The sequence below is a fragment of the Xanthobacter autotrophicus genome (assembly GCF_005871085.1).
GTDB classification, from domain to species: Bacteria; Pseudomonadota; Alphaproteobacteria; order Rhizobiales; family Xanthobacteraceae; genus Xanthobacter; species Xanthobacter autotrophicus.
The window spans coordinates 167,197-214,017 of record NZ_VAUP01000002.1 but is presented as its reverse complement, the minus strand read 5'-3'; the positions used below and the strand labels follow the sequence as shown (position 1 = coordinate 214,017).

At 67.8% G+C, this 46,821-nt stretch carries 42 protein-coding genes and 1 pseudogene (1 of these 43 only partly in view); 24 read left to right on the top strand and 19 right to left on the bottom strand.

Translation table 11 applies throughout. From position 1 onward, the window contains the following. From FBQ73_RS23005 to FBQ73_RS00995, 6 genes are all read right to left on the bottom strand, one after another. A partial coding sequence (locus tag FBQ73_RS23005; RefSeq protein WP_246089499.1) for an FAD-binding protein occupies positions 1–145 on the bottom strand: 145 nt, incomplete at its 3' end. 94 nt (positions 146–239) lie between these two features. Then, positions 240–1,460, bottom strand: a complete 1,221-nt coding sequence (locus tag FBQ73_RS01015) for an ABC transporter substrate-binding protein (protein ID WP_138397660.1) — start codon at positions 1,458–1,460, stop codon at positions 240–242. A 90-nt stretch (positions 1,461–1,550) separates the two neighbouring features. Next, a complete protein-coding gene (locus FBQ73_RS01010; RefSeq protein ID WP_138397659.1) occupies positions 1,551–3,203 on the bottom strand; it encodes a long-chain-fatty-acid--CoA ligase in 1,653 nt (550 codons plus the stop codon). A gap of 56 nt (positions 3,204–3,259) precedes the next feature. Then, complete coding sequence (locus FBQ73_RS01005; RefSeq protein ID WP_138397658.1) at positions 3,260–5,017, bottom strand: acyl-CoA dehydrogenase C-terminal domain-containing protein; 1,758 nt, start codon at positions 5,015–5,017, stop codon at positions 3,260–3,262. A 34-nt stretch (positions 5,018–5,051) separates the two neighbouring features. Further along, the gene (locus tag FBQ73_RS01000) at positions 5,052–7,349 is read right to left on the bottom strand and encodes a 3-hydroxyacyl-CoA dehydrogenase/enoyl-CoA hydratase family protein (protein WP_138397657.1); all 2,298 of its coding nucleotides are present in this window, start codon (positions 7,347–7,349) and stop codon (positions 5,052–5,054) included. Then, entirely contained in the window at positions 7,349–8,485 is a 1,137-nt protein-coding gene (locus FBQ73_RS00995; RefSeq protein WP_138397656.1) for a thiolase family protein, read from the bottom strand. Before FBQ73_RS00995 ends, FBQ73_RS01000 begins: the two co-directional genes overlap by 1 nt. A 320-nt stretch (positions 8,486–8,805) precedes the next feature. Here FBQ73_RS00995 and FBQ73_RS00990 point away from each other — a divergent pair, with 320 nt between their 5' ends. The 8 genes and pseudogenes from FBQ73_RS00990 (at position 8,806) to FBQ73_RS23480 (ending at position 19,805) form a co-directional block, all read left to right on the top strand. Beyond that, a complete protein-coding gene (locus FBQ73_RS00990) occupies positions 8,806–9,456 on the top strand; it encodes a TetR/AcrR family transcriptional regulator (RefSeq protein WP_210236630.1) in 651 nt (216 codons plus the stop codon). Positions 9,457–9,520: 64 nt separating this feature from the next. After that, positions 9,521–9,855: pseudogene (locus FBQ73_RS23000) on the top strand (IS3 family transposase); the annotation flags it as partial. 145 nt (positions 9,856–10,000) lie between these two features. Continuing rightward, complete coding sequence (locus FBQ73_RS00985) at positions 10,001–10,180, top strand: Myb-like DNA-binding domain-containing protein (RefSeq protein ID WP_138397655.1); 180 nt, start codon at positions 10,001–10,003, stop codon at positions 10,178–10,180. Between the two features lie 704 nt (positions 10,181–10,884). After that, the gene (gene serA, locus FBQ73_RS00980) at positions 10,885–12,150 is read left to right on the top strand and encodes a phosphoglycerate dehydrogenase (protein ID WP_138397654.1); all 1,266 of its coding nucleotides are present in this window, start codon (positions 10,885–10,887) and stop codon (positions 12,148–12,150) included. Between the two features lie 1,094 nt (positions 12,151–13,244). Next, positions 13,245–14,726: a porin gene (locus FBQ73_RS00975; RefSeq protein WP_138397676.1), complete on the top strand. Its 1,482-nt coding sequence runs from the start codon at positions 13,245–13,247 to the stop codon at positions 14,724–14,726. A 452-nt stretch (positions 14,727–15,178) separates the two neighbouring features. Continuing rightward, positions 15,179–16,483, top strand: a complete 1,305-nt coding sequence (locus tag FBQ73_RS00970; protein ID WP_170218689.1) for a porin — start codon at positions 15,179–15,181, stop codon at positions 16,481–16,483. 324 nt (positions 16,484–16,807) lie between these two features. Continuing rightward, positions 16,808–18,949: an OmpA family protein gene (locus FBQ73_RS00965; RefSeq protein WP_170218688.1), complete on the top strand. Its 2,142-nt coding sequence runs from the start codon at positions 16,808–16,810 to the stop codon at positions 18,947–18,949. A 100-nt stretch (positions 18,950–19,049) separates the two neighbouring features. Further along, on the top strand, positions 19,050–19,805 hold the full coding sequence (locus FBQ73_RS23480) for a hypothetical protein (protein WP_392567209.1): 756 nt from the start codon (positions 19,050–19,052) through the stop codon (positions 19,803–19,805). A gap of 281 nt (positions 19,806–20,086) precedes the next feature. On the opposite strand, the gene FBQ73_RS00955 is transcribed toward FBQ73_RS23480, so the two are convergent. Next, positions 20,087–22,399 (bottom strand): lytic transglycosylase domain-containing protein, encoded by a 2,313-nt coding sequence (locus FBQ73_RS00955; protein ID WP_138397651.1) that lies wholly within the window; start codon positions 22,397–22,399, stop codon positions 20,087–20,089. Positions 22,400–22,861: 462 nt separating this feature from the next. Here FBQ73_RS00955 and dapA point away from each other — a divergent pair, with 462 nt between their 5' ends. Genes dapA through FBQ73_RS00925 form a run of 6 tightly spaced genes read left to right on the top strand, consistent with a single transcriptional unit; the run spans position 22,862 to position 25,841 of the window. After that, positions 22,862–23,761, top strand: coding sequence for a 4-hydroxy-tetrahydrodipicolinate synthase (dapA, locus tag FBQ73_RS00950; protein ID WP_138397650.1), 900 nt, complete (start codon positions 22,862–22,864; stop codon positions 23,759–23,761). A gap of 24 nt (positions 23,762–23,785) precedes the next feature. After that, entirely contained in the window at positions 23,786–24,034 is a 249-nt protein-coding gene (locus FBQ73_RS00945) for a hypothetical protein (RefSeq protein WP_138397649.1), read from the top strand. Next, positions 24,031–24,312, top strand: coding sequence for a type II toxin-antitoxin system RelE/ParE family toxin (locus tag FBQ73_RS00940; protein WP_170218687.1), 282 nt, complete (start codon positions 24,031–24,033; stop codon positions 24,310–24,312). Before FBQ73_RS00945 ends, FBQ73_RS00940 begins: the two co-directional genes overlap by 4 nt. A gap of 45 nt (positions 24,313–24,357) precedes the next feature. Then, on the top strand, positions 24,358–24,834 hold the full coding sequence (gene smpB / locus FBQ73_RS00935) for an SsrA-binding protein SmpB (RefSeq protein ID WP_138397647.1): 477 nt from the start codon (positions 24,358–24,360) through the stop codon (positions 24,832–24,834). Between the two features lie 30 nt (positions 24,835–24,864). Further along, the gene (locus FBQ73_RS00930; protein ID WP_138397646.1) at positions 24,865–25,269 is read left to right on the top strand and encodes a VOC family protein; all 405 of its coding nucleotides are present in this window, start codon (positions 24,865–24,867) and stop codon (positions 25,267–25,269) included. Further along, entirely contained in the window at positions 25,266–25,841 is a 576-nt protein-coding gene (locus tag FBQ73_RS00925; RefSeq protein WP_138397645.1) for a peroxiredoxin, read from the top strand. Before FBQ73_RS00930 ends, FBQ73_RS00925 begins: the two co-directional genes overlap by 4 nt. 6 nt (positions 25,842–25,847) lie before the next feature. Here FBQ73_RS00925 and FBQ73_RS00920 read toward each other — a convergent pair whose 3' ends face one another. Both FBQ73_RS00920 and FBQ73_RS00915 read right to left on the bottom strand, forming a co-directional pair. Then, on the bottom strand, positions 25,848–26,561 hold the full coding sequence (locus FBQ73_RS00920) for a uracil-DNA glycosylase (protein ID WP_246089493.1): 714 nt from the start codon (positions 26,559–26,561) through the stop codon (positions 25,848–25,850). A 16-nt stretch (positions 26,562–26,577) separates the two neighbouring features. Then, a complete protein-coding gene (locus FBQ73_RS00915; RefSeq protein ID WP_138397644.1) occupies positions 26,578–27,189 on the bottom strand; it encodes a LabA-like NYN domain-containing protein in 612 nt (203 codons plus the stop codon). 206 nt (positions 27,190–27,395) lie between these two features. On the opposite strand from FBQ73_RS00915, the gene rpoZ reads away from it, so the two are divergent. From rpoZ to FBQ73_RS00900, 3 genes are all read left to right on the top strand, one after another. Next, a complete protein-coding gene (rpoZ, locus tag FBQ73_RS00910) occupies positions 27,396–27,785 on the top strand; it encodes a DNA-directed RNA polymerase subunit omega (RefSeq protein WP_138397643.1) in 390 nt (129 codons plus the stop codon). 584 nt (positions 27,786–28,369) lie between these two features. Next, the gene (locus FBQ73_RS00905) at positions 28,370–28,702 is read left to right on the top strand and encodes a hypothetical protein (RefSeq protein ID WP_138397642.1); all 333 of its coding nucleotides are present in this window, start codon (positions 28,370–28,372) and stop codon (positions 28,700–28,702) included. A 10-nt stretch (positions 28,703–28,712) separates the two neighbouring features. Further along, positions 28,713–29,654: an AEC family transporter gene (locus tag FBQ73_RS00900; RefSeq protein ID WP_138397641.1), complete on the top strand. Its 942-nt coding sequence runs from the start codon at positions 28,713–28,715 to the stop codon at positions 29,652–29,654. Here FBQ73_RS00900 and gluQRS read toward each other — a convergent pair. Beyond that, entirely contained in the window at positions 29,633–30,550 is a 918-nt protein-coding gene (gene gluQRS, locus FBQ73_RS00895; RefSeq protein ID WP_392567208.1) for a tRNA glutamyl-Q(34) synthetase GluQRS, read from the bottom strand. The two genes, FBQ73_RS00900 and gluQRS, sit on opposite strands and share 22 nt — an antisense overlap. Before the next feature lie 162 nt (positions 30,551–30,712). On the opposite strand from gluQRS, the gene FBQ73_RS00890 reads away from it, so the two are divergent. The 3 genes from FBQ73_RS00890 to FBQ73_RS00880 all read left to right on the top strand — a co-directional run bounded on the left by FBQ73_RS00890 (position 30,713) and on the right by FBQ73_RS00880 (position 32,812). Next, positions 30,713–31,366 carry a DNA-3-methyladenine glycosylase family protein gene (locus tag FBQ73_RS00890; protein WP_138397639.1) on the top strand — a complete coding sequence of 218 codons (654 nt, stop codon included), beginning with the start codon at positions 30,713–30,715 and terminating at the stop codon, positions 31,364–31,366. Positions 31,367–31,391: 25 nt separating this feature from the next. Then, positions 31,392–32,102 (top strand): alpha/beta hydrolase, encoded by a 711-nt coding sequence (locus tag FBQ73_RS00885; RefSeq protein WP_138397638.1) that lies wholly within the window; start codon positions 31,392–31,394, stop codon positions 32,100–32,102. Between the two features lie 152 nt (positions 32,103–32,254). After that, the gene (locus FBQ73_RS00880; protein ID WP_210236628.1) at positions 32,255–32,812 is read left to right on the top strand and encodes an HNH endonuclease; all 558 of its coding nucleotides are present in this window, start codon (positions 32,255–32,257) and stop codon (positions 32,810–32,812) included. A 21-nt stretch (positions 32,813–32,833) separates the two neighbouring features. Here FBQ73_RS00880 and FBQ73_RS00875 read toward each other — a convergent pair whose 3' ends face one another. Next, on the bottom strand, positions 32,834–33,322 hold the full coding sequence (locus tag FBQ73_RS00875) for a disulfide bond formation protein B (protein ID WP_138397637.1): 489 nt from the start codon (positions 33,320–33,322) through the stop codon (positions 32,834–32,836). Between the two features lie 298 nt (positions 33,323–33,620). On the opposite strand from FBQ73_RS00875, the gene irrA reads away from it, so the two are divergent. Continuing rightward, a complete protein-coding gene (gene irrA / locus FBQ73_RS00870; protein ID WP_281278771.1) occupies positions 33,621–34,163 on the top strand; it encodes an iron response transcriptional regulator IrrA in 543 nt (180 codons plus the stop codon). 249 nt (positions 34,164–34,412) lie between these two features. On the opposite strand, the gene FBQ73_RS00865 is transcribed toward irrA, so the two are convergent. Next, the gene (locus tag FBQ73_RS00865) at positions 34,413–35,684 is read right to left on the bottom strand and encodes a lytic murein transglycosylase (protein WP_138397636.1); all 1,272 of its coding nucleotides are present in this window, start codon (positions 35,682–35,684) and stop codon (positions 34,413–34,415) included. 18 nt (positions 35,685–35,702) lie between these two features. Continuing rightward, the gene (murI, locus tag FBQ73_RS00860) at positions 35,703–36,593 is read right to left on the bottom strand and encodes a glutamate racemase (protein WP_246089498.1); all 891 of its coding nucleotides are present in this window, start codon (positions 36,591–36,593) and stop codon (positions 35,703–35,705) included. A 283-nt stretch (positions 36,594–36,876) separates the two neighbouring features. Here murI and purB point away from each other — a divergent pair, with 283 nt between their 5' ends. Continuing rightward, positions 36,877–38,184: an adenylosuccinate lyase gene (gene purB, locus FBQ73_RS00855; RefSeq protein ID WP_138397634.1), complete on the top strand. Its 1,308-nt coding sequence runs from the start codon at positions 36,877–36,879 to the stop codon at positions 38,182–38,184. 411 nt (positions 38,185–38,595) lie between these two features. On the opposite strand, the gene FBQ73_RS00850 is transcribed toward purB, so the two are convergent. The 3 genes from FBQ73_RS00850 to acnA form a co-directional block, all read right to left on the bottom strand. Further along, positions 38,596–38,967 (bottom strand): DUF2794 domain-containing protein, encoded by a 372-nt coding sequence (locus FBQ73_RS00850; RefSeq protein ID WP_210236627.1) that lies wholly within the window; start codon positions 38,965–38,967, stop codon positions 38,596–38,598. A 525-nt stretch (positions 38,968–39,492) separates the two neighbouring features. Continuing rightward, entirely contained in the window at positions 39,493–40,227 is a 735-nt protein-coding gene (locus FBQ73_RS00845) for a DUF1223 domain-containing protein (RefSeq protein ID WP_138397633.1), read from the bottom strand. A gap of 236 nt (positions 40,228–40,463) precedes the next feature. Further along, positions 40,464–43,160: an aconitate hydratase AcnA gene (gene acnA / locus FBQ73_RS00840; RefSeq protein ID WP_138397632.1), complete on the bottom strand. Its 2,697-nt coding sequence runs from the start codon at positions 43,158–43,160 to the stop codon at positions 40,464–40,466. Positions 43,161–43,179: 19 nt separating this feature from the next. On the opposite strand from acnA, the gene ccmA reads away from it, so the two are divergent. Beyond that, positions 43,180–43,947 (top strand): heme ABC exporter ATP-binding protein CcmA, encoded by a 768-nt coding sequence (ccmA, locus tag FBQ73_RS00835; RefSeq protein ID WP_449353872.1) that lies wholly within the window; start codon positions 43,180–43,182, stop codon positions 43,945–43,947. Positions 43,948–44,227: 280 nt separating this feature from the next. Next, positions 44,228–44,896: a heme exporter protein CcmB gene (gene ccmB / locus FBQ73_RS00830; protein WP_170218693.1), complete on the top strand. Its 669-nt coding sequence runs from the start codon at positions 44,228–44,230 to the stop codon at positions 44,894–44,896. Positions 44,897–44,919: 23 nt separating this feature from the next. On the opposite strand, the gene FBQ73_RS00825 is transcribed toward ccmB, so the two are convergent. The 3 genes from FBQ73_RS00825 to FBQ73_RS00815 form a co-directional block, all read right to left on the bottom strand. Next, a complete protein-coding gene (locus FBQ73_RS00825; protein ID WP_138397629.1) occupies positions 44,920–45,273 on the bottom strand; it encodes a winged helix-turn-helix domain-containing protein in 354 nt (117 codons plus the stop codon). A gap of 226 nt (positions 45,274–45,499) precedes the next feature. Continuing rightward, positions 45,500–45,904, bottom strand: coding sequence for a hypothetical protein (locus tag FBQ73_RS00820; protein ID WP_138397628.1), 405 nt, complete (start codon positions 45,902–45,904; stop codon positions 45,500–45,502). Positions 45,905–46,019: 115 nt separating this feature from the next. Then, positions 46,020–46,821, bottom strand: partial view of a DNA polymerase IV gene (locus FBQ73_RS00815; protein ID WP_138397627.1) — the 3' portion only. It continues 482 nt past the right edge of the window; 802 of the gene's 1,284 nt are visible here — the last part of the coding sequence; the start codon falls outside the window, past its right edge; it ends in the stop codon at positions 46,020–46,022.

The following is a 46,821-nucleotide window of genomic DNA, read 5'->3' as shown; positions in this document are numbered from 1 at the left end:
CCACCACCACCGAGATGTCGCTGCCGCGCTCGGCCGCCTGCTGCTTCAGGCGTATGGCGGTGGCAAGCCCGGCAGGCCCGGCGCCCACCACCACAACGTCATAATCCATGCCTTCGCGTTCAGGCAGCGCGTGTTCCATGAGCATCCAAGCCTTCTTCAACGTGCCAGCGCGACGGCGCCGTCGCGTGCGAAACCGAAAGGATGGGGCGCGAGAGGCGGCCGGCCCCTCGCGCCGATGATCACTTCACCAACGGGCAGCCGCCGTCCTTGAGCGGGCGGAAGGCCTCGTTGGCGGGGATGGTGGCGACCACCTCGTAGAGGTCCCACGGGCCCTTGGAGTCGGCCGGCTTCTTCACCTTGAAGAGGTACATGGGATGGGTGGCGCGGCCGTCGATGCGCACCTCGCCCTTGCCGAACAGCGGGTCGTCGATGGGGGTGGCGCGCATCTGCTCCATCACCTTGGGCGCGTCCTTGGTCTTGGCGTCCTTGATGGCGTTGAGATAGTGCAACGCGCTGGAATAGACGCCCGCCTGGGTGCTGGTGGGCATCTTGCCACCAAACTTCTCGGCGAAGCGCCGGGAGAAGGCGCGGGTATCGTCGTTGAGGTCCCAGTAGAAGGCCTCGGTGAGCAGAAGTCCCTGCGCGGCCGGCAGGCCCAGCGCCTTCACGTCGGAGGAGAAGATCAGCAGGCCGGTCAGCGACTGGCCGCCTTGCGTAAGGCCGAACTCGGCCGCCTGCTTGATGGCATTGATGGTGTCGCCGCCGGCATTGGCAAGGCCGATCACCTTGGCGCCCGAGGCCTGGGCCTGCAGCAGGAAGGAGGAGAAATCGGTGGCGCTCAGCGGGTGCTTCACGCCGCCGAGCACCTTGCCGCCGGCATTTTTCACCGCCGCCGCCGCGTCGCGCTCCAGCGCCGCGCCGAAGGCATAGTCCGCGGTGAGGAAGAACCATGTGGTTCCCTCGCGCCGGGTGGCGGCCGTGCCGGTGCCGTTGGCGAGCGCCCAGGTGTCGTAGGTCCACTGAACCGTGTTGGGCGAGCACTTGGCGCCGGTGAGGTCCGAGGAGCCGCCGCCGGAGACAAGGAAGACCTTGTTCTTCTCGCGCGTGATGTCGCTCACCACCAGCGCGACCGAGGAGGTGGGGACATCAAGGATGGCATCGACGCCGTCCTGGTCGTACCACTTGCGGGCGATGGAGGAGCCGACATCCGGCTTGTTCTGGTGGTCGGCGGAGACCACCTCGACCTTGAAGTCCTTGTGGCTCGCCACGAAGTCGTCGGCCGCCATCTGTGCCGCGACCACGGCGCCGGGTCCTGTGATGTCCGCGTACACGCCGGACATGTCGTTGAGCACACCGAGCTTGACCGCGGTGGTCTCAGCGCGGATCGGGGCGGCTGCAAGAGCCGAGACGGCAGTGGCAAGAAACAAGGCGCAGGATTTCCGCAACACACGACTTGTCATCAAACTTTCCTCCCTTTGTGAAGATGAAGGCGACGGGTAGCGTTCGGCGCCACCTCGTGCCGCAGATGTGAGGCGAGAGCGTCGGGTGCCTCAGGAGCCGATGCCGAGGTCGGGCGAGCGACGCTTGATCTCATCGAGGATGATCTCGCGGATCGCCTTCTTGGAAAGCTTTCCGGTGGCGGTGTGAGGCAGCTCCGTCACGATCACCACGTCATCGGGCATGCACCACTTGGAGATCTTGCCTTCATAATGGGCGCGCATGTCGGCGCGGGAGAAGGTGGCACCCGGCTTCAGCACCGCCACCAGCACCGGCCGCTCGCCCCAACGCGCATCGGGGCGCGCGACGATGGCGGCTTCCTGGATCGCCGGATGGGCCTGGGCGATGTTTTCGAGGTCGATGGAGGAGATCCATTCGCCGCCCGACTTCACCACGTCCTTGGTGCGGTCGACGATCTGTATGAAGCCCTCCTGGTCCATGGTCACCACGTCGCCGGTGTCGAACCAGCCGGGATTGTCCGCATGGGCCGCGCTCGTCGGCGTATTGAAATAGGCCTGCGCCACCCAGGGGCCGCGGACCAGCATGGAGCCGAAGCTCCTGCCGTCGTGTGCCACCTCGTCCCCGCCGGACCCGGCCACGCGGAACTCCATGCCGAACAACGGCCGGCCCTGCTTGCACTCAAGGGCGAGGCGCTCTTCCGGCGGCAGCGTCCTGTGCTTGGGCTTGAGCGCAGCGGAGAGGCCCACCGGGCTCGTCTCCGTCATGCCCCACGCCTGGCGCACCTCCACGCCCATGTTGTGGAACCGGCTGATCATGATGGGCGGAATGGCCGAGCCGCCGATCACCACCCGCTTCAGCGCCGAGAAGCTGCGGGCGTGGGTGTCCATCCAGTCGAGCAGGCCGAGCCACACGGTGGGCACCCCGGCAGTGAAGGAGACGCCCTCGCCCTCGAACAAAGCGTGCAGGCTGGCGCCGTCGAGATGGGCGCCGGGCAGCACCAGCTTCGCCCCCACCATGGGCGCGGCGAACGGCAGGCCCCAGGCGTTCACATGGAACATGGGCACGATGGGGCAGACCACGTCGCTGGCGGAGAGCCCCAGCGCGTCGGGCATGGCGATCGCCATGGCGTGCAGCACGCATGAGCGATGGGAATAGAGCACGCCCTTGGGGTCGCCCGTGGTGCCGGAGGTGTAGCACAGGCCCGAGGCGGTGTTCTCGCTGAAGGCCGGCCACTCGAACGTATCCGGCTCGCCGGCGATGAGCGTCTCGTAGCACTGCAGACCGGGAAGGACCGGGGAGGCGGGCATGTGCGCCTCGTCGGTCATGGCCACCAGGGCTTTGAGCCCTTTCAGCTGGTCCGCCAGCTCTTCCACGATGGGCAGGAAGGTCAGGTCGAAGAACAGCGCACTGTCTGCGGCATGCGCGATGATGTAGGTGATCTGCTCGCGGAACAGGCGCGGATTGATGGTATGGCACACGAAGCCGGAGCCGGAGACGCCGTAGTAAAGCTCCAGGTGGCGGTAGCCGTTCCAGGCCAGGGTGCCGACGCGGTCGCCGGTGTTCAGGCCAAGACGCGCCAGGGCGTTGGCGAGCTTGCGGCTGCGCTTCGACAGCTCACCGTAGGTGTAACGGTGAAGCCCGCCCTCAACCGTCGCCGAAACCACCTCGCCGTCGCTGTGGTAGGCCTCCGCATGCCGCAGGATCGAGGATAACAGCAGCGGGACATCCATCATCGTTCCGAGCATCGCTTCCCTCCGTCTTTGATCTTGTATTGGCCGTTGGTCGTGTGGCGTGTGGTGGGTCAAAAGGCGTCGGCGTGGAGCGCCATCAGCGAGGGCGCGCCGTGGGCGAGTGCGGCATCGAGGCCCAGCGTCTGGGGCAGCATGCGCTCGACGAAGAAGCGCGCGAGAACCGCCTTGCGCTGCAGCACCGGAGTGGCGGCCTCGCCCGTCGCGGCGGCGGCCATGCGGACCCACATCCAGCCGAGGGCGACGAGGGCGAACAGGCGCAGGTAGTCGGTCGCTGCCGCGCCGGCCTCGATGGCGCCTCCATTGGCGGCGAGACGCGCCGTCGCGCCCTCCAGCCGGGCCAGGGCCTCGGCCACTGGCGTCACCAGCGCGGCGCCGGCGGCGGGCAGGGCGGTATCGAGGTCGGCCTTGATGAGAGCGAAAAAGCGCTGCGGCAGCTTTCCGCCCTCCAGGCCGAGCTTGCGGCCCACAAGGTCCAGCGCCTGCACGCCGTTGGTGCCCTCGTAGATCTGGGCGATGCGCGCGTCGCGCACATATTGCTCCATGCCCCATTCACGGATGTAGCCGTGCCCACCCAGCACCTGCTGGGACGCCACCGCGGTCTCGAAGCCGAAATCGGTGAAGGCGGCCTTGACCACCGGGGTGAGCAGCGCCACCAGCGCGTCAGCCTCGCGGCGCACCGTTGCGTCGGGATGGCGGTCGGCGATGTCCATCTGGAGCGCCGTCCACACCGCGAGCGCCCGCGCTGCGTCTGCGAAAGCGCGTCCCGTGAGCAGCATCTTGCGCACGTCGGGATGATTGATGATCGCGACCGGGCCCGGCGTGCCGTCGGCACCGTGGCCCTGCAGGCGCTCCCTGGCGTAGGCCACGGCCTTCTGGTTGGCCGCTTCGGCGATGCCGAGGCCCTGGATGCCGACGAACAGGCGTTCCGCGTTCATCATGGTGAACATGGCGTTGAGTCCGCGACCCGGCTCGCCCACCAGCCAGCCGGTGGCGCCGTCATAGTTCATCACGCAGGTGGGCTGGGCGTGAATACCCATCTTGTGTTCCAGCGCGCCGACATTCACGCCGTTGCGGGCGCCGAGGCTGCCGTCCTCATGGACGAGGAACTTGGGGGCGAGGAAGAGGCTGATGCCCTTCACGCCCTTTGGCGCATCGGGCAGGCGCGCGAGCACCAGATGGATGACGTTGCCGCCGAAGTCCTGGTCGCCCGAGGAAATGAAGATCTTGGTGCCGGTGATGGCATAGCTGCCGTCGCCATTGGGCACGGCGCGGGTATTGAGCAGTCCGAGGTCGGTGCCGGCGGAGGCTTCGGTGAGGGCCATGGCGCCGGTCCACTCGCCGGAGATCATCTTCGGCAGGTAGGTGGCCTTCAGCTCCGCGCTGGCATGGTGGCCGATGGCCTCCACCGCGCCGCGGGTCAGGCCGGGGAAGAGGCCGAAGGAGAGATTGGCCGAGGACAGCATCTCGTCGAGGAGGATCTGCAGCACCCGAGGCAGGCCCTGCCCGCCATATTCGGGATCTCCGGAGAGGGAGCACCAGCCGGCCTCGGCGAAGGCGCGATAGGCCTCGGCGACGCCCTTGGGCGTGGTGACGAGGCCGTTCTCGAGGGTGCAGCCCTCCTCGTCGCCGGAGCGGTTGAGGGGCTCCAGCACGCCGGCCGCGAACTTGCCGGCCTCCTCGAGCACGCTCACCGCCAGCTCGGCATTCACCTCCTCGAAGCCGGGCAGGCCGGCCATGGTGGCATCGAAGTCGAACACCCGCGTCAGCAGGAAGGCGATGTCGTCGACGGGCGCGGTATAGGTGGCCATGAGTCGTACCTCGAAATGAGTCTTGCGTCGAAGATCAGTTGCGCAGGGGCTTGCCGGTGGCGAGCATGTGGCGGATGCGCTCCAGCGTGGCCGGCTCGCCGAGCAGGGCGATGAAGGCAGCGCGCTCCAGCGCGGTCACCGCGTCTTCGCCGACCGGCCGGACAGGATCGGCATCGGGGCCGCCGGTGAGCACGGTCACGAGGGCCTCGCCCACCACCCGGTCGTGGGCGGTGAGGCGGCCCGCCGTGGCCTCGGTCTCAAGCACGTTGCGCAGGGCCGAGGCTCCGGAGGGGCCGGACAGGGTGAGGCTCGGCGGGGCGGGCGGGACATAGCCCTCCGCCAGCGCCAGAGCCTTCGCCTTGGCATCGGCAAGCAGGCGGGCACGGTTCATGGTGATGCCGTCGGTGGGGCGCAGAAAGCCGAGGCGGCGGGCCTCGAAGGCACTGGTGGAGACCTTGCCCGGCGCGATCACGCCGAACGCGGCCAGCGCCGGCGCCACCGGCCCCTTCGCGCTCGCATGGCCTTCGGCGAAGCGCAGCAGCATCTCCTTGCAGCCACCCCAGCCGGGCACCACGCCGATGCGGGGCTCCACAAGGCCGATGGTCAATTCCGCATGGGCCTGGATGGCCCGGCAGTGCAGCAGCAGTTCGCAGCCGCCGCCGAAGGCGAGGCCCGCAGCCGCGCCAACCACCGGGAAGGGGGCATATTTCACCGCCTTGAACAGCCGGTGGCCGCGATCGATGGATGCGCCGAAGGCGGCAGGTCCGCTCGTCTCCACGGTTTCGAGGAACACGCGGATGTCCGCGCCGGCGCTGAACAGCGGCGCGTCGGAGCCGATGACGAGGCCCTTGAAGCCCTGCTGGACGCGGGCCAACGTCGCCTCCAGCGCGTCCAGCACGGGCGCGCCGAAGGTATTCATCTTGCTGCGGATCTCGAAGCAGGCGATGCCGTCGCCGAGATCCCACAGCCGGGCCGCGCCCCAGTCCTCGACCGCCTTGGAGGCAAGCTGGACCGCGGCCAGAGTGATGACGCCATCGGCCTGCGCGACCTTGCGGCGGGTACCGTCCGGCAGCAGGCAGCTGCGCGCGCCGTTCTCGATGGCGTAGAAGCCGCCCGCAGCCGCCGCCTTGGCGAGAAAGTCGGGCACCGGAACGCCGCGTTTCTCAAGGCGTGCGACAAGCCAGCCGGCCCCCAGCTGATCGATCAGCTCGAACGGCCCTTTCGCCCAGCCATAGCCGCCGCGCATGGCCGTATCCACCGCGTCCGGTCCGTCGGCGATCTCGGGCGTGATACGGGCGGCATAGGCCAGCGCCTTCTCCATCACCGCCGCGGCATAGCGCCCGGCGGCGCCGTCATGCTCCATCAGCGCGCGGGCGTCGCCTTTGGTGGCATCGAGGGCGTCGCTGTCCACCTTCTTCTGGGGACGATATTCGCCGGTGACGAGATCCGTCACCTCCCGGCTCTTGCGATCGGCCGAGAGCCTGACGAAGCCGGCGCCGCTTTTGCGGCCGAGGCGCTTCTCGCCGATCATCCGGGCGAGCAGCGCAGGCTCGACGGGATAGTCCTGCATGGGATCGGACGGCGGCAGCGCGCCGTGCAGGGAGCGCAGCACCATGGACATGAGGTCGATCCCCACCAGGTCCATGAGGCCGAAAATGCCGGTCTTCGGGATGCCGAAGGGTTTCGAGATGGCTGCGTCCGCCACCTCCACGTCGAGGCCGAGGGCGATGGCCTCGTTCACCGCGGCGGCCATCCAGTAATTGCCTATACGATTGGCGATGAAGCCGGGGGTGTCGCGGCAGACGACCACGCTCTTGCCGAGATCGCGGTCGCCGAAGTCGCGGATCGTCTCCAGCGCCTCGCGCCGGGTCCGGGGCCCCGCCACCAGCTCCAGCAGGGGCATGGTGCGCGGTGGGTTGAAGAAATGGGTGACGAGGAAGTCGGCGGCGAAACCTTCGGGCAGGCCATCCACCAGCGCCGACAGCGGGATGGTGGAGGTGTTCGAGCTGACGATGGAGCCCGGCTTGCGCACCGATTCGATGCGGGCATAAAGGCCCTGCTTCACGTCCAGCCGCTCGGCCACCGCCTCGATGATCAGGTCGGCGTCGGACAGTAGCAACATGTCGTCGCTCACCGAGCCGGTGACGACCCGCTCGGCGAAGGCGGCATCCATGAAGCCGCCGCTTTTCACCTGCTTCGCGACGGCCGACGCGGCGGTCGCCGCCTCCACGTCCAGCAACACCACATGGAGGCCGGCATTGGCGAGGTGCGCCGCGATGCCCGAGCCCATGACGCCGGCACCGATGACGCCGGCCTTGCGGATCTCGCCCATCACGCGGCCTCCAGCACGAGGGCGATGCCCTGTCCGCCGCCGATGCACTGGGTGGCGAGGCCGTAGCGCCCGCCGTCGCGCTTCAACAGCTGCGCCGCCTTGCCCACGAGCCGCGCGCCGGTGGCCCCCAGCGGATGGCCCAGCGCGATGGCGCCGCCGTCGCGGTTGAGACGGGCGGGATCGATGTCGAGGTCACGGCAGCAGGCCAGCACCTGCACCGCGAACGCCTCGTTCATCTCGATCACGTCGAGGTCGGCGGCCGTGATGCCGGCGCGGGCGAGCGCCTTGCGGGTGGCCTCCACGGGGCCGATGCCCATGATCTCTGGCGCGCAGCCGGACACCGCATAGCCGGCAACCCGCGCCAGCGGCGCGAGGTTGTGCCGGCGGGCGAAATCCTCGGAGACGATGAGGGTGGCCGAGGCGCCATCGGTGAGCGGAGAGGAATTGCCCGCCGTCACCGAGCCCCCCGCCTTGAACACCGCCTTGAGGGTCCCAAGCTTGTCGACGGTGGTGCCGCCGCGCACGCAGCCGTCCTTGTCCACGGTGCCGGCCGGCGTCGCCACTGGGGCGATCTCGGCGGCGAGGCGCCCATCGGCCTGCGCCGCGGCCGCCTTGTCCTGGCTCGCGGCCGCATAGGTGTCCTGGGCCTCGCGGGAAATGCCGTACTGGTCGGCGAGATTTTCCGCGGTGAGGCCCATGTTCATGAAGGCGGCGCGCAGGGCATCGTCCCAGCGCGGATTGGGCAGGGGGTTGAAGCCCATCATGGGCACCTTGGTCATGCTCTCGATGCCGCCGGCGATGAAGGCCTCACCCGCGCCCATGGCGATGGCGCCTGCGGCCATCTGCACCGCTTGCATGGAGGAGCCACACCAGCGGTTCACCGTGGAGCCGCCGACGCTCAGCGGCAGGCCGGCGATGAGGCTGGCGCAGCGCGCGATGTTGAGGCCTTGTTCCCCCTCCGCGAAGGCGCAGCCGAGGATGACGTCCTCAAGGGTCGCAGGATCGAGGCCCGAGCGGCCCACGACGGCGGAGATGACACCGGCGGCAAGGTCGTCCGGACGGACGCCGGAGAGGGCGCCCTTGTAGGCCGGGGTGAAGGGGCTGCGCGCATAATCGACGATGAAAGCGTGGGCCATGCTCGTTCCTTGGCCGGCCCGACGCCGGCACGGGTTCGCAGGAGGCAGTTCAGAACAGGAGGTCGTGTTGGCAGCGGAGAGGGTTGATCCGGTTCGACCGTCGCCGCGCCGGCTCACCCCCCAAGGCTTGCCCTGCCGGCTGGCTATGTATCAAACGATTGGTACAATACGCAACCCAGCAGCGGCTACCACACGCCGCGTCGACGTGCTTTCCTCGAGGCAGAGGTCGCACTAAGACAGGACAAAGCGAAATCAGGGGCGCGGACCGGATGTCCTCGGTCGCGACAGGGCGCCAGAACCGGGACCGCAGGACCACGTGAATGTCACGCAAGACCGCCGCCAGGAAGACCGTCGCGAAAGGCGAGGAGACGCGGCAGAACAAGTTCGCCAGCGAGCTGTTCCAGGGTGAGCTCAGCCCCCGCCACCGGGACGTGCTGGAAGCGGCCGCGAGCCTGTTCGCGGAGCGCGGCTACGCGGCCACCTCGGTGCGCGAGATCGGCGAACGGGTCGGACTGCTCGGGGGGTCGCTCTACCACTACATCAAGTCGAAGGAAGCGCTGTTCGTGCGCATCCACGACACCGCGCTTGAGGTCGCGGGTGACCGCATCCGAGCCGCTGTCGAGGCGCAGACCGACCCCTGGGACCGGCTGGAGGCGGCATGCGTGACCATGCTGGAGATCCAGCTCGATCCCCACTCCATCACGATGCCACTCATGAACGACCTTCAGGCCGTCCCCGCCGAGGTACGCGAGCAGCTTATCGCCCGACGTGACAGCTTTGAAAAGATCTTCTCGGATCTTGTGGGTGACCTACCCTTGAATCCGCAGATTGATCGCAGCGTATACAGGCTTCTCCTTCTAACGCTGCTCAATAACACAAGCTCTTGGTATCGTGAGGGGCGCCTGACGCCCAAGGATATCGCCAAGCAGATCATTTTCATATTCCATCAGCGCGCTGAATATAAAGAATAATTTTGATGAGCGCCGGCTGTAAACGGGCTGAGTCCTGATCCAGCTCGGAAATTTCGTAGACGATCGCACCAGCGTGCGTTACCGAAGCATCCGTTCCGACGATGCAAGTCTGCGGGAGGCCATGCGGGCCGTAGCGGGCGAGCGGCGTCCCATCCTGGTGCCGGATCGGACCAACATCCGCTGGAACCTCGACTTCGTGTCGGATGCCTTCACAGGCGGTCGGCGCTTCCGGGTGCTGACCGCGGTCGACGAAACAACATGCGGCGCCCCCACTTCAGCCGGGAGTGCCTGGTGCTCGTCGCCGATACCTCGCTCTCGGGCCTTCGGGTGACGCGCGAGCTCGACGCGCTGCTCGCCACCCGAGGCAAGCCGTCGACGATCGATTCCGATAACGGCACCGCTTCCTTGGACTTCGACGATCTCGGGGCGGCGTTGACGTGATCGTCGATTTCAGCGGCAGAGACTGTGTTCCGCCGTCCGAGCGCTTGCCGCCATCGCTGTTATAGATAGGGCGAATGCCGTCCCGGCAGAGTAGGAGCAAATCATGGCCGAGAGATTTGAACGGCACCGCCAGCCCTGGACTCATGAGGAACTCGAAAAGCTCAAATTGCTCGCCAAGAAGGGCATGGCGCTCAAGGCGATTTCGAAAGCAATGACGCGCAGCGAGGAATCCATCAAAGACCGAGCCAAACTCGATGGCATCGGGATCGCCAAGCTCCGTTAGGTCCGGCTCACGATACAGTGCGCCCCCCATGCCTCTCCAGGCATTGGCCCTCACGTGGCGCCAAACCAATTTCTGGATTTGCTGGATTTCCAGATATCCAGAAGTTGGCCCTCGCAAGACATTGAAAATACTCGGTTCCTGATTTTGCCCGACTGGGCGGCCGTCGGGATGGCGGACTCCAGCGCTCGCGCGGCCATGGCCTCCCGCGTCCGCAGCTCGGCGACGATGCGGCCCCGGAGGCGAGAGGCCGTCTCGTTCTTCTCCATCCACACCGGTTGCAGGACCGCGCTTCTCGCGGATCTTCGCGCAGTAGGCGGGGCCGGGGGGCGCTTTCCGTTGTGCCGCGTGCTTCTCATTCCTGAAGCCGGGCCTCAGCTTCTCGGCCATGGCATCGGCGAACTCCCCCTTAAGGAGGGTGTCTCCTCAGCCTCCTTCTTGCGGCGCCGAGCCTTGCAAGGCGAAGCGTCAAGCAGCCTGTCCAGGAGGCATCCAGGAGGCATCCAGGAGGCATCCAGGAGGCCGGTGCGCCCGCGGTGGCCGAAGTGTCGCACCGGCGGGGGCTCCGGCCGGCGCCGCAAAGCGTTTAAATACGCGCCAACCTCGAGGGCCCCTGCCGAATTTTACGGCAGCATTGAGCCACGCCGCGCCTCCTGTTACGCGGTCTGTGGCTCAGACCTCATTCATTGCCGAAGGACGCCGCGATCGTGCACGACAGCCATTCCCATCCGCACCTCTCCCTGTCCAAGGACAAGATCAAGGTGCTGCTCCTCGAAGGCGTGAACGACAGCGCCGTGGAGCTTCTGACCAATGCCGGCTACACCAACCTCGTCCGCCTGCCCAAGGCGCTGGACGGAGAGGCGCTGCACGAGGCCGTCAAGGGGGTCCACATCCTCGGCATCCGCTCGCGCACCCAGATCACCCCCGAGGTGCTGGAGGCGGCGGACCGGCTGATCGCCATTGGCTGCTTCAGCGTCGGCACCAACCAGGTGGACCTGGACGCCGCCCGCGTGCACGGCGTGCCGGTGTTCAACGCGCCCTTCTCCAACACCCGCAGTGTGGCGGAACTGGTGATCGGCGAGATCGTGATGCTGCTGCGCCGCATCCCCACCCGCTCCCACGCAGCACACGAGGGCCGCTGGGACAAGTCGGCCACCAACAGCGTGGAAGTGCGCGGCAAGACGCTGGGCATCGTCGGCTACGGCAATATCGGCTCGCAGCTCTCCATCCTCGCCGAGGCCATGGGCCTCAAGGTGATCTTCTACGATCACACCGACAAGCTGCGCCACGGCCAGGCCGAGCCGGTGCCCACCCTCAATGCGCTGCTGGCCCAGAGCGACATCGTCAGCCTGCACGTGCCCGAGACGCCGGCGACCCACGGCATGATCGGCCGCGACGAGATCGCCGCCATGAAGCCCGGCGCCTACCTCATCAACAACAGCCGCGGCACGGTGGTGGACCTCGACGCCCTCGCCGAGGCGCTGAAGGAGGGCCGCCTGCGTGGTGCGGCGATCGACGTGTTCCCGGTGGAGCCGGGCTCCAACAACGAGCGCTTCGTTTCCCCGCTCCAGGGCCTCGACAATGTGATTTTGACGCCGCACATCGGCGGCTCCACCGAGGAGGCGCAGGAGCGCATCGGCGCCGAGGTGGCGCGCAAGCTGGTGGACTATTCCGATACCGGTTCTACCATGGGGACGGTGAACTTTCCCGAGGTGCAGTTGCCGGCCCGCCCGCGCGGAACCCGCTTCATCCAGATCCACCGCAACCTGCCGGGCATGCTGCGGCGGCTCAACGAAGTGCTGGCGCGCCACTCGGTCAACATCGCCGCGCAGTATCTGGAGACCTACGCCGACGTGGGCTACGTGGTGCTGGACGCCGATGCCTCCACCGCCGACAGCCAGGCCGTGCTCGCCGACATCCGCGAGATCGAGGGCACCATCCGGGCCCGGCTGCTCTACGAACACAAGATCTAGGCGCTTGGGAGTGGAGGCTGCGGTGTCCGCGGCTGCCCGCTTCGGTTGATCGGGATGCCGACGGACTGTCGCGACACTCCGGTCCCACTGAGAGGTTGCTCGCTTCGGATTGCCCGGAGCGGGCAAATCCCATCCCACGCGTTCTGCCCGTCGATTCATGGCCTGCAAGTCGCGGATCCCGCCGCCGGATGAATTGGGCCCGGGCACGGGGTGGGCAAGGGGGAAGCGGCGGGCCGCTGCTGGCCCTTTTTCCGGCTTGGGGGAGACGCTCCGAGGGGGCGGATCGAGCCTTCCGCGGCGACCCGCCCTTCCGCCGGCGCGCGCAGCTTCCACCCCGCTGATCCAGCGCCGCCCGAATCCCTCACGTCCCGCCCCTCGTCCCGCAGGCGTGCGGCCGATCCGTTCGCGAGGCGGCCCGTGGCGGCGGCCGTTCAAGGCCGTTGGCCGACCTGGGCGGGGCCGCATCGAATCGACCACCGGCCGGATGCGGGGCACGGCGCGGTACTGGGCGGTATCTGCGACCGTCACGCCGAAGTCGTCTCCGGTAAATTGGTAATGAACATTCAGCGGGGCGGTTGCCTTCCGGCCGCGTGAAAGTCTGTCACCGCAGCGCTTGGCGACGAAAATGGCACACTTTTGCCGGTCTAGATTCCGCCACAGGTGAGACTGGGCCGCCGGTGTTCCGGTGATCGTCCGTCATGAGCCGGCTACCGCTCCGAGGATTTGACTCGGAACACCAGCCGCCGCGCCCCCCTCCAGGGAGAAAATAGATAAGGATCATAACGTTAAATGGGTTAAAGCGTGGCCGACCGCAGCGTGGGAAGTGGTATTATGGTGAGTCATCATGGGCGTGCCATTCCTGCAACACCCGGCGGAAAAGCGGCCCTAGGGTGACGTGAACGGTACCGTTCCGATTGATCAAGGTTTCGCCTTTTGTATGTTGGCTCTGCGACGAAGGGGGGCAGTCCCCGGTCGCCCACTGCGTGTTCGGGGGGTCTGAGGGCGCAGTGGGAAATCGGGGCAAGAACCCTCTCGGGGTGCAGCCGCACCGGCGAAGCGGAACTCGCTCCCTCGATCAAACTTGGAGGTCTAAAATGAAGATGGTGAAGAGCCTTCTCCTCGGTAGCGCGGCAGGTCTCGTCGCAGTCGTTGGAGCCCAGGCCGCCGATCTGCCTGTCAAGGCGAAGGCAGTCGAATACGTGAAGATCTGCTCCGCTTACGGCGCGGGCTACTACTACATCCCCGGCACTGACACCTGCATCAAGATCGGCGGCTACGCCCGCTTCGATACGTATGTGAACGCTGTCGGCACCTTCAATCCGGCGATCACCTCTGCCGCCGGCACCATCTTCAACGGTCCGGGCGTGGGCAACTTTGCCTATCCCTTCAAGGACTCTGACGATAACGACTACCTGACCCGCGTCCGCGGCGTCATCGACCTCGACGCCCGCACCCAGACCGACTACGGCACCCTGCGCTCCTACGTGCGCTTCGGCGCCGAGTGGAACTCGCAGACCGGCGCCGGCGCGGCTTCCGGCTCGGGCGTGTACTTCGAGCGCGCTTTCATCCAGTTCTCCGGCTTCACGTTCGGTTATACCCAGTCGTTCTTCGACACGGGTCTGAACTACATGCTGACCACCCCGCTGTCGGGCTCCAACACCTGGACCACCCTCGCGGCCTACACCGCCCAGTTCGGCAACGGCTTCTCCGCGACCCTGTCGCTTGAAGACGCCGCCAACCGCACCACTGGCGTGCAGATGGCTGGCGCCAGCACCGTTGCTTCCATCAGCAGCACGACCATCGGCACCGGCCTCGGCTACACCAACTACCAGGCTGGCCAGCAGGCTCCCGACATCGTCGCCAACCTGCGTATCGATCAGGCTTGGGGTTCGGCGCAGCTCTCCGGCGCTCTGCACCAGGTTCAGGTCACGCTTCCCCTCTACGGTGGCTTCTATCCGGGCCTCTCCTCCAGCGACTCCTGGGGCTGGGCTCTCGGTGGCACGGTGGAGTTCAAGCTCCCCTTCCTCGCCGCGGGTGACAGCATCTTCTTCCAGGCTGGTTATCAGGAAGGCGCCGCCAACTACCTCGGCCTCTCTGGCACTGCCCAGGGCCGTTCGGTGGGCGTCGGCTCCATCGACCTCAACCAGGTCGGCAGCTTCGTGACTGCCTCGGGCGCGTTCTACACCGTGGCTGACGCGGTGGCGGTCAACTCCTTCGGTGACACCAGCCTGACCAAGGGCTGGCAGATCCAGGGTCAGTTCCGCCACTACTGGACCCCCGGCCTGCGCTCGGCGCTCTATGCCGGCTACGTGTCCTACGAAGTTCCGGACAACGTCGTTGCCGCTCTCGACTTCAACCTGTGGCAGGTCGGTGTGAACACCGTGTGGTCGCCGGTGAAGAACCTCGATATCGCTGCGGAAGTGGTCTACAGCAAGGTCGATGGCTCGGCCCCGCTCGGCTACTACCAGGCCTACACGGGCGCTGGCACCAGCAGCAACCCCACGACGGGCTACACGCTCGCCGGCGGCTCCACCGACATCTGGTCGGGTGGCGTGCGCGTGCAGCGTAACTTCTGATCCTCGCTCTTAGCGAAGATTTCGAAAGAGGCCCCGGCGGGAAACCGCCGGGGCTTTTCTTTGTCTGAAGGGTTTTCTTCAGCACGCTTTTGAATTACGCTACGTAATATATGGCAAATACTAGAATTATAATAATCCAATAGTGTGCCCGAGGTATTTCAATCCTGGCCACAGTTTGCCATTGTAGTCAGCGGAAAGGTGCGGCGCGCAGAGCGGGCTGAAATCACTTTGCTGGATCGCAGACATCACATGCGCTTGGGGATGCGGCGCGGAACGTTGCCGCAAGTTTGGCTCCGGTGGCGGTCTAGGGATTTCACGACATCTCGTCCCGCGCTGTTTGGGAAGCCGCGCCCCGCGACAAAATCGTTCAGGCCGCTTCCGACCCTTGCAAGAGTCGGGCGGGGGCATTAAAGATACTTTGTATCGTTATGGGGGACTCAATGGCGCGTTCCATGGCTTTTGCTCGGCTCAGCCCCAGGATCGGCGGCGCCCGGGCACCGCTCGCGGCCGCAGCGCTGCTCGGGCTGGCTTCGACGGTCGGGACCGCGCAGGATTCGCGCGCGGCTGACCTTCTCACCGTCAAGGCCAAGGATGCCTATATGCGCGCCTGTACCGCGCAGGGCGAGGGCTTCTATTATATTCCGGGAACGGATACCTGTATTCGCGTGGGCGGCTATGCCTGGGCGGAAGGTTATTACAACACCTATACCCAGTATCCGGCCGAGAACGACAAGAGCTATTCGGTGGCCACCGGCGCTCTCATCCTCGATGCCCGCACCGAGACCGATTACGGCACCTTGCGCTCCTATTTCGAGACCCGGTTCCGGTGGCGCACGTCCGACCCGTGGTCCGATGGTCCGAACAAGGCCGAGCTTGAGGTCTGGAACATCTATGTCCAGTTCGCTGGCTTCACCTTCGGCCACGCGCAGTCCTTCTTCGATTTCTACGCCAACGCCAACGTGCTCGGCACCGATCCGGCCACCATCGGCGACGACACCCGCATCAATCTCTTGGCCTACACCTACGAGTTCACCAAGGGCCTCAGCGCTACGGTGTCGTTCGAGGATGCGGCCGATCGGCAGAGCGGCACCCTTGCCGCCGATCCCGCCAGCTTCTCCAGCGACGATTATCTCGCTGGCCAGGTGGCACCCGAGATCGTGGCGAACCTGAGGTATGAGGGCGACTGGGGTTCGGCGCAGATCTCCGGCGCCCTGCACCAAGTGAGGGCGGTTTCGCTGCTCAACACCATCTCGTCTACCGACTCGAACTGGGGCTATGCGCTCCAGGCCGGCATCATGTTCAAGCTGCCGGCACTCGGAGAGGAGGACACGCTCTATCTCCAGTCCGCTTACGCGGACGGCGCCACCTCTTATCTCGGCCTTCAGGACCCGTCGGGCAGCTATTCGCCGCCGGACGCCTTCTTGAGCCTCGGCGGGCTCACCCGGGTATCGGGTTGGAACATCACCGCCTCGCTCCTGCACAATTGGAACGAGAAGTGGAGCTCCGCCCTGTTCGGCGGCTATGCCTCCTACGATTTCAACAATGCCGAAGCGCAGGCCTTCTACGGCGCATCGGGCGGGAAGAACTACAATGTGGGCGGCTATCTCGCCTTCGCGCCGGTGAAGCATTTTTCCATCGCGCTTCAGTACGACTATACCTACAACTCGGCCGCCTCGTATCTGCCCACGGATTTCTCTCCGGAGCTGTCGTCGGTGGCCGCCAATCGTGTGCTGCTCTTCGTCTCGCGCGATTTCTGAAGACGCGCTGCCGGCGTCTGTCCGTCTGTCCGCCGCATTTGCGCCCCTCGACCTGGACGCGTCATCCTCTTGCCGGAGGGTGGCGCGTCTTGCGTTCCGGCGGTCGGTGCCCGCCGTTCGCCCCGCTTCCGGCGGGGAGGCTTCCGGTTCGTCGCGGAAGTGTGCTGAAGTCCCCCGTATGGTGACCGGTGGACCCGCTCAGGCACGGCCTGGGGCAGGGGGTGTGCGTAAGGGAGAGACGAGGGGATGGTCTCAGCGGATGGGTATGAACCCAAACCCGGGTCTGGATCGGATCCTGGACCGGAGCCCAGACCCGGGCGTGGCATGGCGTGGCCGAGCCTGTGGCCGCTGGTTCTGGGCCTCGCCACCTTCGCTCTGTTGTGCGCCTTCACCCTAGCCGCCGCCCGGGGACCAATCGAGGCTGATCTTGATTCGGCTGCGGCGGACATTCTCGCCCGCACCGGGGAAGGCTGGGCTTTCGCCCGGTTCGAAGGGCGCGATGCCACGCTGGAGGGCGAGGCGCTGGCCGAGGAGGCCCGCGCCAAGGTGCGCGGCTCCCTTGAGGGCCTGTTCGGCGTGCGGGTGGTGCACGACGCCACCACCATCCTGCCCGAGCGGCGCCCCTTCACCTTCGGCGCGGTGAAGGACGGCCGCGTCATTGCCCTCGACGGCTATGTTCCATCGGCGGATGCCCTCGGCCGCATTGTCGCGGCGGCCCGCTCCGGCGGTGATCAGGTGGCGGGCCAGGAGCGCCTGGTGCGGGCGCGGGGCGCGCCGCCCGGCGATTTCGCAGCTCTGGTCACGTTCGGCCTCGCGCAGCTGAAGAAGCTGCCGTCCGGCCGCATCACCCTTGCCGATGGCGCCATCGGCATCGAGGGCCGCGCCCGCGACCTCGCGAGCTACGATGCGCTCGCCCAGACCATGCTCGGTCCGCTGCCGGATGGCATGGTGCTGGCCCGCTTCGCAGTGCGCCCGCCGGTGGCCTCGCCGTTCTTCTGGTCGGCGGTGCGCGATGGCACGGTGCTGCGGCTGAGCGGCTTCGTGCCGTCTTCGGAGGCGCGGGGCGAGGTGGCGGCGGCCCTGTCTTCTGCCGTGCCAGGCATCGGCATCAAGGACGACACCCGGTTGGCCGACGGCGCGCCGGCTACCGAACTGTGGCTGAAGGCGGTGCGCTTTGCCGGCCAGGTGCTGTTCGAGCTTCCCGAGGGCCGGGTGACGCTTTCCGACAGCACCATCGCGGTGGAAGGGGCGGCACCCAGCTTCCCGGCCTTCGACCAGTTGCTGGCCCAGCGCCGCGCGCCACCCGATGGCTTCCAGATCGTCCGCTTCGCCGTGGAGCCGCCCCGTGCCGCCCCCTTCACCTGGCGCATCGAGCGGTTCCCCGAGTCGGTGCGCCTGTCGGGCTATGCGCCCTCGGACGAGGCACGACGGCTGCTCGTGGACGCTACCCGCGCCGCCTTCCCGGGGGTGCAGGTGGCCGACGACATGCAGCTGGCGTCCGGCGGGCCGGCGCCGGAATTGTGGGCGAGCGCGGCGAGTTTCGCTGTGGCGCAACTGGTCAAGCTGCGCACCGGGGCTGCCGACGTGGCGGGCACGCAGGTGACCCTTTCCGGCGAGGCGGCCGATTCCGTCACCTTCCTGAATGTGATGCAGGCGGTGCGGTCGCCCCCGGTGGGGGTGAGCGTGGTGGCGCAGGCGCTCAGCCCGCCCACCATCTCGCCCTATGTGTTCTCGGTTCGCCGGGAGGGCGACGAGCTGACCGTCTCCGGCTTTTATCCCGATGCTGCCGCCCACACTGCCATCCGCGCCGCGCTGGAACGGGACTTCCTGCGCGAAAAGGTCAATGATGTGTCCGCCGTGGGCGGCGGCGCGCCGGATGGCTTCCTGCCCGCGGTGCTGTCGGGGCTCACCCAGCTGTCCCGCGTTGGAGCAGGGGAGATCAGCATCGTCGACGGTCAATTGCGCCTCACCGGCACGGCCCTGACGCCCGCCGCCGCGAGCGAGATGGACGCCGAGCTGAAGCGGGCCGTGCGCCCGCCCTTCATGGTGGAGACCGCCATCGACGCGGCCCTCGCCCCGCCGCCAGCGGACACCGCCACCTGCAGCCGGCAGGTGGGCGAGCTTCTGGCGCGCGGCACCATCCGCTTCGCCAGCGGCAGCGCCGAGATCGACCGGCACAGCCGGGGCCTCATCGATCGCCTCGCGGTGGTGCTCAAGAGGTGTCCAAATGCCGTGGTGCGCATTCTGGGCCACACCGACGGGGTGGGCGACGCCGAGTTCAACAAGCGCCTGTCGGAGACGCGGGCCAATGCTGTGCTCACCTATCTCGTTACGGCTGGCGTCGCCACCGATCGCCTGAGCGCGGCGGGCTTTGGCGCCGGCCAACCGCTGGCGCCGAACGACACCGAGGCGGGCAAGGCGCTGAACCGCCGCATCGAGTTCGAGGTGAAGGAACGCGCACCGTGATCTATCTCACCCTCGCCTTGTGGCCTTATCTTCTGGGGGCGGTGGGAATCGGCCTCGCCACCGGCTATGCGCTCGGCCGGCTGAACCCGGGGAGGCGTGGATGACGGCCTTCACCATCGAAGTCCTGCTGCTTCTGACCCTGGCCTTCCTGCTGGGGCTTGCCCTTGGCTTCAAGCTCGGCCGCCGCAGCGCCGCGGCCGTGGCCGACAGCGAGGCGGCGTCCGTGGTGTCGTTCACGGGCCGGCTGCCGGTTCACGAGGCGGGGGATCCCGATGCGCGTCCAGACAGGAGCGGCCCGCCGGCGACGCCATCGGCCGTGCTTCCCTTTTCGGCCGCGCCCACCGGTGCGGGGACGGGCGTATCAGGGCCCGGTTCCCAGATGCCGGAGGCGCCGGCTTCTGGCGAGCCGCTTGCCCAGCCGTCGCGTCCGGTGCCGGCACCGCGCGAGCCGGACCTGTTTTCGCGGCTCGGCCTGAGCCCGGATCTCGCCTCCCTGCCGCCGGAACCGGAGGACGAGCCTCTGCCGTTGCCTCTGCCTCCGGCGCCTGTGGTGCGGGAGAAAGGACCGGACGGCCATCCCGGCGTGCGCCCGCCCACCCTCGACGCTCCGGAGGGGGAGGGAGCGGACGACCTCAAGCTGCTGAAGGGCATTGGCCCGCAGAACGAGCGCCGGCTCAATGCGCTCGGCATCTATCATGTCCGCCAGATCGCCGCCTGGACCCCGGACGAGGCGGCCTGGGTGGGCAGCTACCTCGCCTTTCCCGGCCGCATCGAGCGGGAGAACTGGATCGGTCAGGCCCGCGCCCTCGCTGCGGGTGAGCCGCCGCCGGAGCCGGGCAGCCGCCGGCGGGGGTGAGGGGAGGGGCGCATCGCAACTGGTGGAGAGGGCTGCTGTCATCCTGCGCCGCTGGAGAAACCTCTCCCGCTTGCGGGGGGGGCAGGGTGGGGGCAGTGCTTTCACTGCCGGCACGCCGAACGGGCATGAAGCGATGGTTCCCGCCTGCCCGATTGCTCCTGTTCCCGCGGGTCTTTCCCCCTCCCCAGCCCTCCCCCGCACGCGGGGGAGGGGGCGCATCGCAGGGAGAGGGCGCATCGTGACTGGTGGAGCGCGCCGGCGCCCCCTCTAGCCAGCCCCCCTCAGCGGCCGCCGCGCAGGTCGGCTTCCATCTGCAGCTTGGAGGGGATGTTGAAGCGCACCTTGTAGACTTGGTAGTTCTCCATCACCCGCTGCACATAGTTGCGGGTCTCGGAGAAGGGGATGGATTCCACCCAGTCCACCACGTCCACGTCCGGGTCGCGCGGGTCGCCGTAGCGCTGGATCCACTTGGCGACGCTGCCGCGTCCGGCATTGTAGGCGGCGAACACCAGCACGTAGTTGCCGCCGTAATTCTGCACCAGTTCGCCCAGCTCGGCGGCACCGAACTGCACGTTGTAGGACTGGTCACTCATGAGCCGGGATTCGCTGTAGGGCACCCCGGTCTTCTTGGTGACCTCGCGGCCGGCCTCCGGCGTCACCTGCATCAGGCCCATGGCCTTGGCGCTGGAGAGGGTGCGGGCGTTGAACTGGCTTTCCTGCCGCGCCACCGCATAGATCGAGGCCTTGTCCACCGGATTGCCGATGGGCGTGTAGCTGGGCAGGCCGAAGGTGGGGAAGGCTTCCGCCTCCAGCGGATGGCCTTCCGCGAGGCCCTCCTTGCCCACCACCAGCGCGCCGCGGGCGTCGCCATTGGCCTCGGCGAGGTCGGCCAGCATGGCAAGCTGGGCCGGGTCCTCCATGCGCCAGGCGAGGTCGTAATAGATGGTCAGGGGAATGTCGCGCTCGCCTACCGCATAGAGCATGCGGATGGCCTTCACCGGCTCCAGCCGGGCGAAAGTGTTGCGGCTGTCGAACGAGGGCGAGGGCGAGCGCAGCACCACCGGCGCCATGCCGAGCTTGGTGCGCGAGAGCTGGCCGTAATAGGTGGCCGGGAAGCGCGCCGCCGCCTGGAAGCGCTCGCGGGCGCGGCCGCCGTCGCCCATGGCCTCCGCCGCCCGCGCCTGCCAGTAATAGGCCCGCGACAGGGTGATGGGGTGCTTCTGGTCGTCGTCGATCTTGGCGAAATGCTGGGCCGCGGTGCGCGGATCCTTCAGGAAGCGCAAGGCAATCCAGCCGGCGGTGAAATGTTGCTCGGCGCGGTAATTGTCGGCCTTGGGCGGCACGCCGGTGGCAGCGACCTTGTAGGCGGTCTGGAAATCGCCGGCCTCCAGCAGTTCGCGGGCGACGAGGCGCCGCTCGATCCACCATTCGTCCGGATCGGCCCGGACCTGATCGGAGGTGGCGCCGGCCAGAAGCGCGCGCGCGGCGTCCTGCGGCTTGTCGGCCCGGCGGGCGAGTTGGGACTTGGCGAACAGGTAGGCCGGATCGCTCGACAAATTGAACGGCACCTGGGCGAGCAGCTTCTCGCCGTTGGCGTCCTTCTTGGCGATGGCCATGCGCGCCTTGGTGAGGGCGACGATGTCGGAACCGGCGCGCGCGGCGGCGCGCAGGGCGCGATCGGGGTCCGGCTTGTAACTGAAGCGGTCGGCCCGCAGCTTGTGGTCGGTGCGGGTGAGGAAGCCGGAGAACTCGTCGATGATCTTCGATTCGAAGCTCTCGTTCAGCTCATCCTCGCGCCACGCCTCGCGCACCCAGTCGGCCGCGTCCGAGCGGTTGCCGGCGGCCACCAGATAGCGGGCGAGGGCGATCTTGCCCTCGCCGGACAGCGGCGGCTGCTCGGCGAAGAAGTCGCGCGCCTTGGCCGGGTCGCGGTTCTCCTGGAACAGCACCCGCTCGGCGCGGCGGCGCAACGTGCTCTGGGTCGGCCAGCCGGGCTTGTCCTTCAGGAACTGGTTGATGGCGTCGAAGCCCAGGTCGTTGGGCGCGTGGCGGATGACGAGCCAGGTCACGAGGCTGCGCGCCGCCGGATCGTCGAGTTGCTGGGCGGCGCCCATGGCTTCCGCCGCGCGGCCGTTCTTGGCGGCGTTCACCGCCACCTTCAGTGCGGCAAGGTCGCCGCCGGGAATGTTGGACGAGGCGCTCAGCGTCGGCGCCGCCTGGGGCGCTGCGGTCGGGGCGCGGGCGGTGGCCGGCTTGGCCGCGGGCTTGGATGCGGCGGGCTTGGCTGGCGCGGGCTTGGCCGCATCCTTGTTGGCCTTGCCGGACTTGGCGTCGGCCGACGCCTTGGCGTTGCCTGTCGGCTTTGAGGCGGTTGCCTTGGCGTCCTTGGATCCCGGCTTGCCGGCGTCCTTGGCCTTCGTATCCTTGGCCTTCGTATCCTTGGCCTTGGCGTCCTTCGCGGTGTCCTTCGCGGTGTCCTTGGAGGAGGCCGGCTTGGCCGTCGGCGCGGTCTCCGCGAGCGCCGGCATCGCCCCGCTCCACGCGAGGGCGAGCGCAAGCGCGCTCACGGAAATCAGGCTCGAAACAGGCGACATGCAATGTCCTCGCGGCGGGTTGGTGTCGTTTGATGCGATCTTGCGGCTCCCCCTCCGCCATGTTCCGCCAGCCGCGTTGACGAAACCCTAACCAGATTGATCGCGTAAACAGGGCGAAAACGCGGCTCATGACCCAGCGGCGGTTGCAAGGACTGCAATCCCTCACCGGGGTGCCGCTCTTTTGCGGAAGACGGGCGCATCGGCCTGCGGGCGCGGCGCCTGCGCCGTGTTCGGGGTACCGGCGGGCGTCCGGACGCGTGGTGTCGTCGCGTGCCCCCTTTCCGGCCGGCCGGCAAAAGGATAAGGGTCAAGGCCCGCCCGCCGCTCATCCGAGCCGGCGTGCGCCGGGACGTTCGCGCGCGGTCTTAAGGTTCGCGTGCAGGCAATCCCGGCCAATCACAAGCCCCGCGAGGCTGGCCTCACCGGTCAGCCGATAAGCCCCAGGAACCCAAGGCGTTCGCCATGTCGCCCATTTCGTCTGCGTCGCGCTTCCGCGGCTCGTTTACCGCTCTCGTCACCCCGTTCCGCGACGGCGCGCTGGATGAAAAGGCGTTTTGCGCCTTCGTGGACTGGCAGATCGCCGAAGGCACACACGGCCTCGTGCCGGTGGGCACCACCGGCGAGAGCCCGACCCTCTCCCACGAGGAGCATAATCGCGTGGTGGAATGGGCGGTCCAGCAGTCCGCCGGCCGGGTGCCGGTGATGGCGGGCGCCGGATCCAACAACACGGCGGAGGCGGTGGCCCTCGCCCAGCATGCCGAGAAGGTGGGCGCCGACGCCTTGCTGGTGGTGACGCCCTATTACAACAAGCCCACCCAGGAAGGCCTCTACCAGCACTTCCGGGCCATCGCCAACGCGGTGGAGCTGCCGATCTTCATCTACAACATCCCGAGCCGCTCGGTGATCGACATGTCGGTGGAGACCATGGCGCGGCTGTTCGAGATCAAGAACATCGCCGGCGTGAAGGATGCCACCGCGAACCTCGCCCGCGTGTCGCTGCAGCGGCAGGTGCTGGGGCCGGACTTCATCCAGCTCTCGGGCGAGGATGCCACCGCGCTGGGCTTCAACGCCCACGGCGGGCAGGGCTGCATCTCGGTGGCGTCCAACGTCGCCCCGCGCCTGTGCTCGGACTTCCAGCTCGCCTGCCTTGCCGGCGACTACAAGGCGGCGCTCGCCATCCAGGACATCCTGATGCCGCTGCACACGGCCCTGTTCGTGGAGACCAATCCGGCCCCCACCAAGTACGCCCTCTCACTGCTCGGCAAGATGAGCGAGGAGGCGCGGCTTCCCATGGTGCCGGTCTCCGAGACCACCCGCGCCGTAGTCCGCAGCGCCATGGTGCATGCCGGCCTCATCAACTGAGCGCGGGTCTGCTATCCTTCGCCCATGACGAAGCTGCTGGACCAGGCCATCGCCGAGATCCGCAAGCTCTCCGACGCGGAACAGGACCGCGTCGCCGAGCTGCTGCTGGGCCTCGTCCACCGGGGCGAGGCCGGTGGCGAGGACGGTGAGGCGGACTACCAACTGACGCCGGAGCAGATCGAGCGGGTCCGGCTCGGTCTTGCCCAGGCGCGGCGGGGCGAGTTCGCGGATCCGCAGGAGATCGAGGAGCTGTGGCGGCAGTTCGGTCTGTGAAGGTCCAGTTCACGCCGGTCGCGCAGCAGGACCTCGCGGCCATCCTCGCCTATCTGCGGCAACATTCGCCGGTGGGCATGCGTCATGTGGGTTCCGCGATCCACCAGACCATCCGCCTGCTTGCGGCCGAACCGTTCATGGGGAGGCCGGGGGTTCTGCCGGGCACCCGCGAGTTCATCGTGCGCGGCTATCCCTATATCATTGCGTATGAGGTTGATGAGACGCGCCGGGAACTGTCCATCGTTTCCGTCATCCACACCGCCCGCCAGCGCCCCTGACCCCTCCCGCTTGCCTGAGCGGTGCGTCGAGACCACATTCCCATCATGAGCAGCAAGAAGACCGAAGCCCCGCGCAAGATCGCCGCCGACAATCGGCGCGCGCGGTTTGATTTCGAGATTGGCGAGACCTTCGAGGCCGGTGTCATGCTTACCGGTACCGAGGTGAAGAGCCTGCGCACCGGCAAGGCCACCATCGGCGAGAGCTATGCCGCGCAGAAGGCCGGGGAGATGTGGCTCTACAACGCCTATATCCCGGAATATCTGGAGGCCAACCGCTTCAACCACGAGACCCGCCGGCCCCGCAAGCTGCTGCTGCACAAGCGCCAGATCGCCAAGCTCGGCCATGCGGTGGAGCGCGAGGGCATGACCGTGGTGGCGCTGAAGATCTATTTCAACGATCGCGGCCGCGCCAAGGTGGAGCTGGCCCTCGCCAAGGGCAAGAAGGCCCACGACAAGCGCGAGGCCTCCAAAGAACGCGACTGGGCCCGCGACAAGGCGCGGCTCATGCGTGATCGGGGCTGATCGGGCGGGAAGGGGACAATGGGAGGGGAGATGGCCGGCAAGATCGCGTTCGACCATTGCGTCGTCCATGTGAGCGATTTCGCGCGCTCCAACGCCTTCTATGCGGCCGTGCTGGGCGCTGAAGTGGTGCCGGTGGGGGCGGGCTTCGCCTATCGCTTCGGCGACCGCCAACTCAACCTGCACGGGCCGGGGGTGGACCCGGTGCCGGTGGCGCGGCTGCCGGTTGCGCCCGGCAACAGCGACCTGTGCTTCCGCTGGAACGGGCCGATTGCCGAGGCGGCCGCCCACCTTGCCGCCCACGGCATCACCCCGGAGCTGGGCCCGGTGCCGCGCTTCGGCGCGCTGGGGCGGGGCACCAGCCTCTATTTTCGCGATCCCGATGGGTCGCTTCTGGAATTCATCTCCTATGACGACGCGCCGGGGGAGCAGCCATGACCACCTATCACAGCCTGCCCGACAGCCTCCCCGCGCCGGAGGACGACGGCCACGCCGCCCACCTGCCGGGGCTGGAACTGCCCATCATCGAACTGCCGGCCACCGACGGGCGGATGATCGACCTTTCCGCCCTGTCGGGCCTTGCGGTGGTCTATGCTTATCCGCGCACCGGCGTGCCCGGCGAGCCTTTGCCCACGGGCTGGGACGAGATCCCCGGCGCGCGAGGCTGCACGCCGCAATCCTGCGCCTTCCGCGACCATTTCGCGGACCTCAAGGCGGCGGGGGCGGAGCATGTGTTCGGCCTCTCCCTGCAGGACACGGCCTATCAGCAGGAAGTGGCGGAGCGCCTGCACCTGCCGTTCCCGCTGCTATCCGATCACGGTCACCAGCTGACCCACGCCATCGGTCTGCCCACCTTCACGGTGGAGGGCGCGACGCTGTTGAAGCGCATCACCCTTATCATCGAGGATGGCGCCATCTCCCACGTCTTCTATCCGGTGTTCCCGCCGGACCGGAACGCGGCCGATGTGCTGGCGCATCTTCACGCCAAGCGGGCGCAGGACCAGGAATAGGGCGCTTCAGGCGGCGTCGAGATAGGCCCGCACCGACGCGAAGACGGCGCGGAACATGTCCGGCGTCAGCACCCGCGTGTTGGTGTTGTAGCGCGAGCAATGGTAGCTCGCGAACAGCCGCACCGGACCCATTGTGCCATCGGTGATGGTATCCGTCGCGCCGTGGCCGAACTTGAGCCGCGAGGCTTTCTGCCCCAGCGCCGCCAGCGTCGAATCATGGGCGATCTTGCCCAGCGTCACGATGGCTGAGAGGCGGGGCATGGCGGCCATGGGCGCGGACAAAAACGGCCGGCAGGTGCGGATTTCCTCCGGCGTCGGCTTGTTCTGCGGCGGCACGCAGCGCACCGCGTTCACGATGCGGGCATCGGTGAGGGTGAGGCCGTCTTCCGGATGGGCGCCATAGGTGCCGGCGGCGAAGCCGTATTCGATCAGCGTCGCGTAAAGCAGGTCGCCGGCATAGTCGCCGGTGAAGGGCCGCCCGGTGCGGTTCGCCCCCCGCAGGCCGGGGGCGAGGCCGACGATGAGCAGGCGTGCATCTTCCGGCCCGAAGGCGGGCACAGGGGCGTTGTGCCAGCCGGGTTCGACCGCCTGCCATTCATGGCGGAAATCGGCGAGGCGCGGGCACAGGGGGCAGTCGGCCCCCGGCTCCAGGGTCGGCCGGGCAGGCGATCGGGTGGGTGTCCGGGCGGCGGAGGCCCGGGCAATGGAAACCTTGGCCATGCTCGGGTTCCGAGGCTCAGGTTTCGCCGGGGTCGCTGGCGGTGGCGGCGGCGCCACGACGCTCCAGGAAGCGGGGCGTCTCCGACATGCGGCCCTGCCGCTCGGAGGGATCGCGTCCGATCTTCGGCTGCAGGTCCACTAGGTCGATGAAGACATCCGCCTGCCGGCGCAGGTCATCGGCGATCAGCGGCGGCTGGGTGGAGATGGTGGACACCACCGAAACGCGCACGCCCTTGCGCTGAAGCGCCTCCACCAGCGAGCGGAAGTCACCGTCTCCGGAGAACAGGACGATGTGGTCCACGTGCTCGGCCAGTTCCATGGCGTCGACGGCGATCTCGATGTCCATGTTGCCGCGCACGCGACGGCGACCCTGGGAATCGGTGAACTCGCGGGCAAGCTTGGTGACGACTGCGTAGCCGTTGTAGTCCAGCCAGTCGAGCAGCGGGCGGATCGAGGAATATTCCTGGTCCTCGATCAGTGTCGTGTAATAGAACGCCCGCAACAGATACCCTCGGCTCTGGAATTCCTTCAGGAGCCGCTTGTAGTCAATGTCGAAGCCAAGCGCTTTGGTAGCTGAATATAGATTGGCGCCATCTATCAGAAGAGCGATCTTTTCCAGGCCCTGCATACAAAGGTCCGCCGATGGAATGGGATGGGCGTAACGAACAACGGCTGCAAACCACGTCGTGCAATCGCCTTTCTCCGACGAAGGCCGGCCCAAAGCAAGCGAAAAAGGCAGGCCGGGCTTGCCCATCATGGTGAATTGCTGTACTGACCCGCTCTTCTCAAGGCCGAGTGTTGCGCGCCTTATGCGCATGAGGGAGTGACGAGCCCATGGCCCGTGTCACGGTTGAAGATTGCATCGACAAGGTGGACAACCGGTTCGAGCTGGTCCTGCTCGCCGCCCACCGGGCGCGCATGATCTCGTCCGGCGCCCAGATCACCGTTGATCGCGACAATGACAAGAACCCGGTGGTCGCCCTGCGCGAGATCGCCGACGAGCATGTCAGCCCCGAGGATCTGAAGGAAGACCTGATCCACTCGCTGCAGAAATACACCGAGGTGGACGAGCCCGAGCCCGAGACGGTGCCGCTCATCGCTTCCGGCGACAGCTCGGGTGGCGAAGACAGCGACGTGATGCTCGACCGCATGACCGAGGAAGAGCTTCTGGCCGGCCTCCAGGGCCTGGTGCCCCCCGAGCACACCGACGACGACGAGGGTTGATCGGCTGGGCTGATCGAAGCCGCGCGCTCGCGTGCGGCTTGGTGACAGTCGAGCGACTCACGGCCGGGCCAGTCCCGGCCGTTTCGTTTTGGGGGCTGCCAATTGGGCCGGCGAACAGGGCTATTGCTCGACCGGGCACGATGGAACCCTCTCCCGCGTGCGCGAGAGGGTAGGCTGAGGGCACGCGGTGCCTTTCCTGGCGGCAGTGGTAGGGGAGACAGCCTGCCCCCTCCGCAACCCGTCCCCGCGTGCGGGAGAGCGGGCAACAGCGCTCAATTCAAACCGATTTAACGAACCCGTTGACGGGTTTGCAGCCGGGTCCTATGGTTCGAGCCATGCATTGTTCCGGATACGAGATGCCGGGTTTCTTCCCGGTCCCGCGGCGAATTCCGCGCCCGGTCGACACGGTCGGCCGGGTGAACTGACGCGCCGTCCGGGACGTTGATTTGAAGGCCGCCCCTGCCGAGGCAGGCGAGCCGCCCTTGAAGCCCCCCAATCCGGCATGGCGCGATGACCGCAAGGGCCGCATGGCCCGTCTCGCATCGCCTGCGGCCGATAAGGCCCGTTTTGCTCCGGATCGTCCCATGTCCCAAGCCCAGCCCTTTCCCACCGTCGCCGCCGACGGCCTGGACCTCCATTGCCTCACGGTGGAGGCCGAACCCGAAACCAACCTGCTGCTGCGCCTATTGGAGCCGTTCGTGATCCACGACGTGCTGCCCGCCCACGTGGCGTGCGCCACCTCGGGCGATGGCCTCGCGGTGGAGATCGTGTTCGCCGCCTCCGCCGATCTGGCGCAGCGGCTCCGGGGCCGGCTGTCGGTGATGGTGGGCGTGCGCGACGCCGCGCTTGCTCCGGCGGCTCGCGTCCGGGGCGCGCAGACCCCCGAACATCGCGCGGCGGCCACCCGCGCCGCCTGACGGATCTTCCATGCTGAGCACCCTCTCCGACATCGCCGTCATCGTTCTTCCGGTCTTCGGCATGGTGGCGGTGGGCTACCTTGCGGCCAAGGTGAAGCTGGTAAGCGAGCGCGCCAGCGACGGGCTGGCCGAGTTCGTCTTCAGCCTCGCGGTGCCGGCGCTGATCTTCAAGACGCTGAGCGAATCGAGCCTGCCGGAGGCCCAGCCCTGGGGCTATTGGATCTCTTATTTCGCCGGTGCCTTCTTCGCCTTCGGCCTCGCCATGCTGGCGGCGCGCAAGCTGTTCGGCCGCAGTCCGCAGGAGGCGGTGATCCACGGCTTCGCGGCGGGGCAGGCCAACACCGTGTTTGTGGGCGTGCCGCTCATCCTGAAGGCCTACGGACCGGAGGGGGCGGTGCCCCTGTTCCTGCTCATCGCCATCCACCTGCCGGTGATGCTGGTGGCGGCCACCGTGCTCATGGAGGGCAGCGCCGGCTTCTCCCGCGCCACCGCCATGAAGCTGGTGAAGGCGCTGGCGCTCAATCCCATCCTCATCGGCATCTATGCCGGCGCGCTGGGCCGTGTCCTCGGCATCCAGGCCACCGGCATTCCCAAGCAGATGGTGGACCTGATCGCCGCCGCCGCCACGCCCTGCGCCCTCATCTCGCTGGGTCTGTCGCTGAAGCGGTACGGTATGTCGGGGGGCGACCTTGCCCCCTCCGCGCTCATCAGCGGGCTGAAGCTGCTGGTGCATCCGGCGGCGGTCTACGCTCTCACCCTCCTGTTCCCCATGCCGGCCGTGTGGGCCGGGGTAGCGGTGCTGTTCGCCGCCATGCCTTCGGGCATCAACGGCTATCTTCTGGCCCAGCGCTACGGCATCGGGGTGGGGGCCTCCACCAGCGCGGTGTCCATGTCCACCGGGCTTGCGGTGTTCACGGTGGCGCTCTGGCTCTACGTGCTCGGGGTCGGCTGAAGCGACAGTCGCCGCAACACGTCCTGCGGGGTGGCGCCGGCGGCGCGCAGGGCGGCAAGGCTGGTGGCCGAATTGCTCTTGGAGAGCTTGTAGCCGCTGTCGTCCAGAATCAGCCGGTGGTGGTGATAGACCGGCGTCGGCAGGCCCAGCAGGCGTTGCAGCAGCACGTGCACCGCAGTGGCGTGGAAGAGGTCCATGCCGCGGATGACGTGGGAGATGCCCTGCGCGGCGTCGTCCACCACCACCGAGAGGTGATAGGAGGTGGGCACGTCCTTGCGCGCCAGAACCACGTCGCCCCAGCGGGCGGCATCGGCTTCCACTGTCTTGAGCGGCCCCTCGGGAAGGCCCTGCGCCTCTTCCCAGGAGAGCGGGCCGCCCCCCATGTCCCGAAGCGCGGCGATGGACGCCGCCATATCGAGCCGCACTACGAAGGGTGCGCCGCGGTCGCGCAGCGCGGCCCGCGCCGCATCGCTCATGGCCGAGCGGGGGAAGGGGTTGAGCGGCGCCCCGTCCGGGTCGCGCGGGGCAGGGCGGCCGGTGGCGCTTTCCTGTCCGATCACCGCGCCGGCGATCTCGGAGCGGCTCTCGAAGGCAGGATAGACCAGCCCCATGGCTTCGAGCCGGGTGATGGCGGCGGCATAATCGCCAAAATGCGCCGACTGCCGGCGCACCGGCCCATCGGGCAAGATGCCGAGCCAGGCGAGGTCGTCGAGGATGCCGCGCGCATATTCCGGGCGACATCGGGTGGTGTCGATATCCTCCAGGCGCACCAGGAAGGTGCCGCCGAGGCGCCGCGCCGCCTCCGCATTCACCAGCGCCGAGAAGGCGTGGCCGAGATGCAGCCGGCCATTGGGGCTGGGCGCGAAGCGGCAGGTGAAGGGCGCGGGTTTGGACATGGCGCTAGGAGGCATGGCGCGAGAAGACATGGCGCTAGGATTAGAGGGTTTTCGCGTAAAGGGGATCCCGGTTGGCCTGAAGAAAACGGGTCGACACCGGTTTCTCGTGCGTGTGTCGTGAACGGGCGCGACCGCGAGGTGTTCCGGCACGAGGGGAAGGCGATGATGAGGGAACCGCACCTGTCCGACCAGCCGGCCTTCGAGCGGGCACTGGACGATCTCATCGCCCTCGACCCGCGCCTCGTGCCACTGGTGGAACTGGCGGGCCGACCAAGCCTGCGCCGGCGGCCGCCGGGCTTTGCAGGGCTTGCGGCGGTGGTGGTGGCGCAGCAGCTCTCGGTGGCCTCGGCCCGCGCCATCTTCGGCCGGCTGGAGGCCACGCTGGGCGGCGCGCCCCGCGTGGAAGCAATGCTGGCCGCGACCCCGGAGGCCCTGCGCGCCGCCGGCCTCTCGGCGCCCAAGATCCGCACCCTCACAGGCATCGCCCGGGCGCTGGCGGAAGGGGAGGTGGACCTCGACGCCGTGGCCGGAATGGAGGCGGACGCGGCCGCCGAAACCCTCACCCGCCTGCCCGGCGTGGGGCTGTGGACCGCCGACATCTACCTGCTGTTCTGCCTGGGCCGGGCGGATGCCTTTCCCCACGGTGACCTTGCCCTGCAGGTGGCGCTGGGCGAGGCCTTCGCCTTGCCGGGGCGGGCGACGCCCCAAGGCCTGCGGGCGGTGGCGGAGGATTGGCGCCCCCTGCGCGGCGTGGCGGCGCATCTGCTGTGGGCGTATTATGGCGCGCGGCGGACCCGACAGGGTGCGCCAGCCTGAGCACTGTTCCTATTGGTATTGCCACATGACATTTCCCAGCGGCTCCTTTCCCCTTGATGGCGTGTCCCTTGACGATCCGGTGCTCGACGGCCCGCGCCTGCGCCCGCGCAACGGCGGTGCGCCGGATTGCCTCGTGGTGCTGCTGCACGGCTATGGGGCGGACGGTCGTGACCTCATCGACATCGGCAATGCCTGGGCCGACCTTCTGCCCGGCGCCATGTTCGTCTCGCCCCATGCGCCCGATCCCTGCGCGGGAGCGCCGGTAGGCCGCCAGTGGTTTCCGCTGACCTTCCGCGATCCCCACGAGCTGACCCTCGGCGCCGAGGGCGCCGCGCCCCTGCTGCGCGACTTCCTCGCAGAGGAACTGGCTAAATACGATTTGCCGCCGGAGCGCCTCGCTTTGGTGGGTTTCAGCCAGGGGGCGATGATGGCGCTGAAGCTCGGCACCACGGCGCAGGTGGCCCCGGCAGCGGTGGTGGCTTATTCCGGCATGTGGGTGGATGCCGGGCGTGGCGACATCCAGCTGTCGGCGCGCCCGCCGGTGCTGCTGGTGCATGGCAGCGAGGACGAGGTGATTCCCGCCCAGGCCCTGTTCGCCTCGGCGCAGGGGCTGGCGGCGGCCGGCGTGCCGGTGGAATGGCACCTGAGCCAGGGCCTCGGCCACGGCATCGACGACGAGGGACTGTTCCACGGCGGGCGGTTCCTCGCCGAGTTCCTGGGCAAGACGCGCGGCTGAGCCCGGCGGGGCTGAGTCGTCAGGCTTTATCCAACAGCATTCGGACGTGGTTTGGCCGCGGCTTCACAAGGATGACACGGAGCATATAGAGTATCGCCCGCGCATCGGGATCGTCAGCGACGATTCGGCTGCGCAGACGAGGAGTTCGGTCCTTGACCACTGCTTTGTCACCAGGTGCCTGGCCAGCGCTCGTGCTCAACGCGGACTATCGTCCGTTGAGCTACTACCCGCTGTCGGTCTGGAGTTGGCAGGACGCCATCAAGGCAGTCTTCCTCGATCGCGTGAACATCGTCGAATATTACGACAAGGCGGTGCGAAGTCCGGGGTTCGAGATCCGCCTGCCCAGTGTCGTATCGCTCCGCACCTTCGTGAAGCCCACGCGACAACCGGCCTTCACCCGCTTCAACGTCTTCCTGCGTGATCGCTTCTCCTGCCAATATTGCGGCTCGCGGGAGGACCTCACCTTCGATCATCTCATCCCACGCTCCCGGGGCGGGCAGACCACCTGGGAAAACGTCGTCGCAGCCTGCTCCCCCTGCAACCTGCGCAAGGGCAGCCATATGCCGGGCGACCTGGGAATGTGGCCGGCGCAGATGCCGTACCAGCCTTCCGTGCACGACCTGCACCAGAACGGGCGCCACTTCCCGCCCAACTACCTGCACGAAAGCTGGATGGATTATCTCTACTGGGATACCGAGCTGGATCCCTGAGCGCCGTGTGACGCTCCTATGTCACGCTTTGCGACCGGTTGTCGCGGCGCCGAATGCCACTACGGCCATCCCCGCCGCGATCAGCGCGTTCCATCCTGCCATGGAAACCCCGAACAGCCGCCACGCCGCCTCGTCGCAGCGCGGCACCCGCGCGCCCTTCAGGGCGGACAGGACATTACCCGTCATCACTGGTGCTCCGGTGCAGGCGGTGGGGCCGCTCCAGAACTTCCATTCCACGCCCGCGTGGAAGATGGCGAGGCCGGTGTTGCCCACCATGGCGAGGCCGATGACGCTCAGCAGCACCCGCGCCAGCGTGGTCCGGCCCGTGCGGGCGGCGACGAATGCCAGCAGCCCCAACGGGATCGCGGCGTAATAGGGCAGCCGCTGGTCGAGGCACAGCGGGCAGGGGGCAAGGCCCACCACCAACTGGAAATACCACGCCGCCGCCAAGGCGAGGGCCGATCCGGTCACCAGCAGCAAGGCCGCCGTTTCGTCGAGACGCTGGAGCAAGGCGAATGTCCTGAAAGGGGCCGACTGACCCCGGCGGGAGGGCGATAGACCCGCCGGGCGCGCCTGTCCATGACCCGGAAGCGGGATGACGCGCAAGTGAGCCGAGCCGGGGTGCGGGCTGGTCCTGATACTCCCCGGAGGTTGCCAGCCACCTTGGAACTTTTCTTACTCAGGGGCGCCTGTATGGCGCTGCAGTGCAATATCGGGTATAAAGTTGCTAGTCGTCTTCGGAGGCATTCGCATTGCGTTTCTCCTTCGACGGCATATTTTGGTTTTAGCTACACAGATTGCAGCCGAAATGAACGAGATGATCCGCTCCCGCTCCCCATTCGGTGCCCCCTTCGCGCAGGCCGATGCGCAGGACGAGCCGGTTCTTCCCGTCGCCCAGCTTCGCGACATCAACACCACGCGCCGGACCGGATGCCCGTTCCACGACGTGCGCGAGATGCTGAAGGACGTGGGCCTGCGCCCCACCCGCCAGCGCCTCGCCCTCGGCTGGCTGCTGTTCGCCAAGGGCGACCGGCACGTGACCGCGGAAATCCTGCACGAGGAAGCCATCAAGGCGCGCTTCCCGGTGTCGCTCGCGACGGTCTACAACACCCTGCACCAGTTCACGGAATCGAGCCTGCTGCGGGAAGTGGCGGTGGACGGCTCCAAGACCTATTTCGACACCAACGCCTCCGATCACCACCATTTCTTCCTCGAGGGGCAGAACGACCTGGTGGACATTCCGGCCAACGATGTGGCGGTCCAGCTCCTGCCCGAGCCGCCCGAGGGTTATGAGGTCGCCCGCGTGGACGTTGTGGTGCGCCTGCGCCGCAAGAGCACCGCGCGCGGCTGAAGCCCTTTCGCGGCTGAGTCGGTTGGGGTTGGGTCGTCCCCCGCTAGGTTCCGGATTGATCGATGGATGCAATGCCCCGGCTGGTCCGGGGCATTTCTGTTTCAGGGTGGAGCCGGCCATGAATGCCGGCGCGGGCAGAGGGGCGCGGGTGGCGGGATGGGGGCTTCCGACACGCCCCGTGAGCCGCGCAGAAGCGGCGATTCGTCTGCGCCTTCCGGCGCTCTGCTCTGCGGATTCCGGGCCGCGTCGCTACCGTCCCTGCCGCAAGGCGTTGAGCACGGCGATGGAGGCGTAGCCGTCCGCCGGGGTGATGCCCACCTTCTGTTGGAAGCCGCGCACCGCCCGCATGGTATCGGCGCCCACGCGCCCGTCAGCCCCGCCGGTGTTGAAGCCGGCCGCGGTCAGGCGCTGCTGCACCTCTTGCAGCTCCGCCAGGGTCAGCGCCCGCTCGCCGCCCGGCCAGGAGGCCACGAACGGCCCCTCTCCCATGATTCGGTCGCCCAGATGCACCACGGCGAGGGCGTAGTTGGACGAAGGATTGTAGGAGCGCACCGCATAGAAATTATGGAGCAGCAGCAGCGCCGGCCCGCCGTCGCCGCCGGGCAGCCACAGGCGCGCGGGCTCGTCATAGCCGGAGAGCGACTGGCCCTCTACGGTCACCACCCCCAGTTCGCCCCATTGGGCAAGAGGCCGGCGGGTCTTGTTGTCGGCGAGGTCGGTGTTGAAGCCGCCCGGCAGCTTCGCTTCAAAGCCCCAAGGTTCACCGCGGCGATATTTGCCGCGCTTCACCAGATAATTGGCGGTGCCGGCCAGGGCATCGTCCGGCTTGCCGAAGGGCGAGATACGGCCGTCACCGTCGAAATCCACGCCCATGTTGAGCCAGACCTCGGGCATCCACTGGGTGTGGCCCATGGCGCCCGCCCATGATCCCCGCATCTCCTGCGGGGTGCCCCAGCCGCGCTCCACGATGACGAGGGCGTTGAGCAGCTCCGTTTCCCAATATTTGCGCCGCCGCGCATCGCCCCAGGCCAGCGCCGCGAGGGAGGGGAAGATGGGGGTCATGTGCTTGGGATTGTCGAGCACGTCGCCGAACGCGCTCTCCATACCCCAATAGCCGAGCATCACCCGGCGATCGACGCCGAACGCCTTCTCGATGCGGTCGAACAGGCCGGCATATTGCTGCGCCCGCTGCTTGCCGGTGGCGATGCGCCAGTCGGAGACGCGGCGGTTGAGATACTGCCAGCTCTGCTCGGTGAACTCGGCCTGGTTGCGATCCTGCGCATAGACGGCGGTATCCGGCTTCAGGCCGCTGAAGACGCGGTTGTAGGTGGCGTCTGAAACCCCGCGCGCGCGGGCCCTGGCGCGGAAGGTCTCCACCCAGCGCGGGAAGGGCTGCGCCGCCTGCTGGGCGAGGGCCGGGGCCGCGAGCAGTCCCGCGCCTGCAAGAGAGCCTGCAAGAGAACCTGCAAGAGAACCCGCAAGTCCGAGGGTGAAGGCGCGGCGGTTCAGGGCGAGGGTCATTCGGTCTCCAGGCAGAAATCAGCTGGCGCCGCGCGGCGGGCCGGACGGGTCCAGCACCTGCGGCGGGGCCACGGGACGGCCGACGATGATCGCGATGCGGTCCGCCTCCAGCGGCCGCAGGGTCGAGACCAGCCGCACCAGCGGCGGATCCTCGTTGCGGCTCTGCGTGGCCTCCTGCGGCGCGGCGGCGCCGATAAGCTGGGTCACGCGGCGGGCGATGGCCGGGGCGGGATCGATGAAGGTCACCGGCCACGGCGCGAGGCGGGCCAGCCGGTCAAGAATGAGCGGATAATGGGTGCAGGCGAGCACCACCGTGTCGGTGCGCCGGCCGCCGGCATTGACGAAGCAGGGCGCGATCTCGGCCGCGATGTCGGCATCGTCCACGAGATCGCCGGCCATGGCGGCCTCGGCGAGGCCGGCCAGACGGTCGCTGGGCACCAGCGCCACGTCGCAACCGGAGGCAAATTCCCGCACCAGCGCGACGGTATAATCGCGCCGCACCGTGCCGGGGGTGGCCAGCACGCTCACGCGTCTGGTGCGGGAGGCGAGGCAGGCGGGCTTGATAGCGGGCACCGTGCCCACGAACGGCACCGTGTGGCGCGCACGCAGCGATGGCAGGGCCAGGGTGGAGGCGGTGTTGCAGGCGATGACCACGAGGTCCGGCTTCATGTCGCAGATCAGCCGATCCATGACATGGCCGACGCGGTTGACCAGCGTCTCGTCGTCGAGAGCGCCATAGGGAAAGGCGGCATCGTCGGCGGCATAGATGAAATGCGCGTCGGGCCGCACCCGGGCGACCTCGCGGAACACGGACAGGCCGCCGAGCCCCGAATCGAACACCAATATGGTGGGCGCGCGATCCGCCAGCTCCGAGGCCAGCACGCGGGGAAGCGGAGCAGGGGAGGTCACGGCGGGGCTCTCGGCGGCAGGTGAGACGATGGGCAAACGCTTATCCTCAACGGCGCAGGCGAGATTGTGACGCCGCGCCCGTAAAGGAAGGGTGAGCGGCCGCCGGAGCGGGAAACATCCGGCTTCGCTCTTGCGGGAGCCGAAGGGGGCGACGGGCGGGTCGGGCGGGAAGGTGAAACCGGTGTTTGCATTGACCCGGCAGCTCCCATGTCTGCGCCGCGCTACCCGGCGCTGTGCCTTTCTGCTAAAGCGCTCGCCTACATAATATGACGAGCACCCGCACATGATCCCGCGTTACAGCCGGCCGGAAATGGCCGCCATCTGGTCCCCCGAAGCCCGCTTCCGCATCTGGTTCGAGATCGAGGCCCATGCCGCCGACGCCATGGCGGACCTCGGCATCGTGCCGAAGGAGGCCGCGGCCAAGATCTGGGAGCTGGGCGGCAAGGCCGAGTTCAACGTGGAGCGCATCGACGCCATCGAGCGGGACGTGAAGCACGACGTCATCGCTTTCCTCACCCATCTCGCCGAATTCGTGGGGCCGGAAGCGCGCTTCGTGCACCAGGGCATGACCTCGTCGGACGTGCTGGACACCTGCCTCGCGGTGCAGCTGGCCCGCGCCAGCGACCTGCTGATCGCCGACGTGGACGCGCTTCTGAAGGTGCTGGAGCGCCGGGCGTTCGAGTTCAAGCTCACCCCCACCGTGGGCCGCTCCCACGGCATCCATGCCGAGCCCACCACCTTCGGCGTGAAGCTTGCCATCGCCGCCGCCGAGTTCCAGCGTGCCCGCGCCCGGCTGGTGGCCGCCCGCGCGGAGGTGGCCACATGCGCCATCTCCGGGGCGGTGGGCACGTTTGCCCATATCGATCCGGCGGTGGAAGCCCATGTGGCGGAAAAGCTGGGGCTGACCGTGGAGACTGTCTCCACCCAGGTGATCCCGCGCGACCGGCACGCCATGTTCTTCGCGGTGCTGGGCGTGGTGGCCTCCTCGGTGGAGCGGCTCGCCACCGAGGTGCGCCATCTCCAGCGCACCGAGGTGCTGGAGGCGGAGGAGTATTTCTCCCCCGAGCAGAAGGGCTCCTCGGCCATGCCCCACAAGCGCAATCCGGTGCTCACCGAGAATCTCACCGGCCTTGCCCGCATGGTGCGCGCCTATGCCCTGCCGGCCATGGAGAACGTGGCCCTGTGGCACGAGCGGGACATCTCCCACTCCTCGGTGGAGCGCATGATCGGCCCCGATGCCACGGTGACGCTGGACTTCGCTTTGGCCCGCCTCACCGGCGTCATGGACAAGCTGGTGGTCCACACCGACAACATGCAGAAGAACATGGACAAGCTGGGCGGGCTCATCCACTCCCAGCGGGTGCTGCTGGCGCTGACCCAGAAGGGCGCGAGCCGTGAGGACAGCTATCGCCTGGTGCAGCGCAACGCCATGCGGGTGTGGCGCGGGGAGGGCGATTTCCGCACCTTCCTGCTCAACGACGCGGATGTGCGCAAATACCTCTCGGAAGACGACATCAACGAGAAGTTTGATCTCGGCTACCACTTCAAGAATGTGGACAACATCTTCAAGCGGGTGTTCGGCCGGGCGTGAGGCCTGAGGCCGCGCGTCGCGGGGAGCGGTCGGCCTGGAGCCGGCCAACCCATTTCTCACCATCGTCGCCCTCCGGCTTGAACGGAGGGTCCATCTCGCCGCTTTCCACGCCCTGCCACTTTATCCCCGCCGCGTTATCCCGGCCGGGCCATGGGCCGTCCGGTCAAGCCGGACGGCGACGGGGTGAAATCGTCTTGAGGCGCCGCCCCTTCCCCACCCCCTCCCCCGCAAGCGGGAGAGGGGGTGGGCCGGCGCTTCTCCGCCCATTTCTCACCATCGTCGCCCTCCGGCTTGACCGGAGGGTCCATCTCGCCGCTTTCCACGCCTCCGGCCCGTTTTCCCGGTCGAGCCATGGGCCGTCCGGTCAAGCCGGAGGGCGACGGGGTGAAATCGCCTTGAGGCGCCGCCCCCTCAGATCGCCTTCAACGGCTTTTCCAGCACGGCGAGGACGCGAGGCAGTTCATGGCCGCGCTTCAGGATGTGACCGGTCTGGGAGACGACGCAATACATGCCCTGGCGCCGGGCGAGGCGCGGGTCTTTCTCGATGCGGTAGAGAGGCATGTCCATGGCGCGGCGGAAGATGGCGAACACCGCCTTGTCGCGCGTGAAGTCGATGGCGTAGTCGCGCCATTCACCTTGCGCCACCATGCGCCCGTAAAGGTCTAAGATGCGGTCGAGTTCCCGCCGGTCGAAGGTGATCTTCAACGGGACGGGAGATGGAGCCGCGGGCTGGACCGGAACGGCGCCGCGGCGGGACAGGATTATGGGTTCAACGACTCCCATCGGGCCTCCTCTGTCGCGGCCTCACCCGAATGCCCGATCCGCCGATGCGTGCTCGCGAACGCGCTGCGACGGCGGGCGGGACGGTGCAAGCCCTGGCTCTCGCCTATGATCGCCCTCGGCAGGGCGCCTTTCAAGGTCAATTGGTAGCCGGCTGTCGCTTTCGATTTTGCTGTATCTTGATACCGATCACGGCAACGTCAATCAAATCACAGTCTCGCCGAAATTCGGTCAATTGCCTGCCGTGCCCCGGCGTGATCTTCACTCGCGTAGCAGGGCCGGTTCGCGAGGCGCTCCGGTATCCCAGCCCCCCAGCCCCCCGGGGTGCGCGCGGACCGGCCACTGCTACGCACCGACATTGAAGACCCCCAATAAGGCCGCCTTTCGAGGCGGCCTTTTTTTTGCGCGCAGCGCCTGGATGGCTAACGCCCGGCCGCGCACTGCGCCGGCCACGGCCGGACGTTAGGCGCGCACCGAGGCACGCCGGCGCCAAGGCGTCGATGGGCGAGGGCGTCGATGGGAGAGATATCAGTCGCCGAGGGGGAGGAAGGCGGCGCCGATGATGGGGCCGGGCGTGGCCGGGCTGCCGGTCTGCACCAGCACCGCCACGGAATCGACCCCCTCGCGGCTGATGTCCTTGAGCGCCACGCGATAGCGCCGGGCATCGCCCTGCCAGGAGGCGACACGGATCCAGCCGCGCACCACATTGGAATAGGTCACGTTGCGCCCGCCGTTTTCGCCCCGGCCGATCGCGACCGTCTGGCTGCGCATCACCGGGCACAGCCAGAGGTCCGTGCCCTCGGCGGCGGCCTTGCTCTCGGGCAGGGTGATCTCGACGGCGTCACCATCCCGCGTCACCGAGACCGGCACCGTGAGCCCGCCATTGCTGCGGGCGGCGAACAGGGCGCGCTGGAGCGCGGCGCGGTCACTGCCCTTGGCGGACAAGGTGCCGTCGACCACCACCTGCGGGGTGAACACCTTCCGGTCCGGGCGCTGGTCGGCATAGGCCTTCTGGCGCAGCGAATGGCCGTGTAGCGCCAGTGTGTCCTTCCAGCCCACATAGTCCCAATAATCCACCGCCAGCGTGAGGGCGAGGACCTGCGGGTCCTTGGCGATCTCGGTAAGGAGGGCGTCGGCGGGCGGGCAGGAGGCGCAGCCCTGGCTTGTGAACAGCTCCACCACGGTCTTCGGCTGGCTCTGCCCCAAGGCCGGACTGGCGGCCAGGGCGAGCAGAAGCGCGAGGGTGGTGCGAGCGAAGGTCATGGTGCGCAATAAGGGCTTTCGGTAAAGGGAATGGCATCGGGAATAACCGAGGCGGGGGGCCGGCACCAGTCACAAAGGGGTGTCACGGCGGGCCGGAAAAATGTCCGGGACGGCTCCCGCAAGAGCAGCAAAAACGGCACTGGCGCGGGGCCCGCACGGTGTGCCCTACATGAAAAAGGCCGGCCCGGAGCAAACCGGGCCGGCCCTTGTTTATCACCGGCGGAAGCCGGCGCAGATCAGGCCGCGAGCGAGCGCAGCACGTAGGGCAGGATGCCGCCGTTGCGGAAGTAGTCGAGCTCGTCCAGCGTATCGATACGGCAGATGAGGTCCACGTTCTTCACCGAGCCGTCGGCGAACTTGATCTCGGCGGTCAGGGTCTGGCGCGGCTTGAGGTCGCCCTCGATGCCCTTGAGGGTGACGATCTCGTCGCCCTTGATGCCGAGGGTCTGCCAGCTCTCGCCGTCCTTGAACACCAGCGGCACGATGCCCATGCCCACCAGGTTCGAGCGATGGATACGCTCGAAGGACTGGGCCACCACGGCGCGCACGCCGAGCAGCTTGGTGCCCTTCGCCGCCCAGTCGCGGGACGAGCCGGTGCCGTATTCCTTGCCGGCGAACACCACCAGCGGCACGCCCTCGGAGCGGTACAGCATGGCCGCATCATAGATCGGCAGCTGGGCGCCATCCGGATAATGGATGGTCACGCCGCCTTCCACGCCCGGCACCATCTGGTTCTTGATGCGGATGTTGGCGAACGTGCCGCGCATCATCACTTCATGGTTGCCGCGGCGGGTGCCGTACTGGTTGAAGTCCACCGGGCGCACCTGATGCTCGATCAGGTACTGGCCCGCCGGGGACGCCTGCTTGATGGAGCCGGCCGGCGAGATGTGGTCGGTGGTGATGGAGTCGAGGAACAGGCCCATGATCCGGGCATCGATGATGTCGGTGACCGGAACCGGGTCCTTCGTCATGCCGACGAAGTAGGGCGGGTTCTGCACATAGGTGGAGGCATCCTGCCAGGCATAGGTCTGGCCGGTGGGAATGGCGATCTTCTGCCAGTTCTCGTCGCCCTTGAAGACGTCGGAATACTTTTCCTTGAACATCTTCTTGGTGACGTTCTCGCGGATGTACTGGGCCACTTCCTTGTTGGAGGGCCAGATATCCTTGAGATAGACGGGATCGCCGTTCTTGTCGGTGCCGAGGGGCTCGGTGGTGAGGTCGATCTGCAGCGAGCCGGCCAGTGCGTAGGCCACCACCAGCGGCGGGGAGGCGAGGTAGTTCGCCTTCACGTCGGGGTTCACACGGCCCTCGAAGTTGCGGTTGCCGGAGATGACGGCGCCGGCCACGAGGTCGTTCTTGTTGATCGCCTCGGAGATGGCCTCCGGCAGCGGGCCGGAATTGCCGATGCAGGTGGTGCAGCCGAAGCCCACCAGATTGAAGCCGAGGTCGTCCAGATACTCCTGGAGGCCGGCGGCATTGAGATAGCCTTCCACCACCTGGGATCCGGGCGCCAGCGAGGTCTTCACCCACGGCTTGGACTTCAGGCCCTTCTTCACCGCGGCCTTGGCGAGCAGGCCGGCGGCGATGAGCACGGAGGGGTTGGAGGTGTTGGTGCAGGATGTGATGGCGGCGATCACCACGTCGCCATGGCCGACGCTGTAGTCGGTGCCGGCCACGGGAACGCGCTTGGACGCCTCACCGGGCTTCTTGAACTCGCCTTCCAGCGCGGCGAGGAAGCCGGCCTTGCTCTCGGAGAGCAGCACGCGGTCCTGCGGGCGCTTGGGGCCGGCCATGGACGGCAGCACGGTGTCGAGGTCGAGTTCCAGCGTGTCGGTGAACACCGGGTCGGGGGTGTCCTTCTTGCGCCACATGCCCTGGGCCTTGGAGTATTTCTCCACCAGGTCGTAGCGGCTTTCCTTGCGGCCGGTCTCTTCCAGATAATCGATGGTCTCGCGATCCACCGGGAAGAAGCCGCAGGTGGCGCCGTATTCCGGGGCCATGTTGGCGATGGTGGCGCGGTCGGCGAGCGACAGGTGCTCCAGGCCCGAGCCGTAGAACTCCACGAACTTGCCCACCACGCCCTTCTTGCGCAGCATCTGGGTGACGGTGAGCACGAGGTCGGTGGCGGTGATGCCTTCCTTCAGCTTGCCGGACAGCTTGAAGCCGATCACCTCGGGGATGAGCATGGAGATGGGCTGGCCGAGCATGGCCGCCTCGGCCTCGATGCCGCCCACGCCCCAGCCCAGCACGCCCAGGCCATTGACCATGGTGGTGTGCGAATCGGTGCCCACCAGGGTGTCGGGATAGGCGACGGTGACCGTCTTGCCGTCCAGCTCTTCCTTGCGGGTCCACACGGTCTGCGCCAGGTATTCAAGGTTCACCTGGTGGCAGATGCCGGTACCCGGGGGCACGACGCGGAAATTGTCGAACGCGCTCTGGCCCCACTTCAGGAAGCGGTAGCGCTCCTGGTTCTGCTTGTATTCCTCGTCCACGTTCTTCTTCAGCGCGCTGTCGGTGCCGAAGAAGTTCACGATCACCGAGTGATCGATGACGAGGTCGACGGGGACCAGCGGGTTGATCTTGGCCGGGTCGCCGCCGAGCGCCACCATGGCGTCACGCATGGCGGCGAGGTCCACCACTGCCGGAACGCCGGTGAAGTCCTGCATCAGCACGCGGGCGGGGCGGTAGGCGATTTCCTTTTCCGCCTTGCCGCGATTGTTCAGCCAGTCGGCCACGGAGATCACGTCGTCCTTGGTGACCGATCGGCCATCCTCGAAGCGCAGCATGTTCTCCAGCAGCACCTTCATGGAGAAGGGCAGGGCGGAGACGCCCGGGAGCCCGTTCTTCTCCGCCAGCTCAAGGCTGTAATAGACGTATTCCTTATCGTCTACCGTCAGGGTTGTACGACACTTGAAGCTGTCGAGAGAAGTCACGTGCGATAACTCCGGTTCGATGATCGACCGAGGTAACGCCGCCGAATGTGGGGAAGCCACCTTGGACGGCGCGGTTCGGGGGCTTTATAGAGCCATTTCAAAGCGCGGTCATGCGATAACAGCATTCAATGTGCAATGCACCATAAGCAGGGGGCGCGGAGCAATGGCGGTGTCGGCGCTGTTGGGGGAAAAGCTGGCCTGCCGCAGGGGGTTCAAACTGCTGTTCGAGCAGCTGGACGTGACCGCGCGCTCCGGGCGGGCGCTGCTGGTGGTGGGGCCGAACGGGGCGGGCAAGTCTTCGCTGCTGCGCATCCTCTCCGGCCTGCTCGGGGCGACCGAAGGGAAGGTGCGTCTCGACGGGCCGGGCCTTGAGGCCGCCGACGCCGGGGTGGGCGAGCACATCCACTATCTTGGCCACGAGGATGCGGTGAAGGGCGCGCTCACCGTGCGCGCCAATCTCGCCTTCTGGCGCACCGTGCTCGGACCCACGGGCCTGCCGGTGGAGGATGCGCTGGACGAGGTGGGCCTTGGCGGCCTCGGCGGGCTCAGGGCGCAGGTGCTCTCCGCCGGGCAGAAGCGCCGGCTCGCCATCGCCCGGCTGCTGGTGTCGCGCCGGCCAGTATGGGTGCTGGACGAGCCCACCACGGCCCTCGACGTGAAGGCGCAGGCGCGCTTTGCCGCCTTCGGCCGAGGCCATCTGGCGGAAGGCGGCATCCTGATCGCCGCCACCCACGCCCCGCTCGACCTGGGCGATGTGGACGAACTCAGGCTGGGGGGCGTGGGGTGATGGCGCGCGGCGTGGATCTGGAACGGCGAGGCGGGGTTGGCGGGAGGGGTGTTCGAGCCGGCACCATCCTGCCCCCTCTCCCGCGTGCGGGGGAGGGGGCGATGGCACGTCTCAACCCCGTTGCCCTCCGGCTTGACCGGAGGGCCCATCTCGCGGCTTTCCAATTCCCCGCCGCCTTGTCCCGGCCGGTCCATGGGCCGTCCGGTCAAGCCGGACGGCGACGGTGCTCTACAGCCTTTTGGCGCCGCCCCCGCCTCACCTTCCGGAGCCTTCGCCCATGATGGCCGCCTTCTTCGCCATCGTGCGGCGTGACCTTGCGTTGTCCCTCGGCTCCGGCGGCGGTGCGGGGCTGGGGGTGGTGTTCTTCCTCAGCGTGGTCACGGTGGTGCCGTTCGCGGTGGGGCCGGATCTGGTGCTGCTGGCCCGCATCGGCCCGGCCATCCTGTGGATCGGCGCCTTGCTCGCGAGCCTCATTGGCCTGGAGCGCCTGTTCGCCGCCGATGCGGAGGATGGCTCGCTCGATGCGCTCACCCTGTCGGCCCTGCCGCTGGAGCTGGCGGCGGCGGCCAAGGGGCTCGCCCACTGGCTCGCCACCGGCCTGCCGCTGGTGCTGGCCGCCCCGGTGCTGGCGCTGATGCTGAATCTGGAGCCCGCCGCCATCGGCGCGGTGGTGCTGACCCTGCTGGTGGGAACCCCCGCCGTCACCTTCCTCGGCCTCATCGGCGCGGCGTTTGCCGGGGCATTCCGGCGCGGCGGGCTTTTGATCGCGGTGCTGGTGATTCCTCTCGCGATCCCGGTGCTGATCTTCGCCGTTTCGGCGACGCAGGCGGCGGTGGTGGGGCCGGTGCCGTTCGGCACGCCGTTCCGCGTGCTGCTGGGCCTCACCCTGTTCGCGCTGGTGCTGGGTCCGGTGGCCGCCGCCGCCGCGCTGCGGGCTGCGCGATCCTGAGCGCTGCCGAAGCCGGGGCCGGGCTATTCCGCCGCGCTGCTAACGGCTGAAAGCTCCGCCTCCAGCGCCGATACCTGCTGGCGGGTGGCCTCGGTGGCGTCGTGCTCGATGGTGCGATAGGCGGCCACCACAGAATGGCCCAGGGGGGTGAGCTGGGTGCCGCCACCCTGCTTGCCGCCGGTGCGGGGGGTGACGACCGGGCCGGTGAAGAGGCCGTTCATCTCCTCCACCAGTTCCCAGGCCCGGCGATAGGACATGTCCATGGCGCGCCCGGCGGCGGAAATGGAGCCGAGCGCCTCGATCTTCTCCAGAAGCTCGATCTTGCCGGGGCCGATGCGCTTGGGCCCGAGGTCGATTCTCACGCTGAGCGAGGCCATGCACAAACCTGAAGCGGAGCCGCCCTTTTGCAGGCGGCGCGGGGCAATAGCCCAAGTCTAGCAGGCGCGCCGGATGCTGTCGCGCGGGGTGCACAGACAGTTCGGCCCCGGGCACGGGGTGCGTGTCCGGGGCCTCCGTTCGACATGCCACGAGAGAGCGGGATGGGGAGGGGGATCGAGGAAAGAAAAAACGGGCCGCCACCGGGAGGCCGGCGGCCCGGAGAGATCAGTTGAACCGTGCGGCCTTCGCCGCCTGCGCCTCCTGCACGCGGGGCAGGGCCGCCTCGGCCGCCACCAGCGATTTCAGCTGCGGCCCGGCGAGGGCGAAAGACACCTCGAAGCCGTCGGGCGTTGAAAGGGTGAGGATCAGGGTCTGGGGGTCCGACGCCTGCTCGATGCGCACCATGTGGGCGGGATAAACGAGGCGCAGGCTGTCGTCCTTGTGGCGGGCGCGCAGCACCTCGGTCATCATCTTGGGCAAGGTCATCACCATAGCCTGCAGGCAATCGGACGGCAGGTTGAGCGCCGTCGCGGTCCCGTCCGGCCGGCTGAAGCTCATGCGGAAGCGGCTGCCGTCCACCGCCACGTCGAAGGCGAGGAGATCCTCGCCCATGATGTCGTCCCGCTCCATGAAGGGGCCTCCCGTCGCGGTGCCTGCGTGTAAGCTATATTCATTCAGATATAGCGCAAGTCAAGCGGGAGCCGCTTCGGCGCGTTCCTGACGGCGCCCTACCTGGTTTGCCGCCCTACTTCTTCTTGCGCCGGTCCGTGGTGGCGTCCAGCAGGATGCCGCGGGTGAGGGCGCCGCGGCCGAATCGGGCGCGCAATTCGTCCATGGCGCCCTCCGCTGCCTTCAGGCGCTCGGTGGAGGTGTCCACCAGGTCCGCCGGGTCGGCGTCGGCGATGGGGCAGAGGTCCGAGACGCCCACGCCGATGAGGCGGAACAAGGTGCCGTCCACCTCCTTCGCCAATAGCTCCCGCGCCGCGCCGTTGATGCGCGCGGCAAGGCAGGTGGGCGCCTCCAGCGTGCGCGAGCGGGTGCGCAGGCGGAAGTCGGCGCTCTTCAGCTTCAAGGTCACCGCCCGGCCGGCGATGCCGGCGTGCTTCAGGCGGTCGCTGACCTCTTCGGAGAGGGCGTAGAGGGTCTGTTCCAGCGGGCGCAGGGCGCCCATGTCGCGCTCGAAGGTGGTTTCCGCCGACACGCTTTTGGCCTCCCGCTCCGGCTCCACCGCGCGGGTGTCGAGGCCGAAGGCGAGGCGCGACAGGCGCAGCCCTTCCGCGCCATAGCGCCGGGCAAGGTCGGCGGGGGCGGCGCGCTGCAGGTCGGCGATGGTGTGGAAGCCGTCCTTTGCCAGCTTGCCGCCGAACGCCGCCCCCACGCCCCAGATGAAGGTGACGGGGCGCGGCGCGAGGAAGGCGGCCGCCTCCTCTTGTCCGAGCACGGAGAAGCCGCGCGGCTTGTCGAGGTCGGAGGCGATCTTGGCGAGGAACTTGTTGGCCGCGAGCCCCACCGAGACGGTGATGCCCACCTCCTTCTCCACCGCCTGC

What these genes read in the sequence shown, in the direction of transcription:
- FBQ73_RS00820 (WP_138397628.1), bottom strand. Translation starts at nt 45,904, where the DNA reads ATGGAGCGGGACGACATCATGGGCGAGGATCTCCTCGCCTTCGACGTG.
- gluQRS (WP_392567208.1), bottom strand. Translation starts at nt 30,550, where the DNA reads ATGTCCAAACCCGCGCCCTTCACCTGCCGCTTCGCGCCCAGCCCCAAT.
- FBQ73_RS00990 (WP_210236630.1), top strand. Translation starts at nt 8,806, where the DNA reads ATGTCACGCAAGACCGCCGCCAGGAAGACCGTCGCGAAAGGCGAGGAG.
- FBQ73_RS00905 (WP_138397642.1), top strand. Translation starts at nt 28,370, where the DNA reads ATGTCCCAAGCCCAGCCCTTTCCCACCGTCGCCGCCGACGGCCTGGAC.
- FBQ73_RS00900 (WP_138397641.1), top strand. Translation starts at nt 28,713, where the DNA reads ATGCTGAGCACCCTCTCCGACATCGCCGTCATCGTTCTTCCGGTCTTC.
- ccmB (WP_170218693.1), top strand. Translation starts at nt 44,228, where the DNA reads ATGGCCGCCTTCTTCGCCATCGTGCGGCGTGACCTTGCGTTGTCCCTC.
- FBQ73_RS00925 (WP_138397645.1), top strand. Translation starts at nt 25,266, where the DNA reads ATGACCACCTATCACAGCCTGCCCGACAGCCTCCCCGCGCCGGAGGAC.
- ccmA (WP_449353872.1), top strand. Translation starts at nt 43,180, where the DNA reads ATGATCGACCGAGGTAACGCCGCCGAATGTGGGGAAGCCACCTTGGAC.
- FBQ73_RS00955 (WP_138397651.1), bottom strand. Translation starts at nt 22,399, where the DNA reads ATGTCGCCTGTTTCGAGCCTGATTTCCGTGAGCGCGCTTGCGCTCGCC.
- FBQ73_RS00825 (WP_138397629.1), bottom strand. Translation starts at nt 45,273, where the DNA reads ATGGCCTCGCTCAGCGTGAGAATCGACCTCGGGCCCAAGCGCATCGGC.
- FBQ73_RS00985 (WP_138397655.1), top strand. Translation starts at nt 10,001, where the DNA reads ATGGCCGAGAGATTTGAACGGCACCGCCAGCCCTGGACTCATGAGGAA.
- FBQ73_RS00850 (WP_210236627.1), bottom strand. Translation starts at nt 38,967, where the DNA reads ATGGGAGTCGTTGAACCCATAATCCTGTCCCGCCGCGGCGCCGTTCCG.
- FBQ73_RS00945 (WP_138397649.1), top strand. Translation starts at nt 23,786, where the DNA reads ATGACGAAGCTGCTGGACCAGGCCATCGCCGAGATCCGCAAGCTCTCC.
- FBQ73_RS00930 (WP_138397646.1), top strand. Translation starts at nt 24,865, where the DNA reads ATGGCCGGCAAGATCGCGTTCGACCATTGCGTCGTCCATGTGAGCGAT.
- FBQ73_RS00920 (WP_246089493.1), bottom strand. Translation starts at nt 26,561, where the DNA reads ATGGCCAAGGTTTCCATTGCCCGGGCCTCCGCCGCCCGGACACCCACC.
- FBQ73_RS00865 (WP_138397636.1), bottom strand. Translation starts at nt 35,684, where the DNA reads ATGACCCTCGCCCTGAACCGCCGCGCCTTCACCCTCGGACTTGCGGGT.
- FBQ73_RS01000 (WP_138397657.1), bottom strand. Translation starts at nt 7,349, where the DNA reads ATGGGCGAGATCCGCAAGGCCGGCGTCATCGGTGCCGGCGTCATGGGC.
- FBQ73_RS23480 (WP_392567209.1), top strand. Translation starts at nt 19,050, where the DNA reads ATGACGGCCTTCACCATCGAAGTCCTGCTGCTTCTGACCCTGGCCTTC.
- FBQ73_RS00970 (WP_170218689.1), top strand. Translation starts at nt 15,179, where the DNA reads ATGGCTTTTGCTCGGCTCAGCCCCAGGATCGGCGGCGCCCGGGCACCG.
- FBQ73_RS00965 (WP_170218688.1), top strand. Translation starts at nt 16,808, where the DNA reads ATGGCGTGGCCGAGCCTGTGGCCGCTGGTTCTGGGCCTCGCCACCTTC.
- FBQ73_RS00995 (WP_138397656.1), bottom strand. Translation starts at nt 8,485, where the DNA reads ATGGCCCACGCTTTCATCGTCGATTATGCGCGCAGCCCCTTCACCCCG.
- rpoZ (WP_138397643.1), top strand. Translation starts at nt 27,396, where the DNA reads ATGGCCCGTGTCACGGTTGAAGATTGCATCGACAAGGTGGACAACCGG.
- FBQ73_RS00915 (WP_138397644.1), bottom strand. Translation starts at nt 27,189, where the DNA reads ATGCAGGGCCTGGAAAAGATCGCTCTTCTGATAGATGGCGCCAATCTA.
- FBQ73_RS01010 (WP_138397659.1), bottom strand. Translation starts at nt 3,203, where the DNA reads ATGCTCGGAACGATGATGGATGTCCCGCTGCTGTTATCCTCGATCCTG.
- FBQ73_RS00845 (WP_138397633.1), bottom strand. Translation starts at nt 40,227, where the DNA reads ATGACCTTCGCTCGCACCACCCTCGCGCTTCTGCTCGCCCTGGCCGCC.
- smpB (WP_138397647.1), top strand. Translation starts at nt 24,358, where the DNA reads ATGAGCAGCAAGAAGACCGAAGCCCCGCGCAAGATCGCCGCCGACAAT.
- dapA (WP_138397650.1), top strand. Translation starts at nt 22,862, where the DNA reads ATGTCGCCCATTTCGTCTGCGTCGCGCTTCCGCGGCTCGTTTACCGCT.
- FBQ73_RS00975 (WP_138397676.1), top strand. Translation starts at nt 13,245, where the DNA reads ATGAAGATGGTGAAGAGCCTTCTCCTCGGTAGCGCGGCAGGTCTCGTC.
- irrA (WP_281278771.1), top strand. Translation starts at nt 33,621, where the DNA reads ATGAACGAGATGATCCGCTCCCGCTCCCCATTCGGTGCCCCCTTCGCG.
- FBQ73_RS01005 (WP_138397658.1), bottom strand. Translation starts at nt 5,017, where the DNA reads ATGGCCACCTATACCGCGCCCGTCGACGACATCGCCTTCCTGCTGACG.
- purB (WP_138397634.1), top strand. Translation starts at nt 36,877, where the DNA reads ATGATCCCGCGTTACAGCCGGCCGGAAATGGCCGCCATCTGGTCCCCC.
- FBQ73_RS00885 (WP_138397638.1), top strand. Translation starts at nt 31,392, where the DNA reads ATGACATTTCCCAGCGGCTCCTTTCCCCTTGATGGCGTGTCCCTTGAC.
- FBQ73_RS01015 (WP_138397660.1), bottom strand. Translation starts at nt 1,460, where the DNA reads ATGACAAGTCGTGTGTTGCGGAAATCCTGCGCCTTGTTTCTTGCCACT.
- FBQ73_RS00890 (WP_138397639.1), top strand. Translation starts at nt 30,713, where the DNA reads ATGATGAGGGAACCGCACCTGTCCGACCAGCCGGCCTTCGAGCGGGCA.